At 46.1% G+C, this 56751-nt stretch carries 57 protein-coding genes (1 of these 57 cut by a window edge); 34 read left to right on the top strand and 23 right to left on the bottom strand.

The genetic code is table 11. The annotated features are described in order from the left end of the window. Together secDF and ACYVD4_RS04020 are read right to left on the bottom strand one after the other, a co-directional pair. Positions 1-403, bottom strand: partial view of a protein translocase subunit SecDF gene (secDF, locus tag ACYVD4_RS04015; protein WP_460942626.1) — the start only. The gene continues 2678 nt to the left of window position 1, outside the view; 403 of the gene's 3081 nt are visible here — the first part of the coding sequence; its start codon is at positions 401-403; its stop codon lies off the left edge, out of view. Between the two features lie 94 nt (positions 404-497). Continuing rightward, entirely contained in the window at positions 498-881 is a 384-nt protein-coding gene (locus tag ACYVD4_RS04020) for a hypothetical protein (RefSeq protein ID WP_460942628.1), read from the bottom strand. Between the two features lie 124 nt (positions 882-1005). On the opposite strand from ACYVD4_RS04020, the gene nadC reads away from it, so the two are divergent. Then, entirely contained in the window at positions 1006-1839 is an 834-nt protein-coding gene (gene nadC, locus ACYVD4_RS04025; protein ID WP_460942630.1) for a carboxylating nicotinate-nucleotide diphosphorylase, read from the top strand. 73 nt (positions 1840-1912) lie between these two features. Here the strand turns inward: nadC and ACYVD4_RS04030 are convergent, their stop codons facing one another. Further along, a complete protein-coding gene (locus ACYVD4_RS04030) occupies positions 1913-3733 on the bottom strand; it encodes a glycosyltransferase (protein WP_460942632.1) in 1821 nt (606 codons plus the stop codon). 96 nt (positions 3734-3829) lie between these two features. Further along, a complete protein-coding gene (locus ACYVD4_RS04035; protein ID WP_460942634.1) occupies positions 3830-4831 on the bottom strand; it encodes an isoaspartyl peptidase/L-asparaginase family protein in 1002 nt (333 codons plus the stop codon). An 82-nt stretch (positions 4832-4913) separates the two neighbouring features. On the opposite strand from ACYVD4_RS04035, the gene purU reads away from it, so the two are divergent. Then, complete coding sequence (gene purU / locus ACYVD4_RS04040; RefSeq protein ID WP_460942636.1) at positions 4914-5780, top strand: formyltetrahydrofolate deformylase; 867 nt, start codon at positions 4914-4916, stop codon at positions 5778-5780. Between the two features lie 6 nt (positions 5781-5786). Here the strand turns inward: purU and ACYVD4_RS04045 are convergent, their stop codons facing one another. Further along, positions 5787-6515: a copper homeostasis protein CutC gene (locus tag ACYVD4_RS04045; RefSeq protein ID WP_460942638.1), complete on the bottom strand. Its 729-nt coding sequence runs from the start codon at positions 6513-6515 to the stop codon at positions 5787-5789. Positions 6516-6747: 232 nt separating this feature from the next. On the opposite strand from ACYVD4_RS04045, the gene ACYVD4_RS04050 reads away from it, so the two are divergent. After that, entirely contained in the window at positions 6748-6969 is a 222-nt protein-coding gene (locus ACYVD4_RS04050; RefSeq protein WP_009284883.1) for a DUF2795 domain-containing protein, read from the top strand. Positions 6970-7086: 117 nt separating this feature from the next. On the opposite strand, the gene ACYVD4_RS04055 is transcribed toward ACYVD4_RS04050, so the two are convergent. Continuing rightward, the gene (locus ACYVD4_RS04055; RefSeq protein WP_460942640.1) at positions 7087-7545 is read right to left on the bottom strand and encodes a sterol desaturase family protein; all 459 of its coding nucleotides are present in this window, start codon (positions 7543-7545) and stop codon (positions 7087-7089) included. Positions 7546-7741: 196 nt separating this feature from the next. On the opposite strand from ACYVD4_RS04055, the gene ACYVD4_RS04060 reads away from it, so the two are divergent. The 3 genes from ACYVD4_RS04060 to ACYVD4_RS04070 all read left to right on the top strand — a co-directional run bounded on the left by ACYVD4_RS04060 (position 7742) and on the right by ACYVD4_RS04070 (position 11205). Then, positions 7742-8410 (top strand): AlbA family DNA-binding domain-containing protein, encoded by a 669-nt coding sequence (locus ACYVD4_RS04060; protein WP_460942642.1) that lies wholly within the window; start codon positions 7742-7744, stop codon positions 8408-8410. 82 nt (positions 8411-8492) lie between these two features. Next, positions 8493-10553, top strand: coding sequence for an OPT family oligopeptide transporter (locus ACYVD4_RS04065; protein ID WP_460942644.1), 2061 nt, complete (start codon positions 8493-8495; stop codon positions 10551-10553). A gap of 91 nt (positions 10554-10644) precedes the next feature. Further along, on the top strand, positions 10645-11205 hold the full coding sequence (locus tag ACYVD4_RS04070; protein WP_460942646.1) for a hypothetical protein: 561 nt from the start codon (positions 10645-10647) through the stop codon (positions 11203-11205). Positions 11206-11211: 6 nt separating this feature from the next. Here the strand turns inward: ACYVD4_RS04070 and ACYVD4_RS04075 are convergent, their stop codons facing one another. Genes ACYVD4_RS04075 through ACYVD4_RS04090 form a run of 4 tightly spaced genes read right to left on the bottom strand, consistent with a single transcriptional unit; the run spans position 11212 to position 14067 of the window. After that, a complete protein-coding gene (locus ACYVD4_RS04075) occupies positions 11212-12321 on the bottom strand; it encodes a DmpA family aminopeptidase (RefSeq protein WP_460942994.1) in 1110 nt (369 codons plus the stop codon). 50 nt (positions 12322-12371) lie between these two features. Next, positions 12372-12866, bottom strand: coding sequence for a hypothetical protein (locus ACYVD4_RS04080; RefSeq protein ID WP_460942648.1), 495 nt, complete (start codon positions 12864-12866; stop codon positions 12372-12374). Beyond that, entirely contained in the window at positions 12853-13149 is a 297-nt protein-coding gene (locus ACYVD4_RS04085; protein ID WP_460942650.1) for a chaperone modulator CbpM, read from the bottom strand. The genes ACYVD4_RS04080 and ACYVD4_RS04085 overlap by 14 nt, the downstream gene beginning before the upstream one ends. A gap of 12 nt (positions 13150-13161) precedes the next feature. Next, positions 13162-14067 (bottom strand): DnaJ C-terminal domain-containing protein, encoded by a 906-nt coding sequence (locus ACYVD4_RS04090; protein WP_460942652.1) that lies wholly within the window; start codon positions 14065-14067, stop codon positions 13162-13164. A 157-nt stretch (positions 14068-14224) separates the two neighbouring features. Here ACYVD4_RS04090 and ACYVD4_RS04095 point away from each other — a divergent pair, with 157 nt between their 5' ends. The 5 genes from ACYVD4_RS04095 to ACYVD4_RS04115 all read left to right on the top strand — a co-directional run bounded on the left by ACYVD4_RS04095 (position 14225) and on the right by ACYVD4_RS04115 (position 16400). Continuing rightward, on the top strand, positions 14225-14446 hold the full coding sequence (locus ACYVD4_RS04095; RefSeq protein ID WP_460942654.1) for a hypothetical protein: 222 nt from the start codon (positions 14225-14227) through the stop codon (positions 14444-14446). After that, positions 14446-14856 carry a putative toxin-antitoxin system toxin component, PIN family gene (locus tag ACYVD4_RS04100; RefSeq protein ID WP_460942656.1) on the top strand — a complete coding sequence of 137 codons (411 nt, stop codon included), beginning with the start codon at positions 14446-14448 and terminating at the stop codon, positions 14854-14856. The genes ACYVD4_RS04095 and ACYVD4_RS04100 overlap by 1 nt, the downstream gene beginning before the upstream one ends. Positions 14857-14954: 98 nt before the next feature. Then, positions 14955-15458: a DUF6265 family protein gene (locus tag ACYVD4_RS04105; RefSeq protein WP_460942658.1), complete on the top strand. Its 504-nt coding sequence runs from the start codon at positions 14955-14957 to the stop codon at positions 15456-15458. Further along, positions 15448-15891 (top strand): GNAT family N-acetyltransferase, encoded by a 444-nt coding sequence (locus ACYVD4_RS04110; protein ID WP_460942660.1) that lies wholly within the window; start codon positions 15448-15450, stop codon positions 15889-15891. Before ACYVD4_RS04105 ends, ACYVD4_RS04110 begins: the two co-directional genes overlap by 11 nt. An 11-nt stretch (positions 15892-15902) precedes the next feature. Continuing rightward, complete coding sequence (locus tag ACYVD4_RS04115; protein ID WP_460942662.1) at positions 15903-16400, top strand: VOC family protein; 498 nt, start codon at positions 15903-15905, stop codon at positions 16398-16400. A gap of 74 nt (positions 16401-16474) precedes the next feature. Here the strand turns inward: ACYVD4_RS04115 and ACYVD4_RS04120 are convergent, their stop codons facing one another. Then, positions 16475-17068: a 3-keto-disaccharide hydrolase gene (locus ACYVD4_RS04120; RefSeq protein WP_460942664.1), complete on the bottom strand. Its 594-nt coding sequence runs from the start codon at positions 17066-17068 to the stop codon at positions 16475-16477. A 37-nt stretch (positions 17069-17105) separates the two neighbouring features. Beyond that, positions 17106-18227 (bottom strand): lactonase family protein, encoded by a 1122-nt coding sequence (locus tag ACYVD4_RS04125; RefSeq protein WP_460942666.1) that lies wholly within the window; start codon positions 18225-18227, stop codon positions 17106-17108. A gap of 301 nt (positions 18228-18528) precedes the next feature. Between ACYVD4_RS04125 and ACYVD4_RS04130 the strand changes: the two genes are divergently transcribed. After that, positions 18529-19413, top strand: a complete 885-nt coding sequence (locus ACYVD4_RS04130; RefSeq protein ID WP_460942668.1) for an OmpA/MotB family protein — start codon at positions 18529-18531, stop codon at positions 19411-19413. A gap of 87 nt (positions 19414-19500) precedes the next feature. On the opposite strand, the gene ACYVD4_RS04135 is transcribed toward ACYVD4_RS04130, so the two are convergent. Both ACYVD4_RS04135 and ACYVD4_RS04140 read right to left on the bottom strand, forming a co-directional pair. Continuing rightward, entirely contained in the window at positions 19501-20313 is an 813-nt protein-coding gene (locus tag ACYVD4_RS04135) for a lipoprotein signal peptidase (RefSeq protein WP_460942670.1), read from the bottom strand. A 107-nt stretch (positions 20314-20420) separates the two neighbouring features. Next, positions 20421-21644, bottom strand: a complete 1224-nt coding sequence (locus ACYVD4_RS04140; protein WP_460942996.1) for a proline dehydrogenase family protein — start codon at positions 21642-21644, stop codon at positions 20421-20423. Between the two features lie 274 nt (positions 21645-21918). Here ACYVD4_RS04140 and ACYVD4_RS04145 point away from each other — a divergent pair, with 274 nt between their 5' ends. After that, complete coding sequence (locus tag ACYVD4_RS04145) at positions 21919-23022, top strand: chorismate mutase (protein WP_460942672.1); 1104 nt, start codon at positions 21919-21921, stop codon at positions 23020-23022. Between the two features lie 116 nt (positions 23023-23138). Beyond that, positions 23139-23930 (top strand): hypothetical protein, encoded by a 792-nt coding sequence (locus ACYVD4_RS04150; RefSeq protein ID WP_460942674.1) that lies wholly within the window; start codon positions 23139-23141, stop codon positions 23928-23930. Between the two features lie 16 nt (positions 23931-23946). Here ACYVD4_RS04150 and ACYVD4_RS04155 read toward each other — a convergent pair whose 3' ends face one another. Together ACYVD4_RS04155 and ACYVD4_RS04160 are read right to left on the bottom strand one after the other, a co-directional pair. Further along, on the bottom strand, positions 23947-24906 hold the full coding sequence (locus tag ACYVD4_RS04155; protein ID WP_460942676.1) for a DUF4249 domain-containing protein: 960 nt from the start codon (positions 24904-24906) through the stop codon (positions 23947-23949). A gap of 2 nt (positions 24907-24908) precedes the next feature. Next, a complete protein-coding gene (locus tag ACYVD4_RS04160; RefSeq protein WP_460942678.1) occupies positions 24909-27332 on the bottom strand; it encodes a TonB-dependent receptor in 2424 nt (807 codons plus the stop codon). Between the two features lie 403 nt (positions 27333-27735). Here ACYVD4_RS04160 and ACYVD4_RS04165 point away from each other — a divergent pair, with 403 nt between their 5' ends. Both ACYVD4_RS04165 and ACYVD4_RS04170 read left to right on the top strand, forming a co-directional pair. Continuing rightward, a complete protein-coding gene (locus tag ACYVD4_RS04165) occupies positions 27736-28677 on the top strand; it encodes a CAP domain-containing protein (RefSeq protein WP_460942679.1) in 942 nt (313 codons plus the stop codon). Positions 28678-28728: 51 nt separating this feature from the next. Further along, positions 28729-29247, top strand: coding sequence for a hypothetical protein (locus ACYVD4_RS04170; RefSeq protein WP_460942681.1), 519 nt, complete (start codon positions 28729-28731; stop codon positions 29245-29247). Between the two features lie 67 nt (positions 29248-29314). On the opposite strand, the gene ACYVD4_RS04175 is transcribed toward ACYVD4_RS04170, so the two are convergent. Next, positions 29315-30241: a DUF4249 domain-containing protein gene (locus tag ACYVD4_RS04175; protein ID WP_460942683.1), complete on the bottom strand. Its 927-nt coding sequence runs from the start codon at positions 30239-30241 to the stop codon at positions 29315-29317. Beyond that, complete coding sequence (locus ACYVD4_RS04180) at positions 30241-32646, bottom strand: TonB-dependent receptor (RefSeq protein WP_460942685.1); 2406 nt, start codon at positions 32644-32646, stop codon at positions 30241-30243. The genes ACYVD4_RS04175 and ACYVD4_RS04180 overlap by 1 nt, the downstream gene beginning before the upstream one ends. A 174-nt stretch (positions 32647-32820) precedes the next feature. Between ACYVD4_RS04180 and ACYVD4_RS04185 the strand changes: the two genes are divergently transcribed. After that, the gene (locus tag ACYVD4_RS04185) at positions 32821-34161 is read left to right on the top strand and encodes an NAD(P)/FAD-dependent oxidoreductase (protein ID WP_460942687.1); all 1341 of its coding nucleotides are present in this window, start codon (positions 32821-32823) and stop codon (positions 34159-34161) included. Between the two features lie 5 nt (positions 34162-34166). On the opposite strand, the gene ACYVD4_RS04190 is transcribed toward ACYVD4_RS04185, so the two are convergent. Then, positions 34167-34901 carry a hypothetical protein gene (locus ACYVD4_RS04190; RefSeq protein WP_460942998.1) on the bottom strand — a complete coding sequence of 245 codons (735 nt, stop codon included), beginning with the start codon at positions 34899-34901 and terminating at the stop codon, positions 34167-34169. A 445-nt stretch (positions 34902-35346) separates the two neighbouring features. Here ACYVD4_RS04190 and ACYVD4_RS04195 point away from each other — a divergent pair, with 445 nt between their 5' ends. The 12 genes from ACYVD4_RS04195 (at position 35347) to ACYVD4_RS04250 (ending at position 48075) form a co-directional block, all read left to right on the top strand. Beyond that, positions 35347-37449 carry a S46 family peptidase gene (locus ACYVD4_RS04195; RefSeq protein ID WP_460943000.1) on the top strand — a complete coding sequence of 701 codons (2103 nt, stop codon included), beginning with the start codon at positions 35347-35349 and terminating at the stop codon, positions 37447-37449. A 99-nt stretch (positions 37450-37548) separates the two neighbouring features. After that, the gene (locus ACYVD4_RS04200) at positions 37549-38070 is read left to right on the top strand and encodes a DinB family protein (RefSeq protein WP_460942689.1); all 522 of its coding nucleotides are present in this window, start codon (positions 37549-37551) and stop codon (positions 38068-38070) included. Positions 38071-38076: 6 nt separating this feature from the next. Further along, positions 38077-40284, top strand: coding sequence for a S9 family peptidase (locus tag ACYVD4_RS04205; protein ID WP_460942691.1), 2208 nt, complete (start codon positions 38077-38079; stop codon positions 40282-40284). 114 nt (positions 40285-40398) lie between these two features. After that, entirely contained in the window at positions 40399-41052 is a 654-nt protein-coding gene (locus ACYVD4_RS04210) for a hypothetical protein (protein ID WP_460942693.1), read from the top strand. Positions 41053-41145: 93 nt separating this feature from the next. Next, positions 41146-41826, top strand: coding sequence for an NUDIX hydrolase (locus ACYVD4_RS04215; RefSeq protein WP_460942695.1), 681 nt, complete (start codon positions 41146-41148; stop codon positions 41824-41826). 61 nt (positions 41827-41887) lie between these two features. After that, positions 41888-42322 carry a nucleoside deaminase gene (locus ACYVD4_RS04220; RefSeq protein ID WP_460942697.1) on the top strand — a complete coding sequence of 145 codons (435 nt, stop codon included), beginning with the start codon at positions 41888-41890 and terminating at the stop codon, positions 42320-42322. 53 nt (positions 42323-42375) lie between these two features. Continuing rightward, positions 42376-43200, top strand: coding sequence for a hypothetical protein (locus tag ACYVD4_RS04225; RefSeq protein WP_460942699.1), 825 nt, complete (start codon positions 42376-42378; stop codon positions 43198-43200). A 60-nt stretch (positions 43201-43260) separates the two neighbouring features. Next, positions 43261-44232: a polyprenyl synthetase family protein gene (locus ACYVD4_RS04230; RefSeq protein ID WP_460942701.1), complete on the top strand. Its 972-nt coding sequence runs from the start codon at positions 43261-43263 to the stop codon at positions 44230-44232. Between the two features lie 73 nt (positions 44233-44305). Next, a complete protein-coding gene (locus tag ACYVD4_RS04235) occupies positions 44306-44926 on the top strand; it encodes a rhomboid family intramembrane serine protease (protein WP_460942703.1) in 621 nt (206 codons plus the stop codon). 33 nt (positions 44927-44959) lie between these two features. Then, positions 44960-45856 carry a LytR/AlgR family response regulator transcription factor gene (locus tag ACYVD4_RS04240; RefSeq protein ID WP_460942705.1) on the top strand — a complete coding sequence of 299 codons (897 nt, stop codon included), beginning with the start codon at positions 44960-44962 and terminating at the stop codon, positions 45854-45856. Between the two features lie 135 nt (positions 45857-45991). After that, the gene (locus tag ACYVD4_RS04245; RefSeq protein WP_460942707.1) at positions 45992-46693 is read left to right on the top strand and encodes a DUF2306 domain-containing protein; all 702 of its coding nucleotides are present in this window, start codon (positions 45992-45994) and stop codon (positions 46691-46693) included. Beyond that, on the top strand, positions 46690-48075 hold the full coding sequence (locus ACYVD4_RS04250) for a S41 family peptidase (protein ID WP_460942709.1): 1386 nt from the start codon (positions 46690-46692) through the stop codon (positions 48073-48075). Before ACYVD4_RS04245 ends, ACYVD4_RS04250 begins: the two co-directional genes overlap by 4 nt. Positions 48076-48108: 33 nt before the next feature. On the opposite strand, the gene ACYVD4_RS04255 is transcribed toward ACYVD4_RS04250, so the two are convergent. The 3 genes from ACYVD4_RS04255 to ACYVD4_RS04265 form a co-directional block, all read right to left on the bottom strand. Continuing rightward, a complete protein-coding gene (locus tag ACYVD4_RS04255; RefSeq protein WP_460942711.1) occupies positions 48109-48744 on the bottom strand; it encodes an SGNH/GDSL hydrolase family protein in 636 nt (211 codons plus the stop codon). A gap of 168 nt (positions 48745-48912) precedes the next feature. Next, positions 48913-49788 (bottom strand): dienelactone hydrolase family protein, encoded by an 876-nt coding sequence (locus ACYVD4_RS04260; protein ID WP_460942713.1) that lies wholly within the window; start codon positions 49786-49788, stop codon positions 48913-48915. Positions 49789-49878: 90 nt separating this feature from the next. Next, positions 49879-51174, bottom strand: coding sequence for a metallophosphoesterase (locus ACYVD4_RS04265; protein ID WP_460942715.1), 1296 nt, complete (start codon positions 51172-51174; stop codon positions 49879-49881). A 274-nt stretch (positions 51175-51448) separates the two neighbouring features. On the opposite strand from ACYVD4_RS04265, the gene ACYVD4_RS04270 reads away from it, so the two are divergent. Genes ACYVD4_RS04270 through ACYVD4_RS04285 form a run of 4 tightly spaced genes read left to right on the top strand, consistent with a single transcriptional unit; the run spans position 51449 to position 55926 of the window. Then, complete coding sequence (locus ACYVD4_RS04270) at positions 51449-51955, top strand: (2Fe-2S)-binding protein (protein WP_460942717.1); 507 nt, start codon at positions 51449-51451, stop codon at positions 51953-51955. Next, positions 51952-54141 carry a xanthine dehydrogenase family protein molybdopterin-binding subunit gene (locus ACYVD4_RS04275; protein WP_460942719.1) on the top strand — a complete coding sequence of 730 codons (2190 nt, stop codon included), beginning with the start codon at positions 51952-51954 and terminating at the stop codon, positions 54139-54141. The genes ACYVD4_RS04270 and ACYVD4_RS04275 overlap by 4 nt, the downstream gene beginning before the upstream one ends. A gap of 26 nt (positions 54142-54167) precedes the next feature. Then, on the top strand, positions 54168-55331 hold the full coding sequence (locus tag ACYVD4_RS04280; RefSeq protein ID WP_460942721.1) for an XdhC family protein: 1164 nt from the start codon (positions 54168-54170) through the stop codon (positions 55329-55331). 4 nt (positions 55332-55335) lie between these two features. Then, the gene (locus tag ACYVD4_RS04285; RefSeq protein WP_460942723.1) at positions 55336-55926 is read left to right on the top strand and encodes a nucleotidyltransferase family protein; all 591 of its coding nucleotides are present in this window, start codon (positions 55336-55338) and stop codon (positions 55924-55926) included. Positions 55927-55933: 7 nt separating this feature from the next. Here the strand turns inward: ACYVD4_RS04285 and ACYVD4_RS04290 are convergent, their stop codons facing one another. Beyond that, entirely contained in the window at positions 55934-56131 is a 198-nt protein-coding gene (locus ACYVD4_RS04290; protein WP_460942725.1) for a DNA-directed RNA polymerase subunit alpha C-terminal domain-containing protein, read from the bottom strand. Positions 56132-56320: 189 nt separating this feature from the next. Between ACYVD4_RS04290 and ruvX the strand changes: the two genes are divergently transcribed. Continuing rightward, complete coding sequence (gene ruvX / locus ACYVD4_RS04295) at positions 56321-56746, top strand: Holliday junction resolvase RuvX (RefSeq protein ID WP_460942727.1); 426 nt, start codon at positions 56321-56323, stop codon at positions 56744-56746. The last annotated feature ends 5 nt before the right edge of the window (positions 56747-56751 follow it).

Raw genomic sequence — 56751 nt, forward strand, 5'->3', positions numbered from 1 at the left:
TCGCAAACAGATCAACGAAGTTCGTATTGCTGGTCTTCTGATCTTCAAGAGCCTGTTTCAGTGCCTGACTGAATTTGGGATCACGGTTGTTGCCTGATAAGCTACGCAGAATATCAGCCGGTGAAACTTCGAGTACTACGTGCATACCCCCTTGAAGATCAAGGCCAAGACCTAACTCGCGCTCAGTAACTTCCTGAAGTGTGCTGCCTAAAAATACGGGCTCTTTCCAGAGCGAATCGAGATAATGTTGCTTTTTGTTACGGTCGACCTGACCTTGTTTGTTCGTTGCATACGCTTCGGCATCAGCTTTGATGTTCCGCGAAACGAAGGTAAAAGACAGGAAGTACAGACAGATAGCTGTAAGAACCCCTGTCAGAATGAGAATTCCGGTTCTGTTTTGCATGATTGATAACAAGCCAGTGGCTCGTTAAGAGAAAAAATAAGTAGTTGAAATAAGTAATGATAAACTCGTACCGGACCGAAATCCGGTTTCGCCACTAGGGCGCATTTGTAGCAATATGATGGCCGAAGACGTGTCGGAAAAAGGAAAAATAAAAATGCGGAAGGGTAAAATGCCGAAGCAGCGGAACACTCAACAGCAGTAAAATAACCAGCGCAGGTGCTGGTAGCAGAAAAGCCGTTTGTCCTGAATCGCCTAATTGAATGGCAGGGGTTACGACCGCTTCAAATTGGGCCGCACTCAGTTGGGCATTGTTGTCGTCATGATTGGTCGACTTGCCCGATTGCGTCTGTTGAGCAACTGCTTTTTTCGCTGTCAATACATTCTCTTTCATAGCACCATGACTCCATACTGCCGTAAAAAGCAGGAGTGTAGCTAGCAAAAGGCTCGAAAGACGTTGTATGATGCGTGGTTGCTTCATATATTTCCTTAGCGGATGTCAAATTTCGTACCATTTTTAATAGAATCCAAGTACTATAGAACGCAAGATTTTCAAAACCAGATGATAACGGGCGGGTTTATTGGAAATAACGTACCTTGCACTCATGAATCTACATGAATTTATTCAGCTAGCACTAGCCGAAGATGTCGGCGATGGCGATCATACATCTTTATCAACAATTCCGGCCGATGCGCAAAAACGGGCTCGTTTGCTGGTAAAAGAATCGGGAATTCTGGCGGGTGTGGAAGTGGCTAAAGCAATTTTTGCCGAAGTTGACCCTAATTTTGTTGTCGACGTACTGATACTGGATGGGGCTAGTATCAAACCCGGTGATATTGTGTTGACCGTAAGCGGAAATGCACGTAATATACTGACGGCCGAACGGTTGGTACTAAACTGTATGCAGCGGATGAGCGGCATTGCTACACACACCCGCGAATTGGTAAACCTGCTGGAAGGCACACGAGCAAAGCTACTGGATACCCGCAAGACAACGCCAAACTTCCGTCTTTGTGAGAAAATGGCTACGAGAATTGGCGGAGCTGTAAATCACCGATTCGGTTTGTACGATATGATTCTGATCAAGGATAATCACGTCGATTATGCTGGTAGCATCGAAGCGGCTATTACGCAGGCTGTTACGTATCTGAAGGAGACTGGCCGCCGACTACGTATTGAAGTCGAAACCCGTAATCGTGCAGAAGTAGAAGAAGTGCTACGTGTGGGGCAGGTCGACGTAGTACTTTTAGACAATTTCTCTCCCGATGGTATCCGCGACATGGTACGTCTGATAAACGGGCGGTTTGTAACCGAAGCCTCAGGTGGAATCGATGAAACTAATTTACGGGCTTATGCCGAAACAGGCGTCGATTTTATTTCGTCAGGAGCACTGACCCATCAGGTGAAGAGTCTGGATTTAAGTTTGAAGGCTTATTAATTGGATGTATGAACTATGATGTATGAAATAGGCTCAGAAAGCATACATTATACATCATAGTTCATACATCCAATTAAGGTTTTTTCCGCTTAAGCGCTAAATCGTGGGCGGTGTCGTAATACGAACGGAGGCTGCTCCAGTCGAATACGTCGGCTATGCTTTCGACCAGATTTCGTTGCTTGATTCGGTCGCGCTGGGCCATCCTTACGAAGCGATAAAGCACATCAGCCAACTGATCAGCGGCTTCATTGAACGACTGCGTCCGGCGATTGATAACGTAAATACCCCGGTTTTCATAATCACGCATGATCTGCATGATGAAATCGCCAAAACCCGACTGATCACTCGTAACAGTCGGAATGCCGCGTACAACGCACTCAAGCGGAGTATATCCCCAAGGTTCGTAATAACTGGGAAATACGCCCAAATGGCAACCACGAACGAACTGACTATAATCGAGACCAAACAGCGGGTTGGTCGATGCAATGAAATCTGGATGGTAGACAATCTTAACCCGATCCTGTTCATTATTCACCAGATTTGCCTGACGAATAAAACGGGTCATATCATCTTCCTGAATTAGGTTGTGGGTTACGAAGGGAGGCAATTCTTTTGTTTTCCAGCTTTGCACCGTGCGTCGCAAACGTAATCGCCAATATTCATCCACGAAACTATTTAGATCAGGTAAGGAAGTTGTCTGCGTATTGGAAGCTGCTGCGTGGAAGAGCCGTTCGCCTACCTGCTTTTCAATATTCTCACAGGTTTCCTGAATTTCGTCAAGCAAAGCTCGTGAGTGCAATACGTCGGGATTGATAGAGGTATATGGCTGTTTGGTCACCATGAACATGACAACCGTAGTATCCATATTGGCCTGCCGCATTCGATAGTTGAGTCGGGCGAGTGCTTCAAGTGTCAGATCATATCCTTTGTTGGTAAACTCGAAACGTCCTGACGTAAAGAAGTACAGCGTTTTTTCCAAATCGAACGAGTAAGTCTGGAAAAAATGGCCCATTACAAACTCGTGAATCTTCTGTTTATACCGAACGTGCAGGTTCTGAAACTCGTGGACAGCTGCAAAACGTGTTACGTTAAGACCATTGGGAAGAATTAAATCCGGATTACGACCCAAAAATACTTCGCACTCACGTGCTGTTACGTCGCTAACTGTTGTGAATACGTGTGCCTGAAGTGCTGCCAGCCGCTCGATGGTTGCCTGCGTTTCGATGCCGTAATGCTGGGCTTCACGTTTCCAGTCGAAAAACGGCAGTTTACCATAAAACCCGGCTTCATTTTGGGCCAGATAACGCCCAAGCATGGTGGCGTGGGTAGTAAATACAGTAGCTACTTTAACGTTTTCGCGTCGTAAGTCGGGGAGACCCGTACTAGCCATCCATTCATGGAAATGGGCAACAAAATCAACGCGTTTCGAATGTCCTTCGGCCAGAATGGTAATGAAAATACGTACCATCTCGCCGAAAACAATTGTCTGGTTAACTAAATCTTCAACGTTCAGTGTAGAAAGCTGATGATTTACCCAGAGCTGCGTTTTGATTTCGTTGAGCTGTTCTGTATTGATACTGTTAATATCGAACAAAACAACGCGAGGCCGTCCTGTAACAAGCCAATAGCCATATTCGACGCCAAAACCCATCTGCCGCATTTTACGGACTGTTTGACCGATTTCGGTTTCGTCAGATTCTGTGATAGGTTCAAATTCTGCGGCTGAACGTTGAGGGAAATAAGGGCCAAGTGCTACGTAGTTATCGTCCCACTTCTCGACCATGGCTGGCACCTTCGACCGGATAACCGTATAAATTCCGCCTACCTGATTACATACCTCCCAGGCGATTTCGAGTAGGAGTTTCCGCTTCGATGTTGAGAATACCGATTCCAATGTAGTTAAATGCGTTTGGGCTATTGATGATACTTATCTGGTTGTGTTTTCTTTACGGGGCAATTAAACACTATAAACAATAAAAGAAAAACTTGTTTATTTTAAATATGATTTTGCGTCCGTTACCTGCGTCTTTTTATCCTGCGTTAAGGTATAATTGAACCCAGGCTGTATACTATAAGCTCCATATTCCCCCTTTTTGTTTACAGCCAGAAACCCAACCTGTATGTCCTTGTAATCCTGCTTTTTCACAATACGTAGTGCTGCTTCTTCGCAAGCCTCTTGTGGTGTTCGTCCCTGCCGCATTAATTCGACTACCAGAAACGACCCACAAGTTCGCATGACCAGTTCGCCAAGCCCCGTTGCGCAGGCCCCACCAATTTCGTTATCGACAAATAAACCGGCACCAATAATAGGTGAATCGCCAACTCGACCGTGCATTTTAAACGCTAATCCGCTCGTAGTACAGGCGCCGGAAATATTACCCGCACCATCAATGGCCAGCATACCAATCGTATCATGTCGCTCAATATTGATAACTGGCTTGTATCTGGCGGTTTTCAACCACTCTTTCCAGGCTTTTTCAGAGTCTTTGGTTAGCAGATTCTCTTTCTTAAAACCCTGCGAAAGCGCAAAATTTAGTGCCCCTTCACCGCTAAGCATTACGTGTGGCGTTTTTTCCATAACTACACGAGCCACTGAAATTGGGTGCATGATGTGTTCCAGAAATGTAACAGCTCCTGCGTTCCCTTTTTCATCCATAATACAGGCATCGAGCGTAACACGACCGTCGCGGTCTGGTCTGCCGCCGTAGCCAACACTTGTATCAGCAGGATCAGCTTCTGGAATACGTACTCCGGCTTCAACAGCATCAAGTGCCGAACCGCCTTTATCGAGTGCGGCTTGTGCCGCAGCATTCGCTTTAGGCTGTTTCCAGGTCGAAATCACCATAGGAGAAGTGGCTGGAGCATCTGCACTACTCATCCCAGAGGTACTATTAATCGCTGATGAAGACTTTAATACAGTAGAGCCAAATGAGAGCGATGGTAATAAACCGGCCAACGAGCCGAAGGTTAAAAAACGACGTCTATTTATCATAGGTTGAAGGGGGTTATAGGCCAAAGTAAAGGAATAAATGGCTGCTATTCGCTAATTTTGGCCAATTTCTTCAAAACCAGCGATGACGGTTTCCGATAAACATGTTTTATTGATGGATGGCCCCGATAGTAAGGGGTTGATTTACCACGTAACGGGTGTTCTGTTTCGGCACAGCCTGAATATTATTCACAACGATGAATACGTGAGTCCATCGGGACAGTTTTTCATGCGAACAGAATTTGAATCTGTTGGAACCCATACGTTTGATAGCGACGCTTTGCTTTATGAGTTACGTACTACATTACCTGACGGAGCAGATCAGTCGGCTATTACATTTCGGTTAAATCCGAAGCGAAAGAAAAATATTGTCGTCATGGTAACCAAAGAGCACCATTGCCTCGGCGAGTTGCTTATTCGATACGCTTTTGATGAATTAGACGCTACCATTCTGGCCGTTGTCAGTAACTACAATTTATTGCAGCCGCTGGTTGGTAAGTTTGGTATTCCGTTTCACTACGTATCGCACGAAGATAAAACCCGCGAAGAACATGAACAGGCCATACTACGTACACTTGCTATTTATGAGCCAGAATATTTGGTATTAGCTAAGTACATGCGCGTGCTGACGCCCGAGTTTGTCAATCACTTTCCCAATCGGATTATCAATATTCACCACTCGTTTTTGCCCGCGTTTGTTGGCGCTAATCCATATCGGCAAGCCTACGAGCGAGGTGTGAAAATCATCGGTGCCACGGCTCACTTTGTTAACAATGATCTGGACGAGGGCCCCATTATTGCCCAGAACGTAAAAGAAGTAAATCACCGCCAAACGGCCGCCGATATGGCAACCGAGGGGCGGGATGTCGAGAAGATTGTGCTTTCACAGGCGTTAAAACTGGTTTTCAACGACCGTGTTTTTATTGCCGGCAATCGGGCAATTGTGCTCTAAATCTTATTAAGTCGCTAGCGAAACAATAGCCCGGATTTTTGCTTCGTTCGCTTCAATATATTCATATTCGCCGGGAAGAGCCGAAGCCATCGATACCGTAGGTTGACGATACGTCATGCCACTATCTTCTTTGCTGCTACCGCTTGTGTGAAGAGCATGTACGCCAGCACTGATCAAGGCAGGGGCATTTCCTGCATTGACACCAGCTCCAGCCATAATTTCAATCCGGTTTTGTGCCTGATGCGCTAACTGACGTAGCGTCTCTAAGCCCAAGTCGACATTCTGTTGCTGGCCAGAGGTTAAAATTCGAACGGCGCCGGTTCGGATAACGGCTTCCAACGCTTCTGCCGGGTCGCGGGTCATATCAAATGCCCGGTGAAACGTAACAGGAAGCGGATGGGCTAACTCAATCAACGATTTCGTCTGGACTTCATCTACGGTTCCATCGGGTAACAATAATCCTAAAACAACTCCGTCGGCACCCAGCGATTTGGCCATTTCGATATCAGCGCGCATCACTGCCAGTTCTGTATCGGTATACAAAAAATCACCACCACGTGGACGGATCATTACGTAGAACGGAATACTTACAAGCTGGCGTACCAATTGAATAAGACCGGCACTGGGTGTGATACCGCCTTCGGATATGCCGCCACATAATTCAATACGTCCGGCTCCGGCTTGTTGTGCCGTTAGGCAAGAATGCAGTGAATAAGCACAAACTTCGATTAACATATTCTTTGAGGCTCTGTATTTACGATTTTATATTCAGGATAGTGGTTCTGATAATCACTGAACTAGAAACATTGAATTTGGAACTTGAAACATTTTTTTTTATTTAGCGTTAAAGGCCTAAATCACAGTATAATTGCAGAAAAGAACATTTTTGCGAAAAATAGCTTGGATATTAATGCTTTTTTTACTTTTGCACCCTCATTGAAAAAATAGACACAAACTACGACACACTATGTACTGGACTCTCGAATTGGCATCTTATCTGGAAGATGCACCATGGCCTGCTACCAAAGATGAATTGATTGATTATTCTATTCGCTCAGGTGCCCCTCTCGAAGTTGTAGAAAACCTACAGGAACTCGAAGATGATGGACAACCTTATGAAAGCATTGAAGAAATCTGGCCGGATTATCCGACAAAAGATGACTTCTTCTTTAACGAAGACGAATATTGAGTCGTTGAAACGACTTTTCAACAAAAAAGGCGTAATCTCTATCTTGATTACGCCTTTTTTGTAACGCGGACAGAATGTCCGCAATGTAATTTATATACATGTGGACACAAGTCCGCGTTACTTTTTGCTCTTAACGGGTTTATCGTATTTTTTTGGAGCATATAAAAAGCCAAATGCTTCGGCGCCTTCTTTGGTATGCACCTTATGGTGTATATAATGCGCTCGCATGATACGTTGCATGTACCGGCCACTCGTATCGACTTTTAGCTTTACGCGACGATGAACGATAATATCGTGGAATATAAAGTAGAAGAAGCCGTATAACGTTACGCCTGCACCAATCCAAGTTAAAAAATCCAGACCGGGAATATAGACGCCTGCGGCAATAAGACCGATAGCGGTTCCGGCAAACACAACGGCAAACAAGTCGTTTATCTCAAAAAAACCTTTGTGATGATTATGATGGTCATGGTGCCAGCTCCATAAAAAACCGTGCATGACGTATTTATGTGTAAACCAGGCTACACCTTCCATAAATAGGAAAGTTCCTAAAACCAACGCAACGTTTAGAAGCATATTTACGTTTTACTTATATACGGTTAATACGTCTGAAACCACTGAAACTTCAGACAAGTTACCTTTTTTAACGGTTAATATGGCAGAAAAGTTGGCTCTGTTGAATGAGTTTTCTGCCTAAACTAATGATACGTAGCAAAGTACTTGCAGGTTTTCGGAAAATACGTATCTTTATACCAATACGGTGCTCAACCAGATGAACCCATCGGTTATGGACTATCAAGCGCTCAAGAACCTGGTTAAACGGGGAGAGGGGAGCAATCTAGAGTTCAAGCTGAAAACAAATCATCCCGAAAAAATAATTCGGGGCGTGGTAGCCTTCGCAAATACAAACGGCGGCATCATGCTCATCGGCGTCGGCGACGACAAAAAAATAATGGGATTGAAATATGCCGATGAAGACGAATACCTCCTCGTCCGGGCTATTAACAAATATTGTTTTCCGCGCATTTCCTACACAATTGAGCGAGTACAGCTATTAGACGAACGCGAGGTTCTCGTGATTCGGGTTCCCCGTAGCGTTACTCGCCCGCACTACATTATTCCCGACCCTGACAATCCCGACGATAAAAAAGCCTATGTGCGCGTGGCCGACAAATCGGTTCAGGCTAGTCGTGAAGTACGTGAGATTATGAAGGGCCAGCAGGCCGAGCGGGATATTCGGTTTACGTATGGAGATAAAGAACGGATGCTGATGCACCATCTGGGTGAACACAGTAGCATTACGGTCGATTTGTTTGCTTCATTGGCTGGAATCTCCCGCCGAATTGCGTCGCGCACGCTTGTTTTGCTGGTATTAGCGCACGTACTGGAGATTCACCCAAGCGACGTAGTAGACCGATATACAACTCGAGCGATCCAGTAAAATCGGATAACGTAGTGCGGTATGTTTTTGGAAAGTCTTACTTTGTGATACATCTGAATAAAGTGTCACAAACTAAGCATCTATGTCTAAGTCTTCTCTAGACCATAAACCTTTTGTTCCAGCAACGGAATCGCCTGCTGAATTTACCCTAAAAGCGGTTATTACCGGTGCTGTTTTTGGCGTATTATTCGGTGCCGCAACCGTCTATCTTTCGTTGAAAGCAGGTCTTTCTGTATCGGCTTCTATTCCTATTGCTGTATTGGCTATTTCGCTGGGACGAAAGTTTTTGAACACAACTATTCTCGAAAACAATATTATTCAAACCACGGGTTCAGCCGGTGAAAGCATTGCGTCGGGCGTTGTTTTTACGATGCCCGGTTTTCTCTTTCTGACCAACGGTAGCGGAGCCGATTTCTTTAATTACTGGACTATTCTGACGCTGGCTATTCTGGGCGGTCTGATTGGTACGTTGATGATGATTCCGCTACGTCGTTCGCTAATTGTACAGGAACATGGTACGTTACCTTACCCTGAAGGAACGGCCTGTGCATCCGTTCTTATTGCGGGTGAAAAGGGTGGCGACTTTGCTAAAACAGCGTATCAGGGCCTGGGCGTAGCGCTTCTCTATGCTTTTCTGCAAAAAGTGCTACATGTAATTGCCGAAGTACCTGTCTGGGCAACCAAGCAAGCTAACCGTTATTTCCCGTCAGCACAAGTCGCGGGAGAAATTACACCGGAATATCTGGGTGTTGGGTACATCATCGGTTTCCGTATTTCAGCCGTTTTAGTTGGCGGAGGTATTCTGGCATGGCTGGGACTGATTCCACTACTGGCATCGGTTGTTCCGGGCGATACGATTGCGCTACAGCTTCAGAAACTTGGTTATCTGGCCAATTTGCAAACGTCCGGTGGTCCCGGCGGCTGGAACCCAACTACACACACGTTCAACGATACGGCTGCAGCTGTATATCGCGCTTATATCCGGCAAATTGGCGCGGGTGCTGTTACAGCAGGTGGTTTTATGACCTTGATTAAGACGATTCCAACAATTGTTTCGTCATTCAAACAAAGCTTTACCCGTTCGTCGCTCAGTGCTATCGAAAAAGAAGACGCCTTGAGCGGTAGTAGCCGAATTGCCCGTACCGAGCAGGATTTGAGCGTTCGAATTGTGGTCATTGGGAGCATAGCACTGGCGGCATTGATGGTTATATTACCACAAATTCCCGGTGATTCTATACTAACGAAACTGCTGATTGCTTTACTGGTTATCGTGTTCGGGTTTTTCTTCGTTACGGTTTCCAGCCGGATTGTCGGGTTGATCGGATCGAGTTCATCGCCCGTATCGGGTATGACCATTGCAACCATTATGGGAACATCGCTGGTTTTCATCGGCGTTGGTCTTACCGGAAAATTGTACGAGCCAGCCGTACTTGTAGTAGGAAGTATGATTTGCGTAGCGGCTGCCAACGCAGGTGGTACGTCGCAGGATTTAAAAACCGGCTATTTGGTCGGTGCTACGCCCAAATACCAACAGCTTGCCTTGTTTATTGGGGTTATCGTTTCGTCGCTGGTGGTAGGGGCTACCGTAAAAGTGCTGGACACACCTACACCTGATTTGGTAGCGCAGGGAATTACACACGCCATTGGCTCCGATAAGTTTCCGGCTCCGCAGGGCACATTGATGGCTACGTTAATTAAAGGACTACTCTCCTTCAATCTTGATTGGCAATTTGTGCTGGTTGGGGCGTTTATCGCGTTTGTGTTCGAGTTGGTTGGTGTGAGTGCGCTGGCTTTTGCTGTTGGTCTTTACCTGCCTCTTTCTACTACGTTGCCTATTTTCACAGGCGGTCTAGTCAAAGCAATTGTCGACTGGAATGCGAAACGCAAAGGAACCGTTGAAGAGGACGCCGATTTAGGGAAAGGAAATCTATTCGCTACCGGATTGGTAGCGGGTGGCGCATTGGCTGGTGTTGCCGTGGCATTATTGTCGGTAAATGGGTCAATTTACAATACACTGACGTCAATGACCCTTGAGCCTGCTTTGGCACACACGCTGGGTGAAGGAGGCTATATGACACTTGGCGCTCTGGCTTTTGTAGGATTAGCAACGATACTGTGGCGAGTGGCCGAGAGCAGACATTAAGTCGATTTTAACCGTTTGATAAGTAGGGACAAGATGATACGTATAAGGTTGAGGACCAATTCTTTATAAAAGAAAACCCTCTTCCTTAGCCATGCTTGCTACACTATCTATATTTTTCAACAGGATTGCGTCCTGGAAAACGCTCCTGTTAGCTATTGCGCTCTACGTAGTATTTCCAGCTTACATTCTGAAAAATCTGGAAATTCGGATGAATGCCGCAGCCGGAAAATCTATCGGTCCAATTGATCTGCTGATGGGCTATGATCCTGGTCGAGTGAACGAAATGGTTGCTGCCTATGGCTCCGAAGGGCGGGCAATTTATGCTCTGGGAGAAATGACCGCCGACGTGATTTACCCGATTGTTTACACCACTTTATTCTGTATTATTCTGTCCTTGTTGTTCAGAAATCGATCGTATGCGCCATTCTCACGCATTAACGTACTGCCGGTATTTGTGTTGATCGTCGACTTTCTGGAAAATGCCTGTATCGTCTACCTGCTCAAAAGCTATCCCGAATCTTCTGAGCAGGTAGCGGTGCTTTGCTCGGTGTTCACAAACCTGAAATGGGCTCTATTTTTCGGGGTAGTTGGCCTGATTATATACGGTTTGCTACGTATGGCAATGAGCAGATTTCAAAAGCAGCTTGCCTGAAAAACGCTATCGGGCCTGCCCTGCCTTTTTCATGATATCAACAACTTTATCAACAGGCAGTTGCTCAATCCGATGTCCCTGATTCCCTACGAGGGTTTTGGCCGCGAAAAGTGAATTGATGATGGCTTCTTCGGTAGCTTCAATCGCGGCCATAAACAGGGGCGATACGTTGTCGTTACGTAGCAGCTTTACCTCATCGAATTGACTTTGGGTTGTATGCGGAATCTGGTAGTCTGTCGATGCGGCAATAACGTAATCACCGCTACCGTTTGACGCTATTCCACCTGTTCGGGCAAGTCCCATAAAAGCGCGTTTGGCCAGTCGTTTAAGGTTTCGGGCGTCTAAAGGAGCATCGGTTAGGACAACCATCATGCACGAACCATCAAGATTGTCTTTGAATTCATAACGCCCTAGTTCAACGCCAACCGGAACACCCGCAATCTGTAACGTACCGCCAAAATTGGTCTGCACTAATACGCCAACGGTGTAGCCGCCAAGTGAAGCAGGTAATTTTCGTGACGACGTACCGATGCCACCTTTAAAGCCAAAACAAATTGTTCCTGTTCCAGCGCCAACGTTTCCTTCTTCAACGGCTCCAGTTTTAGCCTGCCGAAGCGCATCCAGTACATGCTGTTTTGTTACGTGCCGTCCTCGGATGTCGTTGAGAAACCCATCGTTAGTTTCACCCACCACAGCATTTACGGAGCGAACCTGCTCATTGCCGGGCTGAGTCAATGTGTAATCGATGAGCGCATCGGCAGCCGCTGGTACGTTTAACGTATTTGTCAGCACGATTGGGGTTTCGAGCGTACCCAATTCGTCGACCTGACTATAGCCAGCCAGCTTTCCGAATCCATTGCCGATGTAGATAGCCGCCGGACTTTTCTGTTGAAATTGATTTCCGTTGTGCGGAATAATCGCCGTAACGCCCGTTCTGATGCTTTCACCCTGATTCAGCGTAACTTGTCCAACCCGAACACCTGGTACGTCGGTAATTGCGTTGAGTTGGCCTGTTTTCATTACACCAAAACGAATACCATAGTCGCGAGGACGTTTTGGCGTTTGGGCTATGCTGTAGAACGTAAAGAAAAGAGCTAAGGCTGTAAATGAAAGCATAGTACGTAGTGAATGGGTCATTTGATGAAGCGATGAGTCCACAATATAAGCTATGGGCAGTCAGTTTTCATCAATACGTATTCGTAGCTCTGTTCTGGATTTTTCAACACCCACTTGCCCTGTTTTTCGATACGTTCGCCTTCGCGCCACGTAATGGCGTCGCCTTTTAAGGCAAAAACAACTTCGTATGCCTGCGTAACCCCCTCGCCCGAACGTTGCCAATCGGCCACGATCTGATTATTTTCCAGCTTCCCCTGAATGGTGCCGCGAGCACGATCTTTTTCATACGGCAATACGTTCAGTTCGCCCGTTACGTTCGAACCATTTATAAACAGACGTAACGTAGTAGAATCACGGCCAACTACCTGCCGGAAACAGAGCGTATCAGGCTGTAACGTAGTAGTGGATGTACTGGCCGATGTATCGGTGGTTGATTCACTTTGCGTGCTACGTTGCCCACAGCCATATAGAAGAAATAGCGTGGCAAACGAAAGCGCAGTAATACGCACAGATTGTAGCAAGTGATAGGTTTTAAAGCGGTTCATAGAAAACTAGTCGATTTTGTAAGCGCGTAATTTGTTGTTGGAGATCTTCAACCCGATCCAGTAAATCACTTACTACGTCCAGATCATCGATATGAATCGATAAATCCTGATGAAGCCGGACAAACTTTTCCAACCGTGTAAGCTGTTCCGGTTCGACGTAGCGAATCTCTTCGATTATTGTCGTTTGAATAAGCCCGCTACTCGCTAAGTTTTCGACGAATGTGATTTCAATCTGATGGTATCGACAAAACTCATATATTGAAATCAAATGAGTTGTTTGCATAAGTCCGATGGGTTAAAGGGTTGATAACTGCCGAAATATCTCTTTCTGCTGGTCGGTCAGATTGGTTGGTAGTTTTATTTGCCACTGTACGTAGAGATCACCGAATTGTCCTTCCTGTTTATAGATCGGAAATCCTTTGCCTTTCAGTCTGACTTTAGCACCATTCTGGGTTTCAGGCGCTACGTTCAGTTTTACTTTACCATCCAGCGTTTCAATAATTTTTTCGCCACCAAGTAATGCAGTATACAGGTCTATTTCTTCATCTACGTACAAATCGTTGCCTTTACGTTTGTAGCGGCTATCGTCGGCAATGACGAACGTAATGTACAAATCACCGTTTGGTCCATCATTCATACCCGGCGCGCCATAACCCGCCAGTTTAATTTTCTGCCCGTTTTCAATACCTGCCGGAACCGTAATCCGAATGTTTTTTCCGTTAACGGTCATCGTTTGTTTGTGCGTCGTATACGCATCACGCAGATTCAGATGGAGTTCGGCCTGATAGTCCTGACCTCGAAATTTCGTTTGTTGCCGACCACGCGGACCTCCTTCCTGCCCGAATAAATTCGACAGAAAATCTGAGAAATCGGCTCCTCCGAAACCGTCCGAAAAATCGTAACTATCGGGACCTTCCTGCGTGTATTGCTGTCGGGATTGTTGCTGTTGTTGACGGGCTTGCTCGAATTGCTCCGCATGTTGCCAGTGTTCACCATACTGGTCGTACTTTTTGCGCTTTTCAGGGTCGCTCAGTACTTCGTTGGCTTCGTTAATCTGCTGAAACTTTTTGTTGGCTTCTGCATCATTCGGATTCAGATCGGGGTGATGCTTACGGGCCAGTTTCCGGTATGCTTTCTTAATATCGTCGTCTGAGGCCGTTTTCGGTATGCCCAGCACGCTATAATAATCGACAAAATCCATGTTGGGTGGGAATATGTTGGTTAACAATCAACTATATTAACACAAGAGAAATCAGGAAGTTTGTTATTCTCTTTTTAACGCGAAAAATGCTTTAGAACAGAGGAGAAACGTAAAAAGATATTTTTCTGTTGAAAACATACATTGACTACTAAACTCTATGGAAAACACGCCCCAAATGTCAAAAGGAAAGCTTAATTCCATGCAAATTAGCCTGTTGAGACTATTCGATCGAGAAATTCCCGAAGGTCAGATTTTGGAATTACGACGAGTCTTAGTAAAACATTATTCCACTCTGATCAAAGAAGAAGTAGAGCAGGTTGTAGCAGAAAAAGGCTACACACAGGACGATTTTGACAAGATGCTGAATAGTCCCTCCTGATGCTTCGCGTTGTTATCGATACAAATTGTTTGCTTGCTTCGATTCCTCCACAGAGCAAATACTATGCGCTTTACCGCGCTTTCGAAGCCGAGCTATTTGAGTGGATTGTGAGCAATGAAATTTTGACGGAATATGCTGAAAAGCTAACAGAGAAGTACTCTGTGAGAACTGCTGATTTAGTGCTAACTATCCTGACGATTGCTCCTAATACGCTATTTCAAGAAGCATATTACAATTGGCAGTTAATAGAAAAAGACCCTGACGACAATAAATTTGCTGATGTTACCATAGCTTCAGGAGCAGATTATCTCGTAAGTAATGACGCTCATTTCAATGTGCTTAAAGAACAAGAATATCCTAAAATTAGGGTCATTAGATTGGAGGAGTTTATGCAACTATTACCTAGCTAAGCTGAAGAGTCAGTAAAGACTATTTTCTATAGTGTTATATGAAGTATTAGACTATAGATAAATTGTATCTTGCTAGCCCTTAACCAATCTAAATGTTTATGCAAGCTATTCGAATAACCCTTTTTTACGCTCTTTGCTTTTTTGCTACGTTCACAACCTATGCGCAGACAACGGCTAAAAACGCTACGTTGGCCGATGTTAGTTTTATGGAAGGCCGCTGGCGTGGTACGTTCAATGGAGGCCCCATCGACGCTGCCTGGATTGCTCCCGAAGGTGATAACCTGACAGGATTCATGCGCATGATGAAAGACAATAAAGTGACGATGTACGAAATGCTGATTTTTGAGCAAACCGAACAAGGTCCAGTTGTACTCGTAAAACATTTTAAACCCGGCCTGATTGGGCAGGAAGAAAAAGATAAATCGGACCGTTACTTTTTTGTCGAGTCAAAAAAAGATTATGCGCTTTTCGAGAAAATCGATAATTCAATCCGAATTATTTACGAGAAACGTGGGCCGAACCAGCTAGCGATTCAGCGCGGTCAGCAGAAAGACGGCAAGTGGGTATTCAGCGATCTGTTTGTGTTTAATCGTGCCAAATAAACCAGCCGATTGGCAGATTCGGGCGTATCAGAAAGAGGATGCTGGTGAGCTTTGTCGGATTTATCTGGACGTTCGAAAATCAACGTTTCACTGGCTGGATACGTCTGGCTACACAATCAATGATTTCGATAGAGATACAAAAGGCGAGGTAATCCGGGTGGCGGTTCTGAACGAAAAGCCTATAGGTTTTATCGCCTGGTGGGTGCCTGACAATTTCATTCATCATCTATATATTGATACGTCGTTTACAAATCAGGGAGTTGGTAAGGCGCTTCTTAAGGAATGTTTAGCCGAAATAGGCCGACCTGCTACGTTGAAGTGCTTACAGCGGAATGTACAGGCCTTTAATTTTTATCGCTCGCAGGGTTGGACTGTTACGTTGGCAGTTAGTGCAACGGAAGGAGATTATTTTCTGTTGACATTTTCAGACTAACTCGATTTTATATGGATACCTACACCATTCCCGATCAGACACGTATTGGCCATGTGCATTTAAAAGTAGCCGATTTAGATCGTGCGCTCGCTTTTTATCGGGATTTGCTGGGCTTTTCGCTTGTGACGATGTATGGAAAAGATGCCGCTTTTGTTTCGGCGGGTGGTTATCACCATCACATAGGTCTGAATACTTGGTATAGTAAAGATATGCCACCAGCCCCCAAACGTAGTGCAGGTTTATTTCATACGGCTATCGTTTACCCAACTCGGCGGGATTTGGCTGTAGCACTAAAACGGCTTATGGACGCGAATTATCCGTTAACAGGCGCGTCAGATCATGGCGTATCGGAAGCGTTGTACCTCAACGACCCCGATCAGAATGGGGTTGAATTATACTGGGATCGCCCTCGTGAGGAGTGGCCGCTGAAACCCGATGGATCAATTGAAATGCATACGGAACCGCTTGATCTGGAAGGATTATTGAACGAATTAGCTGATAAGAGCTAAAATACTACGTAGTGAAAAGCAAAAGCCGTAACTCACTGAGTTATGGCTTTTGCTTTTCACTACGTATAAGAAGCTTATAACGGAGTAAGCACCATATTCCGCCAGCGAACTTTAATACCGCCACCGTCGTGGATTTGCAGAGCGATTGACCCATCACCCTGGCCGATTTTTTCGTCTTTAAAATCAACCATCGACGTACCATTCAGAAAGGTTTGTACATGGTCACCTTCTACCCGGATTCGCATTTTATTCCACTCGCCGGGCTTTAGAATATTTTCTTTCTCGTCGGGAATCTGTACAAGCCAGTTTCTACCATACGATTCGTAAATACCACCTGTGTCATGATTAGGTGGAGCTACTTCTACCTGCCAGCCGCTCACTTTGGTACCTTCAACCGTTGAACGAAAAAAAACACCGCTGTTGCCGTTGGCTTCCTGTTTGAACTCCAAGGTTAGGTCGAAGTTTTTGTAGAATTTTTCGGTTGCCAGATAGCCGTATTTTTTGTCAGGGCCGCTTTCGCAGATAAGCTCACCGTTTTCGACGTACCATTTTTCGGTTCCGTAAATTTTCCAGCCGGTTAAATCTTTACCGTTGAAGAGGTTAATCTTTTTAAGTGGTGCTGTAAAGGCAAAAACTGCCATCAGACCCAGAATCAAGCAATATTTCATTGGTGATAGGAATTAAAATGAACTGTTACGTTGATTATCAGCGACCGGCCATAATTATACAAACCGGCGCTGGTACTTTTACCGATTGGCCTGTATAGGTCAATTTGCCCGTTTTGGCATCGCGCTTGAAAATGGTAATGTTGTCCGTGTCCTGATGAGCAACAAAGATATATTCGCCTTTCGGATCAATCAGAAAATTCCGGGGTGTTTTTCCCTCAGTAAGTTGCTCACCCACTTTGGTCAGTTTGCCGTCGTTGCCAATCGCGAAAATAGCTAAGCCGTTATATCCCCGATTTGACTGATATAAAAATTTGCCCGATGGGTCGATGTGTATATCGGCGCTCGTGTTTTGTTCTGTAAAATTTTCAGGCAAAGTCTTTACGTTATCCTGAATCAGCGTCAACTCGCCGGTTTTGGCATTCAGAGTAAAAGCGGCTACGGTTGAGGTCAGTTCTTCTACCAGATACGCGTATTTTCCGTTGGGGTGAAACGTAAAGTGGCGTGGACCTGAACCGGGTGATACGCTGGCAAACGCCGGGTTTGCTGGCTTTACTTTGCTGTTCACTAGGTCAATATCGTAAATATTTACTTTATCGATTCCTAAATCCGCTACGTAAAGAAAGCGATTATCGGGAGCCAACGTAGCAGAATGGACATGAGCTTTTTCCTGACGTTTGGTATTGGGGCCGGATCCTTCGTCCTGAACTTTGTCGGTTGGTTCGCCCAGGGTACCGTCTGATTTTATTGGCAATACAGCCAAGCTGCCTCCGCCATAGTTAGAAACAAAAGCGGTTTTGCCTGTTTTGTCGACGCTAATATGGCAGGGACCAGCACCTAACGAAGACTGGCTGTTTAGGAATTGCAACTTGCCCGTTGCCTTGTCGACTGCGTATGAGCTAACTCCTCCGCTTTTATCAGCCCCTTCATTTACTGAATAGAGGTAGTTGCCAGAAGGGTGAAGGGCCAGAAACGAAGGACTTTTTACATTAGATACCGATTGGAGCGGTTGCATGGTACCAGCCTTCCTGTCGAATTCAAATACGTAAATTCCTTCACTGCCACGTAGCGAATACGTACCGACATACATTATTTCTTTGCCCGATTGCGCTTGCGCGGTCAGACTAAGCCCAAGTAGGCTCATAACAAGTAGCTTCTTCATAAATTGACGGGTGAAACAATATAATAAGCATTATACACGACTAAACTACCGAACCGAAAATTTGTCAGATAGGTATATACGTAGTATCCGCTTATAGCGTCAAAATTCAACATTCTAACGTGTATATCGACTATAATTCAAAAAGTTTGCTTAATGAATGCGGGAATAATACAAACAAAGTTTTGTTAAATGAAAAAGTTATTAAACCAGTTAATAAGAATCCATTATTTTTGTAAAACGATTTGTTCCCGAATTCGCTCATATCGTCACTCTATTATTTTTTGTTAACATTTTCGATACCATGAAACGAGTATTAATTGTTCTTTCGGCAGTGGTTATGCTGGCGTCGTGTAACAGTAAAAAACGCCTGGCCGAAATCAAAGCCCTTCAGGAAGCACGTGATAAGGCAGTTGCATCGCTCAACGATTGCGATCAGCGTACGGCCGATTTGCGGTCTCAATTGTCGGCTAAAGACAGCGATCTGCAAAGTAAAGACAAACAACTGTCTGACTTAAACGGGCAGATTGATTATCTGAAAAAGACCAACACCAATCTGCTGGATCGGATGTCGGACCTGTCGATTGTAAGTAAGTCGGGAGCTGAAAGTATTAAAAAGTCGCTCGAAACCTTGAATGAGCAGACCAAATATACCAACAACCTGAACGCTTCGATTCAACGGAAAGATTCGCTGAACCTTGCATTGGTAATGAGTCTGAAACGCTCGCTCGATGATATCAACGATCAGGATGTGCAGGTTGAAGTGAAGAAAGGCGTTGTTTACGTATCGCTTTCGGATAAACTGTTGTTCAAATCGGGTAGTTACGATGTTCTGCCAGCTGCCGAAAACGTTCTGAGCAAAGTGGCTAAAGTAGTAAATGACCACAAAGAGCTTGATGTTCTTGTGGAAGGCCATACGGATGTTGTCCCCATTTCAACGTCAGCAATCAAAGACAACTGGGATCTTAGCGCACTACGTGCTACGTCGGTTGTACGTACCCTGCAAAACAAATTTGGTATATCGCCTGAGCGTATGACGGCAGGTGGTCGTTCGGAATATGCTCCGAAAGACGACAACACAACCAACGCTGGTCGTCAGCAGAACCGTCGGACGGAAATCATCATTACGCCGAAACTTGATCAGTTCTTCAACTTATTGTCGAGCGGTCAGGCTGGCGGAAGCCGATAATCCAATTCAGATAGACTATTTATTAAAAAGGTGCCGGAATCGATTCCGGCACCTTTTTTAATGTTTTACGATGAACTACGTAGAAAGCTAATCAATTTCTTTACGTTCGTTTGGTATAACAGTTTCAGAAGTTGCGGCTGGCTGTTGTGGTTGATCATCCTCTTCGGAAACAACTGGCTCTACAGAATCAGAAGGCTCTGATTCATTGGTAGTTGCCTTAGTTTCTATTTCTTCATTATCAAGTAGTTCGGTTGTCGGTAAAACTGAAGCGTCAACGGCATCAGGTCCAGAAACGGGAAGCATGGTATCCTCAAGGGGTTGTTCACCAAAGAACCGACGCTGAAAGAAGAGAATTAAACAGACACCTATGAAAATACAGGAATCGGCGATATTGAAAATCGGTGTCGAATAGTATTGCCCCCCCCAGACAGGCACCCAATCGGGAATAAAGCCCTCCCATACATCAACAAAAATCATGTCGATTACCTGCCCATGAAACCATGGAGTTGGCGATCCATAAGGCGCATTATCCAGAAAAACACCATAAAACGTGCTGTCGATTACATTTCCTACTGCTCCGGCTAAAATCATGGACATAGCCCACAGCAAACCATTAGGAGCGCCCCGATGCGCCAGATTAACCAGATAGTAGCCGATGCCGACCATTGCGAACAAACGGAATACACTCAGCAGCAACTTACCATATTCATGGCCAAGTTGCATACCGAAAGCCATTCCGGGATTCAGAACGTAGTGAAGCTTGAACCAATCGCCAACAATCTTGATCTGACCCGCAAAGCCGGGAGCCATATAAAAATGAACCGCTAATTTCACCGCCTGATCAAGGGCAATAAGCACGAGCGTCAATACAAAATACTTGAAAGGACTTTTCTGAATCATACTAAAAATACGGCACAGCAACCATCCGACAGGGCGTTGCTGTGCCAGCCATTATTTCAGGAAAAACCGGCGCACCAAAAGATTACACCGAACTAGCGTACTCAAATTCACTTCCGACATCCTTTTCGGCGTTTCAGCTCATCGCTGACCAACGTGAATTCACGGCTGCTTTGACCCGCAATCGACTTATTTTCGTCAGCACGACGGAATAAATAAGGCATCACTGATTCTACCGGACCGTATGGTACGTACTTGGCTACGTTATACCCTGCATTCGCCAGGTTGTAGGATATATTATCGCTCATACCCAGCAATTGCGCAAAGTAAATATGTGGGTCAGAAGGAGCAATTTCCAGCTCTTTCATTCGCTGCACGCAATATTGGCAACTATACTCGTTGTGTGTGCCCAGACAAATCGAAATCACATCCCGGTTTTCCAGACAGAAATCGATTGCCATATTGAAATCACGGTCGGTATCTTCCTTGGTTCCCTGGATTGGGTCTTGATACTCTTCTTCGTGGGAACGTAGCCGTTCTTTTTCCAGATAGGCACCACGTACCAGTTTCACCCCCAACAAATAGCCTTTGGCGCGTGCCTCGGACGTATCACGGCGAAGGTGATCAATACTTTCCCAGCGATACATTTGATACGTATTGTAAACAATAGGCCGCTCATGGTTATAGCGATCCATCATTTCATACGCTAACGTATCAATTGTGTCCTGAATCCAGCTTTCTTCCGCATCCACAAAAATACGGACGTTGCGTTCGTGAGCCCGGCGGCAGAGCGTATCCACACGCTGCAAAACCCGGTCGAACTGAGCCTTCTGTTCTTTGTTGAGCGAATCGCCAATCTGAACTGCTTCGAGCAGTTCGGTAGAGGCCAGCCCCGTCATTTTGAAGACCGAAAAAGGAATATCGGCCGACTCGCTGGCTCGTTCAATTGTGCGGAGAATTTCAAGTGACGTATCTTCGAAACTTTTTTCGGTGTCTTCGCCTTCAACAGAATAATCGAGGATCGTTCCAACATGCGCTTGGTGAAGCTGGTGGATCGTTGTTTCGGAGTCGCGAATGCTTTCTCCACCACAAAATTGCTCGAAAATAGTGTTCTTAATCAGGAATTTAATGGGAAGACGAAGGCGCAGGGCAATCTTTATAAAAAAAGTTCCTAAATTTACCAGCCATCCCTGATTCATCAACGCAAATAACCAGTAGGTCTTTCGGAGTTTGAAATCCGACTGGTACGAAAAAGCAATCGAAGTGTCCTCAAATGAAACAGGTCCGTCCACGTTTGACTTTACGTCGGCGAGCCTCTGGACAGTCTCCGGCATAGGATTACTTCGGTTCGACATATCAGTGCTCTGTTTGAGCGATGCTACTTGCATAGCGGTGAGTGCGCGTCGGCTAATAGGACCGAAATATATAACGAAATTTCGTTTAATCGGTTCACAACAGGCGCGGCTTGTTTCGACAAACTAAAAACGGTTATAGACAAATTAAGGAACCGGCTTGAGATACAGCCAATTCCTAATGCAAATATACCACAAAATTAAATTGAAAGTTCCCGCTAGAGTATAGGTATTACTCTTAGATTACCTGAATAGTATGAAAGTAGAATTAGCCGTAGAGCCGCTTGGGTCGTGGATAGATACCAACGGCAAACCTCTGATCATCGCAGGGCCATGTAGTGCCGAGACCGAAGATCAGCTTGTTGAGACTGCACGCCAGCTAAAAGCATTGGATGCAGTGCATGTAATTCGTGCTGGTGTCTGGAAACCACGTACCCGTCCTGGTAGCTTTGAAGGCATGGGCGAAGTGGCATTACCCTGGCTTCAGCGTGCTAAAGCCGAAACCGGCCTGCCGTTTGCTGTTGAAGTAGCTACCCCCGAACATATCGAACTGGCACTGAAATATGGTGTCGATATTTTGTGGATTGGCGCCCGTACTACCGTAAATCCATTTAACGTACAGGAAATTGCGGATGCGCTACGTGGTGTTGACGTACCTGTATTGATCAAAAACCCGGTGAACCCTGATCTGGCGCTCTGGGTAGGCGCTTTCGAACGTATCGCCGGAGCAGGTATCAATAAATTGGGTGCTATTCACCGTGGATTTGCTACAGGAGAAGCCAGCAAGTACCGGAACGTACCGATGTGGCAAATGGCGATCGAACTGAAGTCGATCTTCCCACAGTTGCCAATTATTGGTGATCCAAGCCACATGGCCGGAAAGCGCGCTTACCTGAACGAGCTGGCGCAAATGGCAATGGACCTGAACTACGACGGTCTGATTGTTGAATCGCACATCGATCCTGACAAAGCGTGGAGTGATGCTGCTCAGCAATTAACGCCTGCAGCTTTTGGCGAAATGCTCGATCATCTGGAAATCCGTCAGGTAGAATCGCAAAACCTCGAATTCCAGAGCTTCACCGAACAGTCGCGACGTAGCATTGATAACGTAGACCGTCAGATTGTTGAGATGCTGGCTGCCCGTATGGCGCTGGTAGAGCGGTTGGCCGAATACAAACGTGATAACAACGTAACGCTGTTCCAACCTGAGCGTTGGAAAGAAATATTGAAAACACGTACTGATTTGGGCACCAAATTAGGTCTGTACCCTGAACTGGTGGAAGAAATCTATAAAATTATTCACATGGAATCGATTCGGAAGCAAACCGAAATCATTCACAACGCTGCACAAAACGCCTAAGCGTTTGGGTAGACAGTGAATGGGCAGTTAAGAAAAGGTATACCTTTTTCTAACTGCCCATTTTTTGCTTGTAACAATGAACCATTGTACACAATAAGGATGTCGATATAGAATTTATGCAATTAATTGTAACCCGTTTAGTATACACTTTACTAGTTTATATAATATCTCTTTTACCTTCTTACAGTCAGAAAATAAACAAGAATGGACTGAGTGGAGGTATAGATATAGGAGTAGGCGCTAAAAACGGCTCATTCCATTCGTCAATTACGTATTACGAGTTGTCGCAGATTGCCAAAAATGAATCCTTTTTCATTGGATGGACTGGCCGACTGGGGGTTTTTCAGGGAAAGAATGTAAACTATTATACGGCTCCTGCCCGATTAACGCGTGGACGTAGTGGACTTGGCTCTATAGGGAAATCATTGCTTACCGAGAACATTGACACCATCTACTTCAATCGCACATCGCACATATCCCTCAATTTCGGACTTCGGGCAGAGTACTACGTAGGCCCATTAACTCTAGGAGCGAGTATTGATCTTGTGGGCGTTACGTTCGGGGCCAGACATACGGGCCTTATTTCTTCATCAACGGGACTTTTTATTGGCGAAGACGCAGCAGGATTACCCATCAACAAGCCCTTTCTGGGCGAAGACGCTAATCAGACGGCTATTCCAAACTGGCTAAACCTCAAACTGCCGGGAGATCTTAATCAGGGTATGCTCACAACCGAAGCTTATGTACGCTTCCGGATTACGGAAGGAGTCAGCCTAAAAGCAGGCTATCAGTGGTTAACAACGGAAATGGCTATTAAAAATAAAGATATCGTCAGCAACAACAACCGTTTCCGCAACCGCGCCGACTTTTTATATTTTGGTATAACGGCCCCGATTTCCCCTTGGTGAGAAATCGGGAATCGCTCTATTTGATAGTCATAGTAAGCGTTGAACGATTGTAGGCCCCGAAACAGCCATACCCGCCCTGCACATTGCTCGGAATCAGAACCGGCTCCGCAAACGGATTATCACGAACCTGATTCTGCCGCTCAATGGCGTCATGATAGCGATAATAATTTTCATCGACGTTGAGCAGGTAAGCTTCCAGCTTCCCCGCTGGTTTAGTCGCAGTCCAAACACCATTGATCAGCGTATAAGAGGAGGGTGCCAGACGTACGCGTTCTGAAACCATTTCCTGACCATCGCGATTCTGGTCGGATAAAAGCGACCGATTGTCAAAAGACCAGTTACCTATAAAATAAAGGATGGAGTCGCGAGGAGTTGTATTTGGCGTGCTTGGCGCAGGTCCGACAAACATACGTACTGGATATTCATTGTTACCGGCAATTCGGTAAAAATTAGCCTGTCCGGCAGGGTCTCTCCACCGTAGTCGAGCGAAATAGTTTTTGCGTCTATCGCCGAATTCTGTAGTTAAAGCTGTATCGATTGAAACCTGCTCTAGCGCAACCGGATTGGGAATGGTGCAGGTAGCTGTAACTTCAGATACGCCGTAAGCAATAGCTTTCAACGTGTACGTTTTCCCAACAACAATAGGTAGTTCACTAGCTTTGGCACGATAATAAAGTCGAGGGCCACCACCAAAACTAGAATTAGATGTTGACTCCTGAAGCGTTACAATCTTGACGCCATCTGATAACGTAACAGTAGCTTGTGGTACGTACGGATATTCATGACTTATTCCTAATACAGACGAAGAGCGGGCTAAGAGGACAGTCAAAACGGTATCTTGTGGAGAAATGAAGCTGGTCACAACCAGTTTTTCGCCTTGCTGCACCAATCCTTTGGGTTCTACTTCTTGCCGTAAACTGTCGCAGCCAGCTATCAAACCGATTAATACTACGTAGATAAGAACGTTGAGTTTCATGATCAGAATTTAAAATTATAGCTGATAGACGGAACGATAGGGAAAACCGAATAGCGAAATAATGCAGTACGCGGTAAAAGCTGTCCTTCTTGTCTCACCGATTGAAGCTGGTAGAAAAACGGATTCCGTCGATTGTAAGCATTATAGAAACTGATTTCCCACGTACGCTCGTGATGTTTTTTCTGCTTGTGAAATTGAATCGCTACGTCGAAACGATGATAGGCTTCGGCGCGAAAGCTGTTCTTTTGCTGACCATAATCACTAACGGTGGAGCCATAATCAAACAAATCGGTAATTATCGAAGGAACACCATTGCTATAAATAGTTTGTCGGTTAAGTGAGTGTTGATATCCTCGATAGTTGGCAACAGGTACTGTTAACGCATTTCCTGTACCATACACCCACGTACCTGACAACGTAATACGTTTGCTAAGCTCATAAATTCCGACCACCGAGATGTCGTGCCGCCGGTCATAACGGGGGAAGAAGGGTTTTCCCTGATTCAATTCGGGGAACTGCCACTGTGTCCAGGAGAGTGTATATCCGATCCAGCCAGAGAGTCGTCCGGTTTTCCGCTGGAAAAGTACTTCGGCTCCGTAACTCCAGCCTTTGCCCGCCGTTACGTTGTCTTCCCAACGAACCCGTTCGGCCGAAGTTGGGTCTTCGATCAGCAGAAAACTAGCACCTTCTTTGTAGTTGATAATGTTCTGCATGGTTTTGTAATAACCTTCTACCGTCAGTGCATACCCTTTTCCCAATGCGAAATTATCGGAGAAATCTTTTGCAATTCCCACGGCCACCTGTCGCGATTGTTGTGGGGCAACGCGGTCGGTAGTAGGCACCCACAAATCAGTGGGTAAGCCAATTCCGGTGTTACTCAGCATATGAATGTACTGATTCATCGTAGCATACGACGCTTTGACCGACAAGCTAGGACGTATTTGATACGAGGCTGATAAACGCGGCTCAGGACGAACGTAGCGCGCAGAGCCTTGCAAAAACAAACTCATCCGCAAACCACCGTTCACACGCCAGCGTTCGTTAGGACGCCAAGTGTCTTCGACGTAAACGCCCGCTTCAACCGCATCGATGGCCTCAACGTCGCGCCGGAACTCGTTGATAAAGGCGTTCTGTACGACAACTGCACTCGGCGTGAATCGGTGAAAAACGGCCTGTGTACCGAAACGTAGCGAATGCTTTGGCGTAAGGTAGTAATCGAAATCAAGCTTAGCTGAAAGGTCGCGGATACCCGACGAGTAACGTAGCGACGTAGTGGTTGTGTCCGAACTACGGTCGTCTGACGAAATCTTGAATTCGTAATCACTGTAAATGAGCGACAGATTTGAGAATAGTTTCTGATTGAACAGATGGTTCCAACGTAACGTACCGGTAGCGTTTCCCCAACCAATACCAATGTCGGAACCCAGCTCTTTTTCTTTTGCGTAGAAGCGGTCGCGGCCAAAATAACCACTCAGATAAACCTTGTTTTTCGAGCCAAAATCATAGTTCGCCTTGGCATTGAAATCGTAGAAATAATAACCGGCCTGTGTTTCTCCACCAGTCTGGGCCGCAATGAGCGGAGCCGCTACAATATCCAGATACGTCCGTCGACCCGATAGCAGAAAGCTCCCTTTCTTATTTTTTGTGAATGGACCTTCAAGTGTTAGCCGGCTCGCAATAAGTCCAATACCACCTTCGCCATGCAGTTTTTCCTTATTGCCGTCTTTCATATTCAGCTCAATGACCGACGAAAGGCGTCCGCCATAACGGGCCGGAAAACCGCCCTTGGTCAACTCAACGCTTTTCAGCGCGTCGCCATTAAAAACCGAGAAGAAACCGAACAGGTGACTAGCGTTATAAACTGTAGCTTCGTCGAGGATAATAAGATTTTGATCCGGGCCTCCGCCACGGACGTAAATGCCAGTTTGCCCTTCCGAACCTTTCTGAACGCCCGGCATAAGTTGAAGCACTTTCAGTACGTCCTTCTCGCCCAGAAACGCCGGAATTTTCTTAATCTGAGCCACCGGTACGTCAATGCGACTCATTTGCGGACTTTCGCTCACTTTCTCTTCCGTACGGCTGGCTTTAACTTCTACTTCTGAAAGTGCTCGTCCGGGTGTAAGCAACACGTTCTGGCTACTGTTCTGACGTAGGCTAACGCTACGTGAAACCGGCTCGTAACCCACAAACGAATACGCTAACCGAATGCTATCCTGCGCGGGTAACGTAATAGAATAAAAGCCGTAGGTATTGGTAGTTGTACCTGTCGACGTTCCAGGCAGATAAACGTTAACCCCAATGAGTGCTTCTTGGCTTCCTGCTTCGCGAACGTAGCCGCTGATTGTGAGTCGATTAACAGGGTTTTGAGCACATGCATTATAACTCCATAAGAAACTACAAAGCAGAACAGAGAAAAGTATATTCATAAATGGGACTATAAGTGACACTATAGACCCTAACGCTAGCATGGGCGTTGTAATGTGTACCAACTGTTAATCTATCGTAAAATTGGCGGGTATGGATGCCGATACGTAGTCTACTACGTCCTCTGAGGCTGATTTTGACGGAAAATGCTACTTGTTTGACGAAAAAAAGCACACTGATAGACAGTTCTTTGCACTTATGATTGCGAGGTGATGTAAGCAGTAATTTGATCTTCCCACATTCCTACAACATCTAGTTTATCGATTCATTTTTGTTAACCTCTTCCAAACAATGAGTAGCCTAAAAACTCTTTTTTTTCTATGCCTGACAACCCTGCTTTGGTCTGTTGATCTACAAGCTCAGAACCAACTGCACAATCAATCCAATCTGGATTATTTATCAACTATGAGTAAGAAGGCTTCACTGAATGAAGCCGAAAAGGCTCAAATCAGGAAGACGATGCTGGCTATTATGAACGAGGCACGTAGCAATCCTAATTACCGGAAGCAGCAGGGTTGCAAAACGGCTTTGAATCTGCCTTCTAATTTAAAACCCTTTTTTATGGATGACAGGCTAACCAAGACGGCTCAGGAACAAGCTGATTATCAGTCTTCTATTAAGGAGGTAACTCATGATAATAGAAATTACAGAGCCGTAAATAGAGACGGTGGATATGGTGAAAGAATAAGCAAATACCTGAAAAATTTTAGTGTTCCAGAGGCTTGTGCTGGTTCAACAGAATTGGCGGATTATCCTATTGGCTGGATGAAATCGGAAACTCATTATCGGCCTACCTGGAATTTAGATGGTGACAAATCAACCGCTGTTGGATTTGGTTTTGCGAAAAACCCGCAGAATAATTACTGGTATTTTACGGCTGTCTGGGCCAATATTGACGAGTCTGCTGCTGTTGCCGTGGCTAATCAAAACTCGGCGCCACCGACTTCTACACCACCAGCGTCTGGTAATGGCGCCACGCTGAAGACCATGAAACCCGGTGATAAATTGCGCGAAGGCGACCGATTAGTCTCGGCAAATGGGAATTTCCAACTTCGAGGCACACCCGACGGTAATTTTATTATCGAAGACATTCGTGCGAATCGTGTTATTTATACTTTCCCACTAGCAGGTCCTATCAATAACCCACCAGCCGTGAGCTTTTTGAGCTACAACCCTGACGGCAATATCTGTATCGAGAGCAAGCAGAATAAAGGTTACTGTGCAACCAACGGTCGGGATGCGGTGACTCCGGTTATCATCTACAAAAGTGATCGGGCGGTGTTAACCGACAATGGACGATTTGTGCTGGTTGATAAGCAAAATAAAGAGATCTGGGTCGCTAAATAAGTGTCAAAGGCTTTATTCAATCTTTATGGTGCCTCATAAAATGTATCTATCATGAACCTAAAAATACTCACAATTCTGACCGTAGTAGTGGTTAGTGGTTGTGGCAAGCAACAATCAACAACCGAGAAATCGACAACAACTCCGACCGCTCCTGTTGAGTCAAGTACGTTGGCCGCAGAGACGGATAGCCAACAGCAGGAATGTTACGGGTGGATGACAGAACAGGGCGATACAATCCAGTTAAGTTTATCTAGACAGGGCGCTTCTGTAAGTGGTGCTCTGTTAATTTCTTATGCCGGAAAAGACAGACGCATAGGTACTTTCCAAGGGCAAATGCATGGCGATACGTTGATAGCTGATCATAGTTATATGCAGGAAGGAATAGATGCGGTAGGTGAAGTAGCGTTTTTGGCTAAAGACGGCAGTTTTTTGGAAGGGTTAGGCCCGAGTGAGTTTAAAAATAAAAAAGAGGTATTTAGCCCCCTATCCGAACTTACATTTACAGGCGAAGTACTAAAGCGAATACCCTGTAACACAATTTCCCCCAGCATGAAATCTGGCGATAAGTAAAAATTGACATCAACTACTATCAAGTGAAGCTGACCCGATCAAAAAATAGCTTCTGATCGGGTCAATTTCATTTAATATTTATGCTTAGACTCGTTGTGCTATAACCAGCAAAACAACCAAGACCACCATCTATATTACTGGGAATCAGTACGGGTTCGGCAAAGGGATTGTTACGAGACCGTCGTTGGCGGATAATGGCTTCCTGAAAGCGGTAGTAATTAGGATCAACACGTAGCAGGTTGACAACAGCTCTGGCCCGATTGTATTGCCCATAAAAATTGCTGGTCGACGTACTGGTTAAATACGCGCGACCTGAAATCATTAGGCTTCCATCCACACCAGCATCACTAAATAGTCCGCGATTGTCGTCATCGAAGGTCAGGTTGTTGGTGCTTTCTATAGAACAGTTTTTACAATTGCTGGCAACGTAGCGAAAAACACCCGATACCTGATAATAATTGGTTTCTCCGGCTGGGTCCTGCCAGCGTGCCCGAACAAAATAGCGTCGGTTAAGCGAATCCAGCGTTACGTCTTTCAACGAAACAGGTGTAGGAATTGTACACGTACTGGTTGCCCGTTGGCCATTAGAGGTCACTACGCTCAGCGTATAGGTATGCCCTACTATAATCGGTAACAGACGTATGTAGTTACTGTAATAAGGCCGGCTTTTTACAGTATCGCCAGCCAAAATGTTATTGTATTTCAACGTAACAGATTGGCTTCCATCTGTTAACGTAACAATAGCGTCCGTTACATTATTTCCCGTTTGCAACAGGCTGATACTATCACCTACAACTGTGCTGGAGCGAGTGACCTTAACGGCTAGTATGGTATCCTGTGGCGATAGAAAACACGTAACAACAAGCTTGGATGGCTCAACACCGAGCAGACTAGGCGATACTTCATTGCGCAGACTGGAACAGCTTATACTTACGCTGATCAAAAAAAGCAGCAAAAGGTTTATGATTGATTGATTTCGTAAGATTGGCTGCATCAGAATTTGAAGTTGTAGCTAATGGCCGGAACAATCGGAAACACAGAATACCGGAACAAAGCCGTACGAGCGGGCGTAGTAGCCGTTGCCGCAATCGATTCGAGCCGATAGAAGAATGGATTTCGGCGGTTGTAGAGATTATAAAAGCTGATTTCCCACGTTCGTTCGTGATGCTTTTTCTGTTTGTGAAACTGAATACTCACATCGAAACGATGATAGGGTTCGGCTCGGAAACTATTTTTCTGCGTACCATAATCATCCACAGTACGAGGATTTTGAAAAAGAGCCTGAGCAAGAGCATTATTTGCCATGCCGCCCGTAAACATCGCGTTGGTTGGCCGATACGTGTCGTAGCGACCGACGGGCACGGTAAGCGCATTGCCGGTTCCGTAAACCCAGGTTGCCGAAAGCGTAATCCGTTTATTTAGCTCGTAAATTCCAACCAGCGATACGTCGTGCCGTCGGTCGTAGCGCGGGAAAAACGGTTGTCCGCCGTTCAGCTCGTCAAATTGCCATTGCGTCCAGGAGAGGGTATACCCTAACCAGCCCGAAAAACGGCCTACCTTCTTTTGCAGCAAAAACTCACCGCCACAACTCCAGCCTCGTCCAGTCGTTACGTTGTCTTCCCAACGAACACTGTTTGCTGCAGTCGGGTCGTTGATGAGCAGAAAGCTGGCGCCTTCCTTATAATTGATGATGTTATTCATCTGCTTGTAATATCCTTCTATCGTCAGCGTCAGTCCTTTGTCGGTATAATCTTTGGCAATCCCAATGGCCACCTGTTGTGATTGTTGTGGTTTTACGCGGTCGGTGGTAGGTACCCACAAATCGGTTGGTAAGCCAATGCCGGTGTTGCTCAGCAAATGAACGTATTGATTCATCAGCGCGTAAGACGCCTTCACCGATAGGTCTGGTTTTAATGTAAAAGCCGCCGATAGTCGCGGTTCGGGCCGAACGTACGCTACGTCCTTTCCTTGAAAATAACTTAAACGAAAACCACCATTCACCCGCCAACGGCTCGACGGTCGCCACGTATCTTCTACGTAAAGCCCCGATTCCACTACGTCGATGTTGTTGATATTTTTGATCGATTGATTGATACCCGCATTTTGAAGAACCACCGCACTCGGTGTAAACCGATGATACGTAGTCTGAATGCCGGTACGTATCGAGTGTTGTGGTGTTGGGTAAAAGTCGAAATCGTATTTCAGTCCTAAATCCCGAATGCCTGAGTTGTAATAAAGCGAGTACACTTCGGTATCCTGCGCACTACGTTCAACGGCCGAAATCTGGAATTTATAATCGCTGAAAATCAGGGAAAGGTTCGAGAATAATTTCTGATTGAACAGGTGATTCCAACGTAGCGTGCCGGTCGCATTTCCCCAATTCAGGCCGGTATCTGTGTTACTTGTTTTATCGGTGGCGTAAAAACGGTCGCGGCCAAAGTATGTACTCAGATACAGTTTATCGTTCGGGCTTAGATCATAATTCGCTTTGGCATTCAAATCGTAGAAATAATAACCAGCCTGAGTTTGGCCCTGCGTTTGCGCCCGAATAAGTGGTGCTGCGATAATGTCCAGATAGGTTCGTCGGCCCGAAAGCAAAAATGACCCCTTTTTGTTCTTTGTTAATGGTCCTTCCAGCATCAACCGGGAAGCAATCAGGCCAATGCCGCCTTCGCCATGCAGTTTATCGCGGTTGCCATCTTTCATGTTCAGATCGATAACCGACGAGAGTCGACCACCGTATCGTGCCGGAAATCCACCTTTTATAAGTTCAACACTCTTGATCGCATCGCCGTTGAAAACCGAGAAAAAACCGAACAAATGATTGGCGTTATAAACAACAGCATCGTCGAGAATAATGAGGTTTTGGTCGGGGCCACCGCCACGGACGTAGATACCCGTTTGCCCTTCCGAACCTTTCTGCACGCCCGGCATAAGTTGGAGCACTTTCAGTACGTCTTTCTCGCCCAGAAACGCCGGAATTTTCTTGATCTGAGCCACCGGTACGTCAATCGCACTCATTTGAGCACTTTCGCTCACTTTTTCAACCAGACTTCCTGCGGTTACAGAAACTTCGGTCAATGCCTGACCCGGTGTAAGTAGCTTATCAAGTGTGCGGTTGCTACGTAGTGAAACAAGCTGGCTAACAATTTCATAACCCACAAATGAAAATGCCAGCCGAACACTATCCTGAGCGGGTAAAGTCAAAGAATAAAAACCGTACTTATTCGTCGTTGTGCCAATGGTTGTACCCGGCACGTAAACATTAACGCCAATAAGGGCTTCCTGACTACCAGTTTCACGAACATAGCCGCTGACGGTAAAACGAGAACCTGTCTGGCTGTGCACAGTAAACGGAAACAGCAGAAATATGAGATAAAGAAGGAAACGTAGAGACATTTACAGGAATAAAATTGAGCGGGGTTACGGGGCTTTGCAACTAAAACGCCCGGCTGTTGAATTCCGGTATACTGGGGAACAGACGGGGGGCAAAACGCTGTTTTTCAAACAAAAGGGCAAATTGAAAGGTACTTACACCTAGATAAGCTCTGTGATTAACTAGATAGCTTGGTTATGCTTCAATTCGATAAACTTTCGCTCAATATACCCGATACATCCAAACCTCGCGTCGTGATCATCGGCGGAGGGTTTGGCGGTATGAATCTGGCCAAAAGTCTGCGCAATTCTGATGTTCAGGTAGTGCTGTTCGATAAACAAAATTACAATGGTTTCTGGCCGCTGCTTTATCAGGTAGCTACTGCCGGTCTGGAGCCGGATGCCATTGCCGAGCCGTTTCGGAAGATGTTCGACGGGCACGACGATTTTCACTACCGTATGGTCCGAGTTAGTAAAATTGATCCACAGTCTAAAACCGTTTCCACACTCATCGGCGATTTACAGTACGATTATCTGGTGATTGCCAGTGGCTCGAAGTCGAATTTTTTCGGGAATGCTGATATTAAGAAGTATTCGTTCCCGCTGAAAACCATTCCTGAAGCCCTGAATGTACGTAGTCAGTTTTTACAGTGTTTTGAACAGGCCAGCGTAACGACCGATCCTATTGAACGGCAAAGTCTGCTTACGTTCGTAATTGCGGGCGCAGGACCAACAGGCGTTGAAATGGCGGGCTCTCTGGCCGAAATGCGCAAACACGTATTGCCAAACGACTATCCGGGCCTGGATTTCAGCGAGATGAATATCTACGTAGTGGAAGGCCTGGGAAAAGTGTTGCCGCCTATGTCGGACGAAGCCGGTAAAAAAGCACAAGAGTATCTGGAAGATTTAGGCGTGATTGTTCGGCTTAATACGTTGGTCGAATCGTATGACGGCGAAACCGTTACGTTCAAAGGCGGTGAAAAAGTCAGAACGCAGACGCTGGTTTGGGGTGCGGGCGTAACAGGTGCATTGATCGATGGTATTCCGGCTGACGCAGTGGAAAAAGGGCGAATTCTGGTCGATCCAATTAACCGAGTTCAAGGATTAACCGATGTATTTGCCATTGGCGACATCGCGTTTATGAAGCTGAAAGATTACCCCAAAGGACATCCGGGCGTAGCGCAGCCCGCTATTCAGCAAGGTAAGCATTTGGCTAAAAACCTGCGCCATATCCTGAAAAACGAACCCACCGAACCGTTCGAATATTTCGATAAAGGGTCATTGGCTATTGTTGGCCGGAGCCGGGCTGTTGCCGATTTGCCGGGCAACCTTCATCTAGGCGGTTTCATTGCGTGGATGGCCTGGTTATTTGTGCATATCTGGTATCTGGTCGGTTTCCGGAGTAAGCTGATTGTGTTTAGCAACTGGATATACCGCTTGTTTACGTATCAGCGTGGTACACGTATCATCATTCGTCCCTTTATACGGAAAGATGATAAAGTGGGCCAGCAAATGCTAGCCCATAATGAGATGGAGTGACAGTTTTAATGACTACTAATTGGGTAGTTAAAACCAAACGCATAGATGAACTGAAGCGAGTAAAAATGATGCGTAGCCAGCCCCTGCTGATCAGCTCCGAGTTTTGTATCGGTGTAATTTGCCCACGCGCCCTGAAGATTAGACTGGAGGAAAAAGTACTTGAACAAGTCAAGTTTTAGTCCTCCGCTAACCCCGGCTACTACGCCCTCATAGCGAAATTTACCACTATTGTTATTTCCCAATACCGACGAAATACTATACGAAATCAGTGCTCCTCCACCAATTTTTCCGATGGCACTCAGTTGTATATTTTTGGTCTGCCATATTTTTTGTCGCTTCACCAAGTTGAGCATCAGGTAATTATTGCCGTTAGTATGCTGTAGGTGAACAAAGTCGGGGGTTACGAGTGTGTCTTTATCGATCTGGTGACCGCGAACTTGGCCTTTCACGTGCATAACCTGATTATCGGTGACAACGTATTTTAAATGATCCCAACTGATCTCAACTCCAAGATCGTGTTTATCATTGAAAAAATAGCCTCCATACATGTTGTACTGCGGAATGGTCAGTTTAGTGATTTTGTAAAATTCGTAGTAATCCGGTTTATCATGGGCCTTCGCGTCGATAAAGGTGAAATCGTAATTGTCGGTTACTGTGTTTCGGAAACGAATGGTGCTCGTGCTATACCAGTCGCGGTTATAACCCCAGAGAAAATAAAAGCTGCCATGCATTTTTCCCATTTTCACTGTTTTTTCTGGAAAGGCCGATTGGGCTAATGTAGATTGGAACAGGCATAATAATAGTGTACTAGTTAATAGAAGTGTACGATTCATGTAGTGAATAAGTGACGGTGGTACTGAACTCTAAAAATAATTTGGGCGCAAATAACGTGTAAAAGCCGCTGATAAACGGACTAAAGATTTCTTAGTAAATAGCTGACTTTCAACATAATATACATATTTTTATATATGACTACGTAAGTCTGTATCTGGTAACTTTGTTGTGGTGATAGAGAAACAGGTTGATACGTTATACGTCTAGTAGTAACTGATTTTCTACTACGTTAGCAAGAGCAAAACGTTTGGTATAAATTCACGTTTTAGAGATAGTCGAACCTTATTCCAGTTTCTAATGCAGCTAAAGCTTATCAATAAATCTCAGATTTTTCGTGCCAGTATCGCACTGATGCTGGGAGCCAATTTGACCATTGCCCAGAACAGTACATCGACCGCAATTGATACTACCAAAGGCGGACCGTTGGATCTGGGTAAGATGTGGACGTTCGATAATCCGCCCAAAGAATATTTTGCAAAAACGTACGGAGGATTCACGCCCGACGATAAATGGTTTGAGGAAGCGCGGCTGGCTTCACTACGTTTCGCCGATTACTGTTCAGCGTCTTTCGTTTCGGCCAACGGACTGGTTATGACCAACCACCACTGCGCCCGCGAATCGGGTACAGGGGTTACGCGAAAAGGTGAAGACCTGAATGCTACTGGCTTTTTTGCCAAAACGGCGGCAGAAGAGCGTAAAGTAGAAGGCTTGTTTGTAGATCAGTTGGTGCAGATTGAGGATATCACCAGCCGGGTGCAGGAAGCTATGAACAAAGCAACCGCAGAGCAGGAAAAACTACAGGCGCGCGAGCAGGTATTTTCGACAATCAAGCAGGAGTATGGACAAAAAGACGGCTGGAAAGGGCTGGAACTTCAGACCATTGTTTTCTACAACGGCGGACGATATTCCATTTATGGTTTCAAACGCTACACCGACGTTCGGCTGGTGTTTATGCCCGAATTGCAGCTAGGCTTTTTCGGGGGTGATTACGACAACTTTACCTATCCGCGCTACGTTCTCGACTGTTCATTTTTCCGGGTTTATGACAACGGCAAACCATTGCAGACAGCCCATTTTTTTAAGTTCAGCCCAAACGGTGTTCGTGATGGTGAACCGATTTTCGTGATCGGAAACCCCGGTCATACCGAACGGCTCAAAACCGTTGCGGAACTTGAGATGGATCGTGATATGCAGACGCCAGCTACGATTCAGATACTACAAAATCGGTCGGCGGCACTAAAAGTATATAATGAAACGGCCAAGAGTGATAGTGTGCTGAATGAAATTTTTAGCTACGACAACAGTTTGAAAGCGTACGGTGGTCAATTGGCTGGCCTGCGCGACGCCAGTTTGCTAGCACGTAAAGCCGTGTTTGAAAAACAGTTCAAAGCGGCTGCGAAAGCCAAAAACTTACCCGACGATCAGCTTAAAACCTGGGATAATATTGCCGATAATACGGCGCAGTTGCGCAAGCTCTTTAACGACGCCAACTACCTCGGCCCTAGCGAACGTACTATGGGCGAACTGATGACATTTGCCAACGTAGTGACTCAGTTTAGTGAATTGCTGGCAACCCGTCCACAGGATGCCGACCGGGCCAAGTCGCTGATGGTGCCGCCAACTGTAAAAAACCGGGCGCTCGATGAAGCATATCTGGCGGCTCACCTTGCCGAAGCGCAGCAGGCTTTGGGGAATGATGATCCTTATGTGAAAACGGCATTGACGAGTCCTGATGGCAAAACACGTAGTCCTAAGGAAGCCGCAGCGTATCTTATCAAAAACACCAAATTAACCGATCCTGCTTTTGTCAGTGAGCTGGCTACGCGTCCAAATGCGGCCAGCGCATCCAACGATCCGATGCTGGCACTGGCACGGATTGGCTTTCCGCGTTACCGCGCTGCTGCTATTGAGGGACGCGATTTAGGGCAACGTCAGGAGGTTTTGAGAGGGCAGTTAGGACGAATGTTGTATGACGTTTATGGTACCGCTGTTCCGCCCGATGCTACGTTCTCGCTACGTATCAACGATGGTGTTGTGAAGTCCTATGATTATAACGGAACGAAAGCACCGATACTCACTACGTTCGCTGGATTGTATGATCGGAATTATTCGTTTGCCAATAAATCTCCGTGGAATTTACCGGCCCGCTGGAATAATCCACCCGCAGCCTTGTTGAAAGAGCCGATGTGCTTTATCTCGACAAATGATATTATCGGTGGCAACTCCGGTAGCCCCATGATCAACAAAAATCGGGAAGCGGTTGGGCTGGCGTTCGATGGCAATATGGAAAGTCTGCCGGGCGAATTTATTTTCGTCCCTGATGCAAACCGAACCATTTCTGTTCATACGGGCGGCATTGTGGCAGCCCTGCGACATATTTATAAAGCCGATCGACTGGTAACTGAACTTGTAGGCATTGCGGCAAAATCGGCACCCGCCAAAACGAAAAAGTAGCCAATCTCCCCAAAACTTCTGTTTAGGTCGCGTTATACAAACTCCCCGAAAGTTGAGTACTTTCGGGGAGTTGTGTTTTACTAACCTGAATTCGCAGTTATGACAAAGTCTGACATTCCTGTAATGCCGCAGTTTTTCGACCGGTATATCAACATTGCTGACAATACGTTTATTCTGGATGCGCTGGAGCAGGGTGCTACGTTCGAAAACCTGATTCCGGCCAAAACGCTGGAGGCCCTCGGCGAACAACGATACGCTCCCGGTAAGTGGACCGTGAAAGATATTCTTCAGCATACCATTGATAACGAACGTATTATGACGTATCGGGCCATGCGTTTCTCTCGTAACGACAAAACACCGCTGCCCGGTTACGAAGAAGACGAACTGGCGCAGTTTGCCAACGCCAACCGCCGAACCATAGCCGATCTTTACGACGAATACGCATTGGTACGTCAATCGAGTATTGCCTTATACAAAAGTTTCGATGAGGAGATGCTATTACGTAGTGGCGTCTGTTTTAATCAAACCATCTCCGTACTGGCGCTGGGATTTGTGCTGGTTGGCCATGCTACGCACCACGTCAATATTATTCAGGAACGCTACGTTCCACTGCTTTCATAACAAACTATGCTGAAACATACACTTCTACTGATTGCCATTACGGCACAAACGGTTTGCGCGCAAACAAAATCAAAAGTTACCGTTACCGACCTGACCCGAATCAAGCAGATTGGCGGAATTGAAATCGCACCAGATGGGCAACGGGCAATCTATACACTGACTACAATCGAGTCGAACCCCGATCAAAAGGAAGAATATGATTATAAAACGCATATTTACCTGACAGGACTGAAGCCCGGCGATACAAAAGCGCTGACTTACGGAGCGGAGTCGGCTCGGCAGGCAACCTGGTCGCCCGATGGGAAGCGGATTGCGTTTGTACGTACCGTGAAAGGAAAAAGCCAAATCTTTATTATGCCGCTGGATGGTGGCGAAGCCTGGCAACTTACCAACAGTACGTATGGGGCAAGTGGCCCGCTCTGGTCGCCCGATGGAAAGCGGATTGCGTTTACAAGCGGTGTGACTACGGCGCAGATGTTGACCGATTCGTTGTTGAATCCGACCAAAAACGGCCCGGCCTGGTCGCTGGAGAAGCCGGGATTTACCAACAACAATTTTGTAAAGGTTGATAAAAAGGTAAAAGCGAATCCCGATGGCTCGCTGGCCGAAATCCGGGCGTATCTGAACAAAGATGTTGAGGATAAAAAAGCTAAAGTCATTAACCGGCTCAATTTTCAGGGCGAATTTACCACCGAACCCGACCTTGCGTTTACGCACCTGTACATCACCGACGTAGCAGAAAATGCAACACCAAAACCGCTCACTCGTGGTTTTGCATCGTTTCAGGCAGGTAGCTGGCTTCCTAACGGACAGGGTTTATTGGCTGTTACCGACCGGGATTCGTTAATGCACCCAGACCGTGAACTGGATAACGCCATCGTTTTTATTTCGGCTGATGGTTCAGGGAAGCGAAACATAGTGCTGGGCGAAGAAGGTAAAAGTTATGGCGCACCGGAGATTTCACCAGATGGTAAACAACTGGCGTTTCTGGTAAGTCCGTCAGAAGGTGTGAATTTCCCGCAAATTGGCCTGTCAAGTCTAAACGGCGCAACGGCATCAGGCATACAACTCGTTACGTTCGACAGAGCCGCTGGAAATCTCGTCTGGACAACTGCAATTGCTAATGCAAAAAGCAAGAAATCAGCCACAACTCATACAATTTATTTTACCGCTTCCTCAAACGGTGGGGCTCCGCTATATCGACTTGATCCTCTTACGCGGCAGGTTACACAATTGACGGGTTTTGAAAGTGGCGTAACAAACTTCGATATCGTTGGTAATCAGCTTGTTTTTGCCAAAACAGAAGTCGCCAATCCATCCGAACTATACGTAACGAACGAAACGGCTAAGGCGCAAACGAAGCTGAGTAATCATAACGACTGGGTTGCTCAGCGGCAATTGAGTTTGCCTGAAAAGCATACGTATAAAAATTCGCTCGGGCAGGAAGTCGATTACTGGATTATGAAGCCTGCTACGTTCGATGCGTCGAAAAAATATCCATTACTGCTAAATATGCACGGTGGCCCAACGGCTATGTGGGGACCGGGCGAACAGTCGATGTGGCATGAGTTCCAGTACATGGCCTCACAGGGCTACGGTATTGTCTACGCAAATCCGCGTGGATCGGGCGGTTACGGAATTAACTTTCAACGAGCAAACATAAAAGATTGGGGAACTGGCCCTGCCGAAGACGTATTGGCGGCAGCCGTAGCTGCCGCCAAAGAAACATGGGTCGATACGAGTCGGCAGGTAATTACGGGTGGTTCGTATGCTGGCTATCTTACAGCCTGGATTGTTGGGCACGATAATCGGTTTAAAGCGGCTTTTTCTCAGCGTGGCGTGTATGACCTGACTACGTTTCTGGGAGAAGGAAATGCCTGGCGACTGATTCCGAATTATTTCGCTTATCCGTGGACACCTGAAGCGAAAGTGCTGGATGCAAATTCGCCCTATACGTTTGTGCAAAACATCAGAACGCCTTTGCTGATTAAACACGGCGAAAATGACTTACGTACTGGTGTTATTCAAAGCGAAATGATGTATAAAAGTCTGAAAATACTAGGTCGTCCTGTTGAGTACGTTCGTATGCCCGGTGCTACCCACGAGTTGAGTCGTACCGGAAACGTGCGTCAGCGTATCGACCGAATGCTACGTATTTACGAGTTCTTCGAGCGCTACGTTGGTCCTGAAGCTCAGGGCTTGACGCAGAAATAACGTAGCGGAGTATCTACATTTTAAAAAAATGACCGGATACTCAATCAAGCGTAATAGATAGCGGCTTATTCGGCTAAGTTTACAGTCGGATAAGCCGCTTTTTACAATACCGCTATGCGCTACTTACTTCTCTATTTTTTGATTTTCACTACGTCGGCATTCGCTCAGATTGCCAACGACAATACATTCACGGCCCAAGTCGATGGCAAAGAATTCACAACTCAGCCTCGCCGGGTAAAGATTGGGAGCTTCTGGTGGATTACGGCAAACGCCATAAAGCCCGATAAATCACTACGTATCTGGTTGGGCAGTTTCAATGGTCAGGATGCACTCGAACCCGGAACATACGTAGTAGTTGATTCAAAAGATCCATATAAAAACGAATACCGCAAGAAATACGCCGATCTGGGTAAATACAAGGGTATTGCGGCTATTCGGTATATTGAAGAAACCCGTGAGCCACGCATGGAGTACCACGTAGGCGATTCAGGAAATAACGACGAAACTATTGTGGTAACAACTGGAGCTGACGGATTTCTAGAAGCTACGTTCAGCGGTAAATTGCAGGGAACGTATTGGAAAGAGAAAGCATCGGCAACCGTTTTCGGTGGTGTTGGTCGATTAATCAACAAAATGGAAGATAAAGCCATCACCAAATCAACGGGCTATGACTCTGATATTGACCCAGAAGGGAACGGGTATAAAAAGCAGCCAAAAACTGATGAGGTGGTTGTGGCAAATGGCAAGGTTCGGCTTAAAATCAAGTAATTATCAGTTTCCGATTAGTCCTAATTATATGTTTACGTCTCCGAACAATCAGTATTGGTTTGGAGACGTATTTTTATTTACGAACTTGCCAATATGAGTAAACAGAAAGAAGCACTTCAGGATGCCCACAAATTCCGTTTCTGGAAGCGGCAGGCAGAGGCCAATGGATTAACAATTAACGGCATACAGGATCACTATGTTCGGTATCGTCATAACGGCGAAGTCTTGTTTGCCATGCTCGAAGTGGATGCCGATACGCCCGAAGGCGATAAAATTCCACCGGCTCTATTTCTGAAAGGACATGCGGCTTCCATGCTGGTTTGCCTGATCGATAAAGAAACGCGCGAAAAATTCGTTGTACTGGTTCGCCAGCGACGTATCGCCGATGGGTCACACATCTACGAACACCCGGCTGGTATGATCGACGCTAGTGACGAAGCCGACGAAGTGGCCGCCCGCGAAATTGGCGAAGAAGTTGGCTTGACCGTTGCCGCTAACGAGTTAACCAGGCTTAACTCTCGGCTGTGGTTTCCGAGCACGGGTACCAGCGATGAAGCCATGCATTTTTTCTACGTAGAGAAAGAAATGGCGCGTGATGAAATTATGACGTTTCACCTGAAAAATATGGGCAGTGAAGCCGAACATGAACGTATCACCAGCATTGTTGCTACGTTGCCCGAAGCGCATAAACTCATTACAAATGTGAATGGCTTACTGCTTAATTTTCTGTACTTAAAACACGTTGGCGATTACGAAACCATAAAGTTGCTGTAACCTTGCGAATAACGTAGTGTTTTATCAAGACAAAATAACCGACTCAAAAACTACAAATCATATGGATGAATTTATGGAGGAGGCCATTCGGCAGGCCCGGAAAAGTTTGAGTGAAGGCGGAATTCCTATCGGTTCATCGCTGGTGAAAAACGGCGAACTGGTGGCTTCCGGCCATAACAAACGGGTTCAGGAAAACAACCCAATTTTGCACGGTGAAATGGATTGCCTGAACAACGCCGGGCGTGTAGGTTCGTTCAAGAACACGGTTATTTACTCTACGTTAATGCCCTGCTACATGTGCGCTGGCACGATTGTTCAGTTTAAAATCCCGAAAGTAATTGTCGGTGAATCGCGGACATTCCCGGGTGCGAGGGAATTCATGGAACAACACGGAGTTGAGGTAATTGACCTCGATTTGCCTGAATGCGTAGACATGATGAACCAGTTTATTGCGGAGAAGCCAACGCTCTGGAATGAGGATATAGGTGAATTGTAAGTTACCTAAACAAGATTATTTCGTCACATGGGCTCACCTATCAAAGCGCCCTTGTGAAAATTATACGACCTTTTTTTATTCTCCTAACTAGCTGTGTATTTGGGATAAATGCATGGGGACAGCGTTCTGAAATCTGGAAAGAGCAGCACGGTACATGGTTGCTTAATGCGGGGTTGGGCGCAACCCGCTATCTGGGTGACTTGAATGAGCGGGATAATCTTGCTCATTTGCAATTAGGCATTGCGCTCAACGTAGCGATTGCCTATCGTTATTCTCCTCAACTTTCGTTCCGTGCCGAGGCTCAGCTTTATTATATTCGAGGTTCACAGATCGATACGCATCTTGCGTATAACAACCTATCATTCCGTAGCTTAAATCCTGATATCTGGGTGGGTGTGCAATGGGACTTCTGGAAAGCTTCTGACCGGAATAAGGTTGTTATCCCTTATGCGCTGGTTGGTGTTGGTCTCACGTATATAACTCCAAAAACATCCTATAAAGGGCAATCAGTCAGTCTGGCCCCATTGCAAACAGAAGGTGTTCTGTACGACAGACTGCCGTTTATTATTCGTTATGGTCTTGGGGTGCCGGTGATGGCAACTGAACGGTTTAAATTGAATCTGGAAGGTACGTATACACACGTGCTGAGTGATTATCTTGACGATGTTAGTACGGTATATCCAGACCGAAGCCAGATGGCCCAACTAGCTTCTGCATTGTCAGACAGGCGACTTGAACTAAATCAGATACCAAACGTAGTGGGAGCACAACGTGGTAATCCGTCAAGGCGTGATGGTTATTTTGTGTTGTCGGCCCGTCTCATCTTTATCCTTAGTACGTCTTCTCAACGGAATTACTCCCAGATGTTTGGCGGTTAGGCTTTTGGTGGCTTTTAGCTTACTTTTGACTTAAAATCGGTGAAGCCGCATCTAACCTGAATGAGTCCAGCCCTCTTTATTAACGCTCTCCAGAACGAACTTTCTCAACTCCAATACGGTCAGTATCCGCCCGAACTCTACGATCCTATACGGTACATAATGAGCTTGGGCGGAAAGCGTTTACGCCCATTGCTGACACTGATGTCTACCTACTTGTTTACCGACGATTGGCAAAAATCAGTACGTCCGGCGTTGGGTATTGAAGTCTTCCACAATTTCACACTTCTTCACGACGACATCATGGATCAGGCTCCGCTACGTCGGGGGCAGCCAACGGTTCATGAGAAATGGAATCAAAATATTGCTATTCTATCGGGCGATGTGATGATGGTCAATGCGTATCAATTACTCCTGAACGTAGAGGTCGATAAACTTAAACCCGTGCTACATCGATTTAGCCAGACTGCCGCCGAAGTGTGTGAAGGTCAGCAGATGGACATGAATTTCGAGACGCGCTGGGACGTAACGGAAGCCGAATATATTGACATGATCCGGCTGAAAACATCGGTGCTGGTGGGTTACGCGCTTGAACTAGGTGGATTAATTGCTGGAGCCGATGAGGAAACAAACCGACATCTTTATGAAGGCGGGATGAACATAGGAATTGGCTTTCAGTTAAAAGACGATTTACTGGATGTGTATGGCGACCCGGCCAAGTTTGGAAAACAGGTTGGGGGCGACATAATTGCCAACAAAAAGACGTTTCTGCTGATTGAAGCACTTCAACAGGCAACGGGTTCGTTAAAAGACGAACTCACCGGCTGGTTGCAAAAAACAGAGTTTGATCGCGACGAAAAAGTGCAGGCAATTACAGCCATCTACAATAAAGTGGGTATTCGCGAACTAACCGAAGCACGTATCAACGAGTACTTTGCCCGTGGATTCGCTAATTTCGATGCGGTGCAAGCCGACCAAAATCGGAAAGACGTATTGATTCAGTTTGCACGGCAATTGGTTGAGCGGGAAAGTTAATTTCAAATACGTAACAGAGCATGAACACTAGAAGGTTGTTGTTACGTTATTGATGATATATTGTTAGTAAACTATGAGCACTACGCTTGTTATTATTGTTGTTACGGTCATTATTAGTTTAATGGCCTGGAACAATTACAGTCTGATGGATAAATGGGTGATGAACCCTTATCAGGTTTCGAAACGCGGCCAGTATTACCGTCTGCTAACCTCCGGATTCCTGCACGCCGACTGGCCGCATTTGATCTTCAATATGCTGAGCCTTTACTTCTTTGGTGGATTTATTGAACAGGTTTTTGGAATGTTATTTGGGTCTATCGCTCCACTTTTTTTCATCGGTTTTTATCTGGCAGCTATTGTAATTTCCGATATTCCGAGCTTCCTCAAACACCGCAATAACTCCAACTACAACTCATTAGGAGCCTCTGGGGGGGTATCGGCTATTGTTTTTGCCGGTATTCTATTTCGGCCGCTTACCGACATTTGCCTGTACTTTGCGCTCTGTATTCCCGGATTTATTTTTGGAATTCTCTATCTGGGCTATTCTTATTACGAGTCCCGTCGGGGAGCCGGTTCCATTAATCACGATGCACACTTTTATGGAGCATTGGTTGGAGTTCTTTTCATGATTGTCGTTTATCCACCTGTATTACCCAGTTTTTTCCAACAGATTGCCAGTTGGCGGATATTCTGAGTTCTATTTCGCGAGCCTGTAGATAGCTAACGTATGGTCAAACTACTTAGTCAACCCTACCCTATCGACGATTCTGTGGGTAAGGCGCTCCGAAAATCGTTTCTGATTGGTTTATTCGTTGGGATGTTTTTGCAAATCTTTCAGCCATTTGGTCTGAACCTTTGGGATACACCCCATAAAACACTTAAGATTTTTGGATTCGGGGCGGTTACGGCTATCGTAACAGGGTTTAATTTCCTTGTCTGGCGACGCTTGTTTAACCGTCAGTTTGCCGAAGTGCGATGGACAGTAGGCCGCGAAATCATTTTCGTAACGGCCAATATTACGTTAATCGGCATTGCCAATCGCTATTACCTTGATTTCCTCATCGGCCCCGTCGAACGTAGCAGTATTCATGGGTGGAGCATGATTCTGATTACGTTTCTGATCGGGTTATTCCCCGTTACGGGTTTAGTGCTGCTCAACTACATTACCCAGCTCAAAAAATACAGTCAAACGGCGGCTGAGCTGCCAATCCATCGAACCAGTTCAGCAGATTTAGAAAAAAACCATTCGATACGTAGTGAGCCAATCCCGACCTTAACCGACGTAGTACATCTCGTGGCCGATAACGAAAAAGATACGCTCGACGTAGTAGTGAACGATCTACTTTTTGTGGAATCGAGCGACAATTACTGCACGGTAGTTTATCTGAAAAACGATCAGCCTGTGAAGCCGTTGCTACGTAGTAGTCTGAGTCGGCTGGAGAAGCAGATTTCCCAGCCACACATTGTTCGGTGCCATCGGTCCTACGTAGTAAATCTTAACCGAATCGAGCGGGTCACGGGTAATGCGCAGGGCTATAAACTGCATTTGTTCGATGGGCAGTTTCAGATTCCGGTGGCCCGTCAATACAACGAAACGCTGGTGGCTGAGCTAAAAGCGTTGTAAAACGTCCCACCAATCACCCCAAATACCTCTTTTCTTTACCAAACGTCCCTAATCTTGTCGTTTGGCCCTTTTAGTTGCATGAGCTTGCTGGCTTAACGTAGGTTTGTCTCAACGAAATGACAACCACAAACGGCCATGAAAACGCTTATTATCTCTCTTCTCATACTGCATATCGCTACCGGCTCAATCGCCCTGCTGGTTGGCTTGATTCCTATGTTTTCGAAGAAAGGAAGCCGCCTGCACAATCGCACCGGTCTTGTTTATGTATATTGTATGATTACCGTAGCAGTCACGGCATTGCTTTTATGCATTATACAACCGCTGACCATGATGCGCTTATTTCTGACTGGTATTGCGGTATTCAGCTTTTACCTGAGCATGACCGGATGGCGGGCTACCAAACAGAAAAAAGGAGAGATTACATCTGGCGACAAACTGCTAATCTATGTAACCGCTGTGGTGAGTGTTATGATGGTTAGCTTTGGTGTATACTTAATGACAAAGTCTGTCAATATCTTCTTCCCGATATTATTTACATTCTTTGGTATATTGACCGGTGTATTTGCGATGCAGGATATTCGCCAGCTTGGTCGGCCAACGGAAAAAATGCACTGGTTTTTCCAACATTTCACCCGAATGGGCGGCTCTTATATTGCTACGTTTACAGCCGCACTTGTCGTGAATATCGGGCGTATTTTACCAGCCAACGCTCCGGACTGGACAGGTACGATTGGCTGGATTGCGCCTAGTATCGTTGGCGGTATGCTTATCGGACGGACGGTACGTTACTACAAGCAAAAATTTGGTCAGTCAAAAGCGTCAATCACGGCTGTATGATACGATTATTCCAGTTCGTACTTTGCCTTGGTTACGTCCTGCAAACCACACTAACATTAAGTCAGTCAGTACAAAAACTCTCGGCGGATGAGCTTCGGGCCGATTTGCAACAAATACAGGAAGTTCTCCAGAAATGGCATCCGGGATATGCAGAGTACAATTCCGTTGAAAAGCTAACCCGCCATTTCGATACGCTGCATCAGCAATTAACCCAACCAATGACTGTTCGGGAGTTTCAACGTGTGGCTCGTGTGGCTGTTGCTGGCGTGCAATGTCTGCATACAAGCGTATCGTTGCCAGCGGTTAGAGGAAGCGGGCAATCAACACCACTATTTTTCCCGATTCCAGTAGCGGTCACGTCAGACCGAAAACTTATCCGGCAAGCCAGTTCAGATACGATCTGCTTGATTAATGGCTACCCGGCTCCTGCTATTGTCGACACTTTACGATTGCTGTTCAGTAGCGATGGACCGAACGAATCGTTTAGAAACTGGGTACTAAATCGCCATTTTGGCGCACTATATACTGCTCGCTTTGGTTTAGCAGATTCAATACAGATTCACGTTAAAACACCTGAAGGAGAAGAAATACAGAACGTAACGGCAAAAAGTAAACTTGAAATCCCGGCTACGTACTTAAGCGGCCAGCCACACAGTGTTGTTCAAACCAGCTCAGCTATGACCTTATATCGACTTAGTGATAAACCCAACGTAGCGATTTTACAACTACGTTCGGTAGGCGGTCTTCTGGATAGATTTCGGCTGAAAAAGGCACTTCGCTACGTTCAGAAACAGGCGATTCAACACGTAGTACTCGATTTACGAAATAACACCGGCGGACGCATCTGGAATGCTACGTCGTTTCTTAAATATGTATTACCTAACCCGACAACACTAGCTTTTGAACGCTATAAAGAACAATCCGGGAAATCGCCTTTTAAGAATTCAAATGCGCAAATTCGGTTAATTTATTATACGCAACTTGCCTTAAAAACAAAAGTTAGTCATACTATCGACCGTATTCGATATACCTACTCAATTAAACCAGCGCAACAGATATTCACAGGGAAGCTGACTGTATTGATAAACGGCGGAACGGCATCGGCAGCTTCACTCATTGCGGCTTATCTGCAAGAGCAAAGTCGCGCTACGTTGCTTGGCCAAGAAACAGGTGGTAGTCGATTCGTCAGTGCTGGCCTGATGGTACCAACTGTTCGGCTGGTCCATTCTCAGTTGCGCTTAAAAGTGCCTATGTTTCAGGTTATTCACGCAAGTACAGCCACTAATGATGGGAGCGGAGTAAAACCAGATTTTATGATTGAGGAGTGGGCGTCACAAAATGACGTAGTGATGAGTAGAGCCTTAGATGCGGCTAATTTGTAAGGGTATTTTGTGTTGTTAGAATTATCAGAACAACTACTTTGACTTACTCAATATTTCTTTTACAGCTGGCAATGATTTTGTCGCCCATTGCCGCATTTGTTTGCCTGAGTAATGTAATCCATCGTCAGCAAACTGCGTAGCATCGCCAGCAGCCGAACGAGTCAAATGGGTTATATCAATGAAGGCGATTTCTGCCTTTTGACTTTCTTCTTTAGCAATAGCGTTAAACTGATCAATTTCCTGCGCAACTTTAGCCTTATCGCGTCCGGTGGCAAAGGGTGATGCGCCCCAATCGGGAATCGACAACACAAAAACATGAGCGGCTTTACCTCCTGCAAATTTGACAGCCGTTTGAAGCAAGTCCTTAAACTCGGTTCGGTAGCGGTCGGTACTTTGGCCACGATACTGGTTATTAACCCCAATGAGCAGCGATACAAGGCTATACGTTTTCTGATTGCCACTCGCTTTTATGGCTTCCTTTAATTCGGCCGTTGTCCATCCTGTTCGGGCAATGATGTCGGGATTTGCTACGTCTATATTTTCTTTACGTAGCATACCGGCAAGCTGAACACTCCAACGGTCAGCCTCTGAAACACTTTCCCCAATTGTATACGAATCACCAAGCGATAAAAACGTGTTTTTCGCAGTAGGTGCTATTGTCGTTATCATGGTATCTGGTTCAGCACTACGTTGTGTGCAGGCCAATAGAAGTGAGGAAATTATAAGCAGGAGCTTTATCATGCTTAAACTACGTAAGAATCAGGCTGCCAGATTGTATTTTATTTCGCACTCAAAAAAGCCCGTAACTAACTAAAGAGCTTTTTTGAGTGTCTTACTTTAAGCTTTCAATTTAGCTTTCAAATAGTTAAGTGCGAGCTTATAAGCATCAGCACTAGCTTCTTTGTCATATATCGGATTGCTCGGGTTGGCAAAGCCATGGTCGGCATCATACATTTTGATTGTTACCTTTTTACCTGCCTTTTGCATATTTTCTTCAAACTGCTTCACCATCTCCGGATTAATGCCTTTATCACGGCTCCCAAATATTCCCAATACATCGGTCTGTAAGGTTTTCAATTTCTCTACATCCTGCTCTGGCCGTCCGTAATACATCACACAACCTTTTGCCTGTTGGCCTTCGTGAAGAGCCGATTGTAGAGACAGCATACCACCAAAACACCAGCCAACACTACCAAATTCGGCCTTAGGACCAGCGTAGGAAAGGGCTCCTTTCATAATATTTGTCAATCGATCTTTACTGGCCGAACTCATTAGTTTACCCGCTTCGGTTCGATCAGTCGCTACTTTTCCATCGTACATATCTACAGCCAGTACGTTAACATCTTTCAGGTCGTTATAAAACGATTCTGCCTGCTGCTTGATATTATCGTTAAGCCCCCACCATTCCTGATAAACTAGCAGCCACTTATTCGATGTTTTTTTTGACTTCAGCAAAAACCCGTTAGCCGATTGTCCGTCGGGGGTTGAAAAGCTAATCATCTCACCAGCGCCTGTATAAGCAAAGGGTAGCGGATTTTCGTGCAGTTGCTGAAAAGCAGGATCGGCAGCCATCCGAGCCATATCATGCGTTGCATTTGGCCCACCAGAAACATGGCAAAGAGCAATTTGAGGTTCCTGCGGCTTCTGTACAGGAAATAGATAAGTCAGCAATGACATCAGAAACGAAAGCCCCGAAACAAAGACGATTTTCATGTGCGTTTGATGGTTGACGGTTGACAAAGAACTCTCCGATTGATTTCCTGATCGTAATTATCTGCTAGATCATTGCCAATCAGGTATTAACTAGGCTTTTACTAACTCAAAAATGGTGATTTCAGGTAAAATTCCGACCCGGCCCGGATAGCCAATATAGCCATAACCACGGTTTACGTAGAGCCGTTGTTCACCTTCCTGATAGAGACCAGCCCACTGGCGATAAAAGTATTGTGTAGGGCTCCAGCGTACACCACCGATTTCGACCCCAAACTGAGCACCGTGTGTATGCCCGCTGAACTGCACATCGATATCCGGAAATTTTGGCCGAACTTCGGCATCCCAGTGAGTTGGGTCATGGGAGAGAAGAAGTTTAACCGGATAATCTTCCGTGCCTTTATACGCCTTTGCTAAATCACCCGCACGTAGTGCTGCTGGGCCAAAACCTAAGTTCTGTACACCAATCAGCGCGATTTTATCGCCATTCTGCTCCAGAATTTTATGTTCATCGAGCATAATATTCCAGCCCATTTGTTTGTGAGCCGCTACTACGTCCAGTACGTTCTGACGCTCGGCCTGCGCATTGGGCCATCGAACGTATTTTCCATAATCGTGATTACCCAGTGTTGAATAGACTCCCAGTGGCGCTTTCACTTTATCAAATACGTCGATATAATTATTAGCTTCTTCGGCATGGCTGTTCACTAGATCTCCGGTAAAAAATACAAGATCAGGCTTTTGGCCCATCAACATGTCAACTCCGCCTTTTACTGCTGTTTTATTAAAAAAACTGCCTGTATGAATATCTGAAATCTGCGCAATGGTCATTCCATGAAATCCAGAAGGCAGATTTTTCATTGGAAGTTTGATACGTCGGATTCGGTAATCGTGCGCACCAGAAATTATTCCCCACGAAAAAGCAGCCAACGGAACCGTACCCACCACCAAAGCAGTCTTCATCAGAAAATCGGAGCGGGTAATGGTATCATTTGGCAACGTAGTAGTAACAGGAGTTGTTTGAGACGACGTATTTTCGACCGCTTCAATCACCGCTGGTTTGTAGAACAACGATACAACCCAACGGAAGAAACGACCAATGTCATCAATCAGCAAAATCAGGATGGTAAAAACTTTCGAGAAATAGGGAATGGCAATGCTTGCCCACAAAAAGGTTCGCAACTGTCGGCTCAGCGAATCGGGGGGTAAAAATTGCATCACTACGTAGAGCAGCAGCGATAAGGCCGTAATACCCCAGTACGCCATGGTGATGATACGTTGTGTGCCATCGCTGGCCGACCGGCTTACAGTTTTGACAGCCTGCCAGACGTACCAGTCAATCAATAGCATGATAACAGGAAGAATAAAGACAAGTCCAGTACGATTCATAGGATAAACTAATTAGTTTAACGGAACGGTGAAAAGTGAATTCATAGCCCACCAACTCAACTGAATCTGAGCAAATACAAGATTATGAACTAAAAACCGAAGTAATTCGCTCCATTTTATTGGTTTTGCGTTAATCTCTTCTCATTTTTTAATGAGTTACTAATCTAACCAAAGTTGTCTTCGTATAGGGTATGTTCTATTGGAAAATACAACCGTATTTAGTTCGTTCTCTGCTAAAATCTGTATCTTAGTTGATTATCCTGTTGTTAAGAACATGGCAGCAATAAAATTAATCATCAATAACCAGCCGCATACGCTGGACGTAGACCCTGAAATGCCGCTACTTTGGGCCATTCGTGACGTAGTGGGGCTAACGGGCACCAAGTTTGGCTGCGGCATCGCTCAGTGCGGTGCCTGTACGGTTCATCTGGCCGGTACGCCAACCCGTTCCTGTAGTATTCCGGTATCGGCAGTGGCCGGAGAGAAGATTACGACCATTGAAGGCATCTCGAAAAATGGTGAACACCCGATTCAGAAGGCATGGGTTAAACATCAGGTTCCGCAATGCGGTTATTGTCAGTCGGGTCAGATCATGTCGGCGGTAGCGTTGTTGAAACAAACACCTAAACCAACCGACGACGATATTGATACGGCCATGCAGGGAAATATCTGCCGATGTGGTACGTATAACCGGATTCGGGAAGCCATTCACACAGCCGCCAATGAGATGACCCCCGCGCCTAAAGTTCCGAAGACCACCCCTAAAATCGGGAAACGATGAGCCAGACGCCTAATCAAACTACCGAACAAACGTCACGCCGTAACTTTTTGAAAGCTCTCGGCCTTACTAGCACTGCCTTTGTATTAGGATTTCCATCAGCCGAACTGCTAGCCAGTCCGGTGCTGAACCTGAGCGATGTTCCCGCCACAGTTGAATTAACGCCATATGTACTGATTGAAAAATCGGGACGTATCACGCTCATGAATCCCCGGCCTGAAATCGGGCAGGGAACGTATCAGTCGGTGCCCGCGCTCATTGCCGAGGAGCTGGAAGTTTCGCTCGATAAAGTAATAATTCGGCAGACTGGTGGCGAAAGTAAGTTTGGCGATATGTGGTCGCAGGCAGTGGGCGGAAGCGGCTCTATTCGGGGCGGCTATAAACAAATGCGGAAAGTTGGCGCATCGGCTCGTGAAATGCTCATTAAAGCCGCCAGCGACCAGTGGAACGTATCAACCGACGAATGTTACGCCGAAAACGCGACGGTTATTCATAAACCAAGTGGCAAAAAGCTAACATACGGCCAGTTAGCCGAAACGGCGGCTAAACTACCCGTTCCGAAAGAGCCAAAACTCAAAGACCCTGGTCAATTCAAGATATTAGGCAAATCGACACCTCGCCCCGACATTCCGCCTAAAGTAGTTGGGCAAGCTATGTTTGGTATCGATGTTAAAGTGCAGGGGATGGTCTATGCGTCTATCGAGCGTTGCCCGGTGCTGGGCAGCAAACTGGTGAGTTTCGATGCAACGCAGGCGCTGAAAGTAAAAGGTGTTCAGAAAGCGGTTAAAATAGAACGTATCGTTGGCAAGAATCACTACGAAGGCGTTGCGGTGATTGCCGACAACTACTGGGCGGCTATGAAAGGTCGTAAAGCCCTGACAATAAAGTGGGACCATCAACAGCACGATACGTTCAGTTCAGCCGACTTCGAAAAACATTTACGCGAACTGGCTAAAAACGATGGTATAGTGGGGCATAACGCGGGCGATTTTGAGAAGACATTCGCCAATGCACCCACTAAACTCGAAGCGTTCTACGAAACACCGATGCTGAGCCATTCGACTATGGAGCCGATGAACGCACTGGCTCATTACAAACCCGATGGCAAAGTTGAGCTTTGGTTATCGACGCAAGGCGGGGATTTGGCGAGAGATGCTGTATCTAAAGCGTTAAAAATTCCGGCCGACGACGTAACGATTCACGTACAGTTCAACGGTGGTGGCTTTGGCCGACGTCTCACACAGGATTTTGCCACCGAAGCTACGTTCCTTTCGAAAGCTATAGGTAAGCCAGTAAAAGTGATTTGGACTCGTGAAGACGACACGCGCCTTGGTCCATTCCGCCCGATGACGTTCTCAGCCATGCGTGGGGCGCTTGCTGCCGATGGGAAAGCGGTTGCATTTCAGCACAAAGTTATTTCGCCATCTATCGACGCTACGATGGAGGAGAAATATGACAAAACCAAGCCAGACGGTACCATGCTGGAAGGTACGAGCGAGCAGAAATACGAAATTCCGAACCTGAGTACGCGCTACGTTCATGCCGATATTCATATTCCGCTAACGTATTGGCGGTCAGTGACCAGTTCGACGGTCGCTTTTGCGCATGAATGTTTTCTCGATGAAATGGCGCACAAAGCTGGTCAGGACCCAATGGCGTATCGACTGGCCATGCTCAGCAAAGAAACGGACACAAAACGGGTACTGACAAAGCTGAAAGAAATTTCGGGATGGGATAAGCCCTTGCCAGCCGGGAAAGGTCGGGGTGTGGCACAGTGGGAATTTTTTGCCGGATTGGCCGGCCAAGTGGTCGAAGTCTCGAAAAACAACGCTGGCGGCATTACAGTTGATAAGGTCTATTGCGTGATCGACCTCGGCACGGTCGTGAATCCGGACACAGTGAAAGCACAGGTCGAAGGAGCTATTGCCATGGCGTTGACGGCTGCCACGAAAGATGGTATTACGTTCGAACAGGGACAGGCGAAACAGACCAACTTCGATACGAACCGAATGCTACGTATTCAGGAAATGCCTGAAGTAGAAGTACATATTCTTGCCGAAGGTGGCCCAACCATCAAAGGTGTGGGCGAACCGGGTCTTCCACCGCTGGCTCCAGCTTTAGCAAATGCTGTTTTTGCCGCAACCGGAAAGCGCCTTCGCCGATTACCGTTCGATCTGGAGAAAGTCTAAACCTGAACTGAATATCAGGAAACGATATGAAAGAAATTACCCGTATTGTCGACGTTTTTGAGCAGATTGACTTTTCTCAGCGCAAGGCTGCACTGGCTACCGTGGTTTGGGTCGAGGGCTCATCGTATCGGCGACCCGGAGCCCGTATGCTCATTACCGACGATGGACGATGGGAGGGCGCTATTAGTGGCGGTTGTTTGGAAGGTGATGCGCTACGTAAGGCCCGTCAGGTGATGCTCGATGGTGAACCCATTGTTGTTACCTATGATACGATGGACGATGGTGCGAACAGTTTCGGCGTTGGGCTGGGCTGTAACGGCATCATCGATGTACTAATCGAACCTATTGACCCGGCAAGTCCGCAGAATCCGATTACGTTACTGAAAGAATTTACGGCGAAACGGGATGTACGGGCACTGGCTACGGTGCTAAAAAGTGATGGCCATACAGGGTTAAAACCCGGAAACCGATTTCTGCATACCGAATCCACAGAACCGTTACCTGGCTGGTTGGTAGCCGATGTGCTCACGGTTTTTCAGACAGGGAAACCGCTAACGAAAACGTATCTGGTAAATGACGGAGCTGCCGAAATCTTTATCGAACGTATCGATCCGGGGATTGAATTAGTCATTTTTGGCGCAGGTTACGATGTTATTCCCGTTGCCAAACTCGCTCGTGAACTTGGTTGGCAGGTGACGGTTACCGACGATTGTATTGCGCATTTATCGCCCAAACGGTTTCCGGCGGCAACCTGCGTTCTCTATGCCGACCGCGACGTAGTGCTGGATAAACTCACCATTTCGAACCGAACAGCGGCTGTTTTGATGTCGCACAATTTCAATTACGACCGGGCTGTTTTGCAAGCTTTACTAACAACCGATACGCCGTACATTGGGATGCTTGGTCCTCGGAAACGATTCGACAAAATGCGGGCTGAGTTTGAGAAAGTGGGTTACTCATACTCTGAAGCTCAGTTAACGCGAGTTCACGCGCCCATCGGTCTGGATTTAGGCGCCGAAACGCCCGATGAAATTGCTCTATCGATTATTTCTGAAATCAAAGCGTTTTTCACGAATCGCTCGGGTAGTTTCCTGAAAGACAAAGACGGCCCCATTCACGAACGACTATCGGGCAACGTACCATCGAACATACGTAATGCTGACGTTATAATTGTAGATGCCATCAGTTAAGCACATGCGTATTGCTACGATTATTCTAGCCGCCGGAAGTTCGAGTCGGTTAGGCAATACGCCTAAACAACTATTAAAATCCGAAGGAAAAACCCTAATCCGACGTATTGCCGAAACAGCATTATCGCTTAATACTGGCCCGATTGTCGTTGTTGTAGGTGCGAATCAGGAACAGCTTCTGCCCGAACTTGCTGGATTGCCCGTTCTTGTTGCCGATAATCAGGATTGGCAGGAGGGAATGGCATCTTCGCTACGTAGCGGTTTGCATCAGTTGGATGAAACAACGATAGATGCTTTTATCGTAGTATTGACAGATCAGCCCTACGTAACGGCAGACTTGCTACATCAGCTACTCACTACGTATCAAGAGTCAGGCAAAGGTATCGTTGCCTGTCAATACGGTAAAACAAATCATCTTGGCGTACCAGCCCTGTTCAGCCTGAAATACAAAACCGAATTTATGCAGCTATCGGGCGATGTTGGAGCTCGCAAGTTGATTCAGCAATACACAGACGATTGTGCCAGCGTTACCTTTCCACTGGCAACAGTTGATTTAGATACCTGGGAAGACGTAGCAAACTGGCAGAATCGATAGCGTAACGTCATTTCTTCGCAAAATTCAGCCCTTTTTCAGCCATGATCGGCCTAATCATACGTATTGATTTTGGCCCAACTCCATGCAGACTTAAAAATTCAGTTTCGCTGAGCTTAGCCAGTTGTTCAAGCGTCTGGATACCAGCATGAGCCAATGCGCGTTGCGTTGGCTGCGATAACGTAGCAAATGGGTTTTCTTTTTTCATGATTGAACCTGCATTGAGATTGATCAAAATTACGAGTACATCAATCAGTAAAAGATGCATGTTTGCGTCAACGTAGGGGTGTATTTGCGCATTTATAGATCCTTTGCAAAGGTTTAGCCCCAAGAAACAACAATCCCTACTCCACGCTCCTTGCCCCGCGCCCATAGCCTTCGTACCTTTGTTACTGAAATGGCAAGACTTTTAGCAATCGACTACGGAGCAAAACGCACAGGAATTGCCGTAACTGATCCAATGCAACTTATTGCATCGGCATTGGAAACGGTATCCACACATGAAGTTCTGAAGTTTCTCAAAGCCTATGTGCAGCGCGAACCTGTAGCCGAATTTGTAGTTGGCTTGCCCAAAGGATTGGATGGCGCCGATACCGACAATACTGCCCGTGTTCGGAAGTTTGTGACGCATCTGCAAACCGCTTTTCCTGATATTCCGGTTTTCTGGCACGACGAACGCTTTACGTCGGTTATGGCCCTACAAGCCATGATTGCAAACGGAAGCACTAAAAAAGATCGTCGCGAAAAGGGGAATATCGATAAAGTAAGTGCCGCCATTATCCTTCAATCGTATATGGAAAGTAAACATCTGAACCGAAATTGAACTGA

This window comes from Spirosoma daeguense (assembly GCF_054776875.1).

Bases quoted from the DNA above. Each gene is read 5' to 3' on its own strand.
- ACYVD4_RS04165 (WP_460942679.1), top strand. From the start codon at position 27,736: ATGAGTAAGAAGGCTTCACTGAATGAAGCCGAAAAGGCTCAAATCAGG.
- ACYVD4_RS04245 (WP_460942707.1), top strand. From the start codon at position 45,992: ATGAAAACGCTTATTATCTCTCTTCTCATACTGCATATCGCTACCGGC.
- ACYVD4_RS04155 (WP_460942676.1), bottom strand. From the start codon at position 24,906: ATGAAACTCAACGTTCTTATCTACGTAGTATTAATCGGTTTGATAGCT.
- ACYVD4_RS04205 (WP_460942691.1), top strand. From the start codon at position 38,077: ATGCTGAAACATACACTTCTACTGATTGCCATTACGGCACAAACGGTT.
- ACYVD4_RS04060 (WP_460942642.1), top strand. From the start codon at position 7,742: ATGAACCCATCGGTTATGGACTATCAAGCGCTCAAGAACCTGGTTAAA.
- ACYVD4_RS04230 (WP_460942701.1), top strand. From the start codon at position 43,261: ATGAGTCCAGCCCTCTTTATTAACGCTCTCCAGAACGAACTTTCTCAA.
- ACYVD4_RS04075 (WP_460942994.1), bottom strand. From the start codon at position 12,321: ATGCTTTCATTTACAGCCTTAGCTCTTTTCTTTACGTTCTACAGCATA.
- ACYVD4_RS04150 (WP_460942674.1), top strand. From the start codon at position 23,139: ATGCAATTAATTGTAACCCGTTTAGTATACACTTTACTAGTTTATATA.
- ACYVD4_RS04190 (WP_460942998.1), bottom strand. From the start codon at position 34,901: ATGGGAAAAATGCATGGCAGCTTTTATTTTCTCTGGGGTTATAACCGC.
- ACYVD4_RS04250 (WP_460942709.1), top strand. From the start codon at position 46,690: ATGATACGATTATTCCAGTTCGTACTTTGCCTTGGTTACGTCCTGCAA.
- ACYVD4_RS04175 (WP_460942683.1), bottom strand. From the start codon at position 30,241: ATGCAGCCAATCTTACGAAATCAATCAATCATAAACCTTTTGCTGCTT.
- ACYVD4_RS04070 (WP_460942646.1), top strand. From the start codon at position 10,645: ATGCTTGCTACACTATCTATATTTTTCAACAGGATTGCGTCCTGGAAA.
- ACYVD4_RS04195 (WP_460943000.1), top strand. From the start codon at position 35,347: ATGCTGGGAGCCAATTTGACCATTGCCCAGAACAGTACATCGACCGCA.
- nadC (WP_460942630.1), top strand. From the start codon at position 1,006: ATGAATCTACATGAATTTATTCAGCTAGCACTAGCCGAAGATGTCGGC.
- ACYVD4_RS04260 (WP_460942713.1), bottom strand. From the start codon at position 49,788: ATGAAAATCGTCTTTGTTTCGGGGCTTTCGTTTCTGATGTCATTGCTG.
- purU (WP_460942636.1), top strand. From the start codon at position 4,914: ATGACGGTTTCCGATAAACATGTTTTATTGATGGATGGCCCCGATAGT.
- ACYVD4_RS04240 (WP_460942705.1), top strand. From the start codon at position 44,960: ATGGTCAAACTACTTAGTCAACCCTACCCTATCGACGATTCTGTGGGT.
- ruvX (WP_460942727.1), top strand. From the start codon at position 56,321: ATGGCAAGACTTTTAGCAATCGACTACGGAGCAAAACGCACAGGAATT.
- ACYVD4_RS04055 (WP_460942640.1), bottom strand. From the start codon at position 7,545: ATGCTTCTAAACGTTGCGTTGGTTTTAGGAACTTTCCTATTTATGGAA.
- ACYVD4_RS04280 (WP_460942721.1), top strand. From the start codon at position 54,168: ATGAAAGAAATTACCCGTATTGTCGACGTTTTTGAGCAGATTGACTTT.
- ACYVD4_RS04095 (WP_460942654.1), top strand. From the start codon at position 14,225: ATGGAAAACACGCCCCAAATGTCAAAAGGAAAGCTTAATTCCATGCAA.
- ACYVD4_RS04265 (WP_460942715.1), bottom strand. From the start codon at position 51,174: ATGAATCGTACTGGACTTGTCTTTATTCTTCCTGTTATCATGCTATTG.
- ACYVD4_RS04050 (WP_009284883.1), top strand. From the start codon at position 6,748: ATGTACTGGACTCTCGAATTGGCATCTTATCTGGAAGATGCACCATGG.
- ACYVD4_RS04115 (WP_460942662.1), top strand. From the start codon at position 15,903: ATGGATACCTACACCATTCCCGATCAGACACGTATTGGCCATGTGCAT.
- ACYVD4_RS04145 (WP_460942672.1), top strand. From the start codon at position 21,919: ATGAAAGTAGAATTAGCCGTAGAGCCGCTTGGGTCGTGGATAGATACC.
- ACYVD4_RS04035 (WP_460942634.1), bottom strand. From the start codon at position 4,831: ATGATAAATAGACGTCGTTTTTTAACCTTCGGCTCGTTGGCCGGTTTA.
- ACYVD4_RS04255 (WP_460942711.1), bottom strand. From the start codon at position 48,744: ATGATAACGACAATAGCACCTACTGCGAAAAACACGTTTTTATCGCTT.
- ACYVD4_RS04085 (WP_460942650.1), bottom strand. From the start codon at position 13,149: ATGCAAACAACTCATTTGATTTCAATATATGAGTTTTGTCGATACCAT.
- ACYVD4_RS04180 (WP_460942685.1), bottom strand. From the start codon at position 32,646: ATGTCTCTACGTTTCCTTCTTTATCTCATATTTCTGCTGTTTCCGTTT.
- ACYVD4_RS04270 (WP_460942717.1), top strand. From the start codon at position 51,449: ATGGCAGCAATAAAATTAATCATCAATAACCAGCCGCATACGCTGGAC.
- ACYVD4_RS04140 (WP_460942996.1), bottom strand. From the start codon at position 21,644: ATGCCGGAGACTGTCCAGAGGCTCGCCGACGTAAAGTCAAACGTGGAC.
- ACYVD4_RS04080 (WP_460942648.1), bottom strand. From the start codon at position 12,866: ATGAACCGCTTTAAAACCTATCACTTGCTACAATCTGTGCGTATTACT.
- ACYVD4_RS04210 (WP_460942693.1), top strand. From the start codon at position 40,399: ATGCGCTACTTACTTCTCTATTTTTTGATTTTCACTACGTCGGCATTC.
- ACYVD4_RS04160 (WP_460942678.1), bottom strand. From the start codon at position 27,332: ATGAATATACTTTTCTCTGTTCTGCTTTGTAGTTTCTTATGGAGTTAT.
- ACYVD4_RS04185 (WP_460942687.1), top strand. From the start codon at position 32,821: ATGCTTCAATTCGATAAACTTTCGCTCAATATACCCGATACATCCAAA.
- ACYVD4_RS04100 (WP_460942656.1), top strand. From the start codon at position 14,446: ATGCTTCGCGTTGTTATCGATACAAATTGTTTGCTTGCTTCGATTCCT.
- ACYVD4_RS04285 (WP_460942723.1), top strand. From the start codon at position 55,336: ATGCGTATTGCTACGATTATTCTAGCCGCCGGAAGTTCGAGTCGGTTA.
- ACYVD4_RS04130 (WP_460942668.1), top strand. From the start codon at position 18,529: ATGAAACGAGTATTAATTGTTCTTTCGGCAGTGGTTATGCTGGCGTCG.
- ACYVD4_RS04200 (WP_460942689.1), top strand. From the start codon at position 37,549: ATGACAAAGTCTGACATTCCTGTAATGCCGCAGTTTTTCGACCGGTAT.
- ACYVD4_RS04045 (WP_460942638.1), bottom strand. From the start codon at position 6,515: ATGTTAATCGAAGTTTGTGCTTATTCACTGCATTCTTGCCTAACGGCA.
- ACYVD4_RS04290 (WP_460942725.1), bottom strand. From the start codon at position 56,131: ATGAAAAAAGAAAACCCATTTGCTACGTTATCGCAGCCAACGCAACGC.
- ACYVD4_RS04220 (WP_460942697.1), top strand. From the start codon at position 41,888: ATGGATGAATTTATGGAGGAGGCCATTCGGCAGGCCCGGAAAAGTTTG.
- ACYVD4_RS04170 (WP_460942681.1), top strand. From the start codon at position 28,729: ATGAACCTAAAAATACTCACAATTCTGACCGTAGTAGTGGTTAGTGGT.
- ACYVD4_RS04275 (WP_460942719.1), top strand. From the start codon at position 51,952: ATGAGCCAGACGCCTAATCAAACTACCGAACAAACGTCACGCCGTAAC.
- ACYVD4_RS04090 (WP_460942652.1), bottom strand. From the start codon at position 14,067: ATGGATTTTGTCGATTATTATAGCGTGCTGGGCATACCGAAAACGGCC.
- ACYVD4_RS04065 (WP_460942644.1), top strand. From the start codon at position 8,493: ATGTCTAAGTCTTCTCTAGACCATAAACCTTTTGTTCCAGCAACGGAA.
- ACYVD4_RS04020 (WP_460942628.1), bottom strand. From the start codon at position 881: ATGAAGCAACCACGCATCATACAACGTCTTTCGAGCCTTTTGCTAGCT.
- ACYVD4_RS04120 (WP_460942664.1), bottom strand. From the start codon at position 17,068: ATGAAATATTGCTTGATTCTGGGTCTGATGGCAGTTTTTGCCTTTACA.
- ACYVD4_RS04105 (WP_460942658.1), top strand. From the start codon at position 14,955: ATGCAAGCTATTCGAATAACCCTTTTTTACGCTCTTTGCTTTTTTGCT.
- ACYVD4_RS04215 (WP_460942695.1), top strand. From the start codon at position 41,146: ATGAGTAAACAGAAAGAAGCACTTCAGGATGCCCACAAATTCCGTTTC.
- ACYVD4_RS04235 (WP_460942703.1), top strand. From the start codon at position 44,306: ATGAGCACTACGCTTGTTATTATTGTTGTTACGGTCATTATTAGTTTA.
- ACYVD4_RS04135 (WP_460942670.1), bottom strand. From the start codon at position 20,313: ATGATTCAGAAAAGTCCTTTCAAGTATTTTGTATTGACGCTCGTGCTT.
- ACYVD4_RS04125 (WP_460942666.1), bottom strand. From the start codon at position 18,227: ATGAAGAAGCTACTTGTTATGAGCCTACTTGGGCTTAGTCTGACCGCG.